This window comes from Pseudomonas syringae group sp. J309-1 (assembly GCF_032582135.1).
GTDB lineage: Bacteria > Pseudomonadota > Gammaproteobacteria > Pseudomonadales > Pseudomonadaceae > Aquipseudomonas > Aquipseudomonas quasicaspiana.
On sequence record NZ_JAWHNU010000022.1, the window covers coordinates 18,152 to 75,822 of the forward strand.

48 protein-coding genes (1 of these 48 cut by a window edge) are annotated in these 57,671 nt (G+C 56.8%); 26 read left to right on the forward strand and 22 right to left on the reverse strand.

Going from position 1 to position 57,671, the window contains the following annotated elements:
- Positions 1-223 precede the first annotated feature (223 nt).
- The gene (gene lon / locus RX972_RS13990; protein ID WP_099268528.1) at positions 224-2,644 is read right to left on the reverse strand and encodes an endopeptidase La; all 2,421 of its coding nucleotides are present in this window, start codon (positions 2,642-2,644) and stop codon (positions 224-226) included.
- Positions 2,645-2,910: 266 nt separating this feature from the next.
- On the opposite strand from lon, the gene RX972_RS13995 reads away from it, so the two are divergent.
- From RX972_RS13995 to RX972_RS14010, 4 genes are read left to right on the forward strand one after another with little or no spacing between them, the layout of a single operon-like run.
- Positions 2,911-3,582, forward strand: coding sequence for a hypothetical protein (locus RX972_RS13995; protein ID WP_049826870.1), 672 nt, complete (start codon positions 2,911-2,913; stop codon positions 3,580-3,582).
- Entirely contained in the window at positions 3,579-5,930 is a 2,352-nt protein-coding gene (locus RX972_RS14000; RefSeq protein ID WP_316876118.1) for an EAL domain-containing protein, read from the forward strand. The genes RX972_RS13995 and RX972_RS14000 overlap by 4 nt, the downstream gene beginning before the upstream one ends.
- Before the next feature lie 3 nt (positions 5,931-5,933).
- Positions 5,934-6,797, forward strand: coding sequence for a DUF3034 family protein (locus RX972_RS14005; protein ID WP_316876120.1), 864 nt, complete (start codon positions 5,934-5,936; stop codon positions 6,795-6,797).
- A 2-nt stretch (positions 6,798-6,799) separates the two neighbouring features.
- Entirely contained in the window at positions 6,800-7,219 is a 420-nt protein-coding gene (locus RX972_RS14010) for a group I truncated hemoglobin (RefSeq protein WP_049826871.1), read from the forward strand.
- 109 nt (positions 7,220-7,328) lie between these two features.
- Here the strand turns inward: RX972_RS14010 and RX972_RS14015 are convergent, their stop codons facing one another.
- Positions 7,329-8,321, reverse strand: coding sequence for a GntR family transcriptional regulator (locus RX972_RS14015; RefSeq protein ID WP_316876121.1), 993 nt, complete (start codon positions 8,319-8,321; stop codon positions 7,329-7,331).
- A gap of 349 nt (positions 8,322-8,670) precedes the next feature.
- Here RX972_RS14015 and RX972_RS14020 point away from each other — a divergent pair, with 349 nt between their 5' ends.
- The 8 genes from RX972_RS14020 (at position 8,671) to RX972_RS14055 (ending at position 16,467) form a co-directional block, all read left to right on the forward strand.
- Complete coding sequence (locus tag RX972_RS14020; protein WP_316876185.1) at positions 8,671-10,044, forward strand: amidase; 1,374 nt, start codon at positions 8,671-8,673, stop codon at positions 10,042-10,044.
- Between the two features lie 87 nt (positions 10,045-10,131).
- Positions 10,132-11,013, forward strand: a complete 882-nt coding sequence (locus RX972_RS14025) for a polysaccharide deacetylase family protein (RefSeq protein ID WP_122707992.1) — start codon at positions 10,132-10,134, stop codon at positions 11,011-11,013.
- 27 nt (positions 11,014-11,040) lie between these two features.
- Positions 11,041-12,381, forward strand: coding sequence for an MFS transporter (locus RX972_RS14030; protein ID WP_027899793.1), 1,341 nt, complete (start codon positions 11,041-11,043; stop codon positions 12,379-12,381).
- Between the two features lie 10 nt (positions 12,382-12,391).
- On the forward strand, positions 12,392-13,153 hold the full coding sequence (locus tag RX972_RS14035) for an SDR family NAD(P)-dependent oxidoreductase (protein ID WP_316876126.1): 762 nt from the start codon (positions 12,392-12,394) through the stop codon (positions 13,151-13,153).
- Between the two features lie 46 nt (positions 13,154-13,199).
- The gene (locus tag RX972_RS14040; protein ID WP_316876128.1) at positions 13,200-13,949 is read left to right on the forward strand and encodes an SDR family NAD(P)-dependent oxidoreductase; all 750 of its coding nucleotides are present in this window, start codon (positions 13,200-13,202) and stop codon (positions 13,947-13,949) included.
- A 21-nt stretch (positions 13,950-13,970) separates the two neighbouring features.
- Positions 13,971-14,270: a hypothetical protein gene (locus RX972_RS14045; RefSeq protein WP_122396079.1), complete on the forward strand. Its 300-nt coding sequence runs from the start codon at positions 13,971-13,973 to the stop codon at positions 14,268-14,270.
- Complete coding sequence (locus RX972_RS14050; protein WP_231677074.1) at positions 14,267-15,274, forward strand: CobW family GTP-binding protein; 1,008 nt, start codon at positions 14,267-14,269, stop codon at positions 15,272-15,274. Before RX972_RS14045 ends, RX972_RS14050 begins: the two co-directional genes overlap by 4 nt.
- Complete coding sequence (locus tag RX972_RS14055) at positions 15,271-16,467, forward strand: PotD/PotF family extracellular solute-binding protein (RefSeq protein WP_316876133.1); 1,197 nt, start codon at positions 15,271-15,273, stop codon at positions 16,465-16,467. Before RX972_RS14050 ends, RX972_RS14055 begins: the two co-directional genes overlap by 4 nt.
- A gap of 481 nt (positions 16,468-16,948) precedes the next feature.
- Here the strand turns inward: RX972_RS14055 and RX972_RS14060 are convergent, their stop codons facing one another.
- The 3 genes from RX972_RS14060 to RX972_RS14070 all read right to left on the reverse strand — a co-directional run bounded on the left by RX972_RS14060 (position 16,949) and on the right by RX972_RS14070 (position 23,304).
- Entirely contained in the window at positions 16,949-19,363 is a 2,415-nt protein-coding gene (locus RX972_RS14060; RefSeq protein WP_316876135.1) for a glucose/quinate/shikimate family membrane-bound PQQ-dependent dehydrogenase, read from the reverse strand.
- 131 nt (positions 19,364-19,494) lie between these two features.
- Positions 19,495-20,877: a carbohydrate porin gene (locus RX972_RS14065; RefSeq protein WP_316876137.1), complete on the reverse strand. Its 1,383-nt coding sequence runs from the start codon at positions 20,875-20,877 to the stop codon at positions 19,495-19,497.
- 396 nt (positions 20,878-21,273) lie between these two features.
- Positions 21,274-23,304 (reverse strand): TonB-dependent receptor, encoded by a 2,031-nt coding sequence (locus RX972_RS14070; protein ID WP_316876139.1) that lies wholly within the window; start codon positions 23,302-23,304, stop codon positions 21,274-21,276.
- A 254-nt stretch (positions 23,305-23,558) separates the two neighbouring features.
- On the opposite strand from RX972_RS14070, the gene RX972_RS14075 reads away from it, so the two are divergent.
- The gene (locus RX972_RS14075; RefSeq protein ID WP_027899801.1) at positions 23,559-23,786 is read left to right on the forward strand and encodes a VF530 family DNA-binding protein; all 228 of its coding nucleotides are present in this window, start codon (positions 23,559-23,561) and stop codon (positions 23,784-23,786) included.
- A 38-nt stretch (positions 23,787-23,824) separates the two neighbouring features.
- Complete coding sequence (locus tag RX972_RS14080) at positions 23,825-24,478, forward strand: Pr6Pr family membrane protein (RefSeq protein ID WP_316876141.1); 654 nt, start codon at positions 23,825-23,827, stop codon at positions 24,476-24,478.
- Positions 24,479-24,666: 188 nt separating this feature from the next.
- Here the strand turns inward: RX972_RS14080 and RX972_RS14085 are convergent, their stop codons facing one another.
- The 3 genes from RX972_RS14085 to RX972_RS14095 all read right to left on the reverse strand — a co-directional run bounded on the left by RX972_RS14085 (position 24,667) and on the right by RX972_RS14095 (position 29,691).
- Positions 24,667-25,437: a siderophore-interacting protein gene (locus RX972_RS14085; RefSeq protein WP_122707978.1), complete on the reverse strand. Its 771-nt coding sequence runs from the start codon at positions 25,435-25,437 to the stop codon at positions 24,667-24,669.
- A complete protein-coding gene (locus tag RX972_RS14090) occupies positions 25,434-26,021 on the reverse strand; it encodes a PadR family transcriptional regulator (protein WP_231677080.1) in 588 nt (195 codons plus the stop codon). Before RX972_RS14090 ends, RX972_RS14085 begins: the two co-directional genes overlap by 4 nt.
- Before the next feature lie 559 nt (positions 26,022-26,580).
- Positions 26,581-29,691 carry a transglycosylase domain-containing protein gene (locus tag RX972_RS14095; RefSeq protein WP_316876144.1) on the reverse strand — a complete coding sequence of 1,037 codons (3,111 nt, stop codon included), beginning with the start codon at positions 29,689-29,691 and terminating at the stop codon, positions 26,581-26,583.
- Positions 29,692-30,139: 448 nt separating this feature from the next.
- On the opposite strand from RX972_RS14095, the gene RX972_RS14100 reads away from it, so the two are divergent.
- Entirely contained in the window at positions 30,140-31,063 is a 924-nt protein-coding gene (locus RX972_RS14100; RefSeq protein ID WP_316876146.1) for a hypothetical protein, read from the forward strand.
- A 49-nt stretch (positions 31,064-31,112) separates the two neighbouring features.
- Here the strand turns inward: RX972_RS14100 and RX972_RS14105 are convergent, their stop codons facing one another.
- Positions 31,113-31,832 carry a hypothetical protein gene (locus tag RX972_RS14105; RefSeq protein WP_316876148.1) on the reverse strand — a complete coding sequence of 240 codons (720 nt, stop codon included), beginning with the start codon at positions 31,830-31,832 and terminating at the stop codon, positions 31,113-31,115.
- Between the two features lie 379 nt (positions 31,833-32,211).
- Here RX972_RS14105 and RX972_RS14110 point away from each other — a divergent pair, with 379 nt between their 5' ends.
- Positions 32,212-33,096, forward strand: a complete 885-nt coding sequence (locus RX972_RS14110; protein ID WP_316876150.1) for a hypothetical protein — start codon at positions 32,212-32,214, stop codon at positions 33,094-33,096.
- A gap of 51 nt (positions 33,097-33,147) precedes the next feature.
- Here the strand turns inward: RX972_RS14110 and RX972_RS14115 are convergent, their stop codons facing one another.
- From RX972_RS14115 to RX972_RS14125, 3 genes are all read right to left on the reverse strand, one after another.
- Positions 33,148-33,807, reverse strand: coding sequence for a hypothetical protein (locus RX972_RS14115; protein ID WP_316876152.1), 660 nt, complete (start codon positions 33,805-33,807; stop codon positions 33,148-33,150).
- A gap of 214 nt (positions 33,808-34,021) precedes the next feature.
- Positions 34,022-34,726, reverse strand: coding sequence for a hypothetical protein (locus tag RX972_RS14120; RefSeq protein ID WP_231677087.1), 705 nt, complete (start codon positions 34,724-34,726; stop codon positions 34,022-34,024).
- Between the two features lie 113 nt (positions 34,727-34,839).
- Positions 34,840-35,982: an OpgC domain-containing protein gene (locus tag RX972_RS14125; protein WP_316876155.1), complete on the reverse strand. Its 1,143-nt coding sequence runs from the start codon at positions 35,980-35,982 to the stop codon at positions 34,840-34,842.
- A 302-nt stretch (positions 35,983-36,284) separates the two neighbouring features.
- Here RX972_RS14125 and RX972_RS14130 point away from each other — a divergent pair, with 302 nt between their 5' ends.
- The 3 genes from RX972_RS14130 (at position 36,285) to RX972_RS14140 (ending at position 39,288) form a co-directional block, all read left to right on the forward strand.
- Positions 36,285-36,656, forward strand: coding sequence for a GtrA family protein (locus RX972_RS14130; protein ID WP_099267555.1), 372 nt, complete (start codon positions 36,285-36,287; stop codon positions 36,654-36,656).
- Positions 36,653-37,621 (forward strand): glycosyltransferase family 2 protein, encoded by a 969-nt coding sequence (locus tag RX972_RS14135; protein WP_316876157.1) that lies wholly within the window; start codon positions 36,653-36,655, stop codon positions 37,619-37,621. The genes RX972_RS14130 and RX972_RS14135 overlap by 4 nt, the downstream gene beginning before the upstream one ends.
- A gap of 95 nt (positions 37,622-37,716) precedes the next feature.
- Positions 37,717-39,288, forward strand: coding sequence for a glycosyltransferase family 39 protein (locus RX972_RS14140; protein ID WP_316876159.1), 1,572 nt, complete (start codon positions 37,717-37,719; stop codon positions 39,286-39,288).
- Here the strand turns inward: RX972_RS14140 and RX972_RS14145 are convergent.
- Positions 39,272-40,885 (reverse strand): FMN-binding glutamate synthase family protein, encoded by a 1,614-nt coding sequence (locus RX972_RS14145; RefSeq protein ID WP_316876161.1) that lies wholly within the window; start codon positions 40,883-40,885, stop codon positions 39,272-39,274. The genes RX972_RS14140 and RX972_RS14145 overlap by 17 nt on opposite strands.
- A gap of 200 nt (positions 40,886-41,085) precedes the next feature.
- On the reverse strand, positions 41,086-41,451 hold the full coding sequence (locus RX972_RS14150; protein ID WP_316876162.1) for a hypothetical protein: 366 nt from the start codon (positions 41,449-41,451) through the stop codon (positions 41,086-41,088).
- Between the two features lie 195 nt (positions 41,452-41,646).
- Between RX972_RS14150 and RX972_RS14155 the strand changes: the two genes are divergently transcribed.
- From RX972_RS14155 to RX972_RS14165, 3 genes are all read left to right on the forward strand, one after another.
- Positions 41,647-41,928, forward strand: coding sequence for a type B 50S ribosomal protein L31 (locus RX972_RS14155; RefSeq protein WP_099267559.1), 282 nt, complete (start codon positions 41,647-41,649; stop codon positions 41,926-41,928).
- Positions 41,929-42,090: 162 nt separating this feature from the next.
- A complete protein-coding gene (gene ddlA, locus RX972_RS14160) occupies positions 42,091-43,182 on the forward strand; it encodes a D-alanine--D-alanine ligase (protein WP_122707953.1) in 1,092 nt (363 codons plus the stop codon).
- Positions 43,179-43,586: an NUDIX domain-containing protein gene (locus RX972_RS14165; protein ID WP_316876166.1), complete on the forward strand. Its 408-nt coding sequence runs from the start codon at positions 43,179-43,181 to the stop codon at positions 43,584-43,586. Before ddlA ends, RX972_RS14165 begins: the two co-directional genes overlap by 4 nt.
- Positions 43,587-43,592: 6 nt before the next feature.
- Here RX972_RS14165 and RX972_RS14170 read toward each other — a convergent pair whose 3' ends face one another.
- From RX972_RS14170 to gap, 8 genes are all read right to left on the reverse strand, one after another.
- Positions 43,593-45,101 carry a sigma-54-dependent transcriptional regulator gene (locus RX972_RS14170; RefSeq protein ID WP_316876167.1) on the reverse strand — a complete coding sequence of 503 codons (1,509 nt, stop codon included), beginning with the start codon at positions 45,099-45,101 and terminating at the stop codon, positions 43,593-43,595.
- A 252-nt stretch (positions 45,102-45,353) separates the two neighbouring features.
- Positions 45,354-45,710, reverse strand: coding sequence for a DUF5064 family protein (locus RX972_RS14175; protein WP_027899817.1), 357 nt, complete (start codon positions 45,708-45,710; stop codon positions 45,354-45,356).
- Positions 45,711-45,835: 125 nt separating this feature from the next.
- On the reverse strand, positions 45,836-46,291 hold the full coding sequence (locus tag RX972_RS14180) for a YbaN family protein (protein ID WP_231677096.1): 456 nt from the start codon (positions 46,289-46,291) through the stop codon (positions 45,836-45,838).
- Complete coding sequence (locus tag RX972_RS14185; RefSeq protein ID WP_231666072.1) at positions 46,288-46,902, reverse strand: biliverdin-producing heme oxygenase; 615 nt, start codon at positions 46,900-46,902, stop codon at positions 46,288-46,290. Before RX972_RS14185 ends, RX972_RS14180 begins: the two co-directional genes overlap by 4 nt.
- Before the next feature lie 117 nt (positions 46,903-47,019).
- A complete protein-coding gene (locus RX972_RS14190) occupies positions 47,020-49,629 on the reverse strand; it encodes a TonB-dependent receptor (RefSeq protein ID WP_316876175.1) in 2,610 nt (869 codons plus the stop codon).
- A gap of 119 nt (positions 49,630-49,748) precedes the next feature.
- The gene (locus RX972_RS14195) at positions 49,749-50,714 is read right to left on the reverse strand and encodes a FecR family protein (protein WP_410478233.1); all 966 of its coding nucleotides are present in this window, start codon (positions 50,712-50,714) and stop codon (positions 49,749-49,751) included.
- A 67-nt stretch (positions 50,715-50,781) separates the two neighbouring features.
- Positions 50,782-51,300: a sigma-70 family RNA polymerase sigma factor gene (locus tag RX972_RS14200; RefSeq protein ID WP_316876177.1), complete on the reverse strand. Its 519-nt coding sequence runs from the start codon at positions 51,298-51,300 to the stop codon at positions 50,782-50,784.
- 247 nt (positions 51,301-51,547) lie between these two features.
- Entirely contained in the window at positions 51,548-52,549 is a 1,002-nt protein-coding gene (gene gap / locus RX972_RS14205) for a type I glyceraldehyde-3-phosphate dehydrogenase (RefSeq protein ID WP_099267566.1), read from the reverse strand.
- 219 nt (positions 52,550-52,768) lie between these two features.
- Between gap and edd the strand changes: the two genes are divergently transcribed.
- From edd to RX972_RS14225, 4 genes are all read left to right on the forward strand, one after another.
- The gene (gene edd, locus RX972_RS14210; RefSeq protein WP_099267567.1) at positions 52,769-54,595 is read left to right on the forward strand and encodes a phosphogluconate dehydratase; all 1,827 of its coding nucleotides are present in this window, start codon (positions 52,769-52,771) and stop codon (positions 54,593-54,595) included.
- On the forward strand, positions 54,592-55,569 hold the full coding sequence (locus RX972_RS14215) for a glucokinase (protein WP_099267568.1): 978 nt from the start codon (positions 54,592-54,594) through the stop codon (positions 55,567-55,569). The genes edd and RX972_RS14215 overlap by 4 nt, the downstream gene beginning before the upstream one ends.
- A gap of 205 nt (positions 55,570-55,774) precedes the next feature.
- On the forward strand, positions 55,775-56,512 hold the full coding sequence (locus RX972_RS14220) for a response regulator (protein ID WP_027898728.1): 738 nt from the start codon (positions 55,775-55,777) through the stop codon (positions 56,510-56,512).
- Between the two features lie 60 nt (positions 56,513-56,572).
- A protein-coding gene (locus tag RX972_RS14225; protein WP_316876190.1) for an ATP-binding protein crosses the window boundary here: on the forward strand, positions 56,573-57,671 show its 5' portion. It continues 308 nt past the right edge of the window; only the first 1,099 of its 1,407 coding nucleotides appear in the window; its start codon is at positions 56,573-56,575; its stop codon lies beyond the right edge, outside the window.

Below are 57,671 nucleotides of genomic sequence, written 5' to 3' on the forward strand. Positions count from 1 at the left end.
AACAAGTTCGCTCCTACCGGGTAGTGACGTGTCCGGTAGGAGGTAACTTGTTGCCGAGAGTTGACGCGGTGGTTCAGGTCTGACGCCTCGCGAACAAGTTCGCTCCTACCGGGTAGTGACGTGTCCGGTAGGAGGTAACTTGTTGCTGAGAGGTTTGACGCGGTGGGACAGGTCTGACGCCTCGCGAACAAGTTCGCTCCTACCGGGTAGCGCGGTGTCAGGGTCAGAACAACACCTTCGCCACATCCGCAAAGCGCTTGGCGAAGTGCACGGTAATCCCTTCCTTCAGATAGTCCGGCAGCTCCTCGAAGTTGCCGCGGTTAGGCTCGGGAAGGATCAATTCATTGATCTTCTGCCGACGCGCCGCGATGACTTTCTCTCTCACGCCGCCAATCGGCAGTACATGCCCGGTCAGCGTGAGCTCGCCAGTCATTGCCACGCCTTTCTTCGGTGCCTGGTTGCGAGCCAGAGACAGAAGAGCGCTGGCCATGGTCACGCCTGCACTAGGGCCATCTTTTGGGGTGGCGCCTTCGGGAACGTGCAGATGCACGAACGCTTCGTCAAAGAAGGTCGGATCGCCGCCAAATTGCTTGAGGTTCGAACTGACGTAGCTGTAAGCAATTTCTGCCGACTCTTTCATCACCTCACCCAGTTGCCCCGTGAGTTTAAAACCACGGTTGAGTGTGTGAATTCGCGTCGCCTCGATCGGCAGGGTCGCGCCGCCCATGCTTGTCCAGGCCAGACCGGTGATAACGCCGGTGCCCGCCAGTACTTGCTCGTTACGAAAGACTGGCATGCCCAGCGAGGCTTCCAGATCTTTCGGGCCAACCTTGATCGTCGACTTGGGCGCGTCGATCAACTTCACCACTGCCTTGCGCACGACTTTGCTCAGTTGTTTCTCCAACTGCCGGACACCCGCTTCCCGCGCATAACCTTCAATGATCGAACGCAGCGCCGTGTCGCTGATGCTCAGGCTGCCCTTGGACACGCCAGCCTTTTCCAGTTGCTTGGGCCACAGGTGACGCTTGGCAATGGCCATTTTTTCTTCGGTGATGTAACCCGACAGGCGAATCACTTCCATCCTGTCCAGCAGAGGGCCGGGGATCGAGTCCAGGGTGTTGGCGGTGCAGACGAACAGCACTTTCGACAGATCCAGACGCAAGTCCAGGTAGTGATCGAGGAATTCGACGTTTTGCTCGGGATCGAGGGTTTCCAGCAACGCCGACGCCGGGTCGCCCTGGAAGCTCTGGCCCATCTTGTCGATTTCATCGAGCATGATGACCGGGTTCATCACCTCCATATCCTTGAGCGCCTGCACCAGCTTGCCGGGTTGAGCGCCAATGTAGGTGCGGCGATGGCCCTTGATCTCGGCCTCGTCGCGCATGCCGCCGACACTGAAGCGATAGAAAGGTCGGCCTAGCGATTCGGCAATCGAACGGCCGACACTGGTCTTGCCGACGCCCGGCGGGCCCACCAGCAACACGATCGAACCACTGATCTCGCCTTTGTAGGCACCGACCGCAAGGAATTCGAGGATCCGGGTCTTGATGTCGTCCAGACCCGCGTGGTGTTGGTCCAGCACTTTGCGGGCGTGCTTGAGGTCCAGTTTGTCTTTACCGAAGACACCCCACGGCACCGAGCTGGCCCAGTCCAGATAGTTACGGGTGACCGCATATTCCGGAGAGCCGGTTTCCAGCACCTTGAGTTTGTTGATTTCTTCATCGATTCGTTTGCGTGCCTGGGCGGGCAAGGTTTTGCCTTCCAGACGGGCCTCGAACTGCTCGATGTCTGCACTGCGGTCGTCTTTGCTCAGGCCCAGCTCCTGCTGGATGACCTTGAGCTGTTCCTTGAGGAAGAACTCGCGCTGGTGTTCACCGATCTTGCGGTTCACCTCCGCGGAGATTTCCTTTTGCAGACGCGCGACTTCGACTTCCTTGCGCAGCATGGGCAAGACTTTTTCCATGCGTTTGAGCATCGGAACGCAGTCGAGGACCTGCTGCAACTCGACACCGGTCGCTGAAGTCAGCGCAGCGGCGAAGTCAGTCAGCGGCGACGGATCGTTAGGGCTGAAGCGGTTGAGGTAGTTTTTCAGCTCTTCGCTGTAAAGCGGGTTGAGCGGCAGCAGCTCCTTGATGGCGTTGATCAAGGCCATGCCATAGGCCTTGACCTCGTCGGTTGGCTCATTGGGCTGATGCGGATATTCCACCTCCACCAGATACGGCGGACGATGATGCTTTAACCAGGTCTTGATCCGAACCCGGCTCAGGCCCTGGGCGACAAATTGCAGTTTGCCGTTTTCACGGCTGGCGTGATGCACCTTGACCAGCGTGCCGTACTCCGGCAAAGCCCCGGTATTGAAGTGCCGTGGATCTTCCGGCGGCGTGTCCATGAAGAAAAGCGCCAGCGAGTGATGATCAGACTTGCTGACCAGCTCCAGGGTCTCAGCCCAAGGCTCTTCGTTGACGATCACCGGCAATACTTGAGCCGGGAAGAAGGGGCGGTTGTGAATCGGGATGATATAGACCTTGTCCGGCAGGTTCTGCCCTGGCAATGCGAGCGAGGTGCTGGTGGAGCTCAGTGTCACTTCGGGCTCGGCTTCTACGTCGTCTGACAAATCTTGTGAGTCTGCTTGCTGGTCGCTCATGGGGCACCTGCACAATTGAACATGGTGCTTAGATGGGGCAGTCGCGCTCAGGTTTCAATGGCTTCTGTCGATAGCCTATTGAGAGGAAGGAAAAACAAGCCATTCAGGGCACAGTAACAACCTTTCGTCGATTACTGAACGGTGATGGCTAAATGCCTCTTCTCGGCGCGTGATCTTCTGTCTGACCGCAGCTACGCTGCGAACAAGACCCTTCGTTGCCAAGGCTGGCGTTGTTTTATCCGGCTTTGCCGATGTGGATTGAGCTTATGAATAAATTTGCTTCGCTGTTCGTTTTGATCGGCTGTTGGGCGTTCGCAGTGGCTGCTCCGGCGGCCACGCTGACTGCTCGCGTCGTCGATCAAGAGGGAAAGCCTCTGCCAAACGCTGTCCTGACCCTGCAAGGGCCGCCGGGCAAGACTGCGGTCGTGCTCAAGGCGAACATGGACCAGCGTGATCAGGAGTTTGCGCCGCGGGTATTGGCCGTGCACAGCAACACTGAAGTCAAATTCCCCAACAGCGATAACATTCGCCATCAGGTTTATTCATTTTCTCCGGCCAAGCGCTTTGAACTGCGCCTTTACAGTGGCACGCCTTCCGATCCGCTGCTGTTCGACAAGCCGGGCGTAGTGGTGCTGGGCTGCAACATTCATGACTGGATGGTGGGCTACATCTATGTCACCGATGAGCCCTGGTTCGCGGTCAGTGATGCCAATGGTGTCGTGAAATTCGAGGATATGTCGGCCGGGCATTATTCGGCGACCCTGTGGCACCCCAAGACCATTGATATGCAGCCGACCAGTGGCGGCGACTTTGAGGTGCCTGCCGCGGGGCTGAGCAAGGACTTCAGGCTGAAAGTGGAGCCAGGAGAAGAAGAGAAATCCTCGGCGCCTGCTCCTGACGCGTTCGGCGATGCGTTTCATAAAGCGGCCCACCAATGAACCTGCGCACCAGCTTTCAGGCGCGAATTGCCTGCGTGCTTATCGCGTTGCTGCTGGTTGTGGTGGTCGCGGTGTTTCTCGCCGTCAAGGCTGCAACCGGGGATGCGGTCAGATCCCAGGCGCAGACCCAGCTGGAGGTGGGGACTCGTGTGTTCGCCGACGTCATGGATATGCGTGGCAAGCGTCTGCGTGACGGCGTGCAACTGGTTTCGGCCGACTTCGGCTTTCGTGATGCGGTCGCCAGTTCTGATGCATTGACTATTCGTTCCGTGTTGCTCAACCACGGCAGCCGGATCAATGCCAACGACATGTTTCTGCTGGGCATGGACGGCACCGTAATAGCCAGCACCATGCCGGGCATTGTTGAGGGCAGCAAATTCCCGTTTGACCAGACCTTGCGCGATGCTCGTCGTAAAGGTCAGTCGACGGTGATAGTCCCGGGTGGCGGCGTGCCGCATCTGCTGGTCGAAAGCACCGTCCTTGCACCACTGCCCATCGGCCGTGTCGTCATGGGTTTCAGCATGGACGCCGAGCTTGCCCAGTCTCTGCGCTCGCTCAGCGGCCTGGAAGTTTCGTTCCTTACTGTCGAGAACGGTAAGCCCGGACGCTTGATCAGCACGCAACCGGCAGAGCTGGATGACAGCCTGATAGCGCTGATGCTCAATCCTGCTGAAGATCATATGCACACCACCGAGCATGGTGGCCTGAGTTTCCTCAGTCAGACGATGGTGCTGGACAGTATCGACGGGAGTCAGGAGCAAGTGTTCGCGCTGCTGCAAAGCCCGATGGATAAAGCCATGCTGGCGTTCGCGCCTCTGGACGAAAAAATCTTCTGGATTTCGATCATCGCGCTGCTGGCTTCGTTGATCGGTACGCTGGGCCTGGCGCGCAGTGTTTCACAACCGGTTCAGGTGTTGGCCGAGGCTGCCAGACGTATTGGCGAGGGCGATTACAAAACACCCGTCACACTGGCCCGCAGCGATGAGTTGGGTCAGTTGGCCTCTGCCATCAATACGATGCAGCAAGGCATTGCCGTTCGCGAAGATCAACTGGCACACAACGCACTGCATGATCCGCTGACCGGCTTACCCAATCGCGCACTTGCCATGGAGCGCCTGAGCAGTTCCATCACGGCTCAGCGCTCCATGACCTTGTTGTATTTGAGTATCGATAACTATCTGGCGATCAGCGATTCGTGTGGCTCAGCAGGTGTCGACCAATTGATGCAACAGATCGGCAAGCGCTTGCAGGATATCTTGCAGCCTGGTGACACGCTTGCGCGGCTGACGGCCAATGAATTTCTGGTGTTGCTCGACCACACTGGTAGTGACGGTGCGGTGGGGCGGGCCGACCAGCTGCAACGCATGTTGGGTCAACCTCAACAGGTGGACAGCAATGACGTGACGCTGGAATGCAGTATTGGCATTGCCAGCTATCCCGAGCAGGGTGATTCCTCTGAAGAGCTACTCAAACGCGCCGCGATCGCACGTCAGGATGCCGTGAATCTGCCAGGCCGTTTGCAGGTCTATCAGGACGGTCGCGATCTTGCTCACCAGCGTCAGATCAGCCTGATTCGTGACCTTCGGCATGCCGCGAAAAAAGGTGAGCTGCTGCTGCATTACCAGCCCAAGCTGGATATTCGCCAAGGGACAGTGCATCAGGCTGAAGCCCTGTTGCGCTGGACACATCCGCAGTTCGGTAGTGTCTCGCCTGCCGAGTTCATCGTGCTGGCCGAGCGCACGGGTAGCATTCAGTTGCTGACCAACTGGGTCATCGAAGAGTGCATGCGCCAGTTGGCAGAATGGAGCAGGCGAGGCCTGCATTTGCAGGTGTCGGTCAACATCTCTGCCGATGACCTGCACGGTGACCAACTCGTGGACCGAGTCGTGAAACTGCTCAAGTTATACGGCGTGCCAGCGGAACAACTCATTTTCGAAATCACCGAAAGCGCCATCATGCGCGAGCCTGCGCAGGCACTGATCGTACTTAACCGCTTGCGCGATCTTGGCATCAGCCTGTCGGTGGATGACTTCGGCACCGGTTATTCGTCACTGGCACATCTCAAGCGTATGCCGGTGCAGGAATTGAAAATTGACCAATCGTTCATTCGCAACCTGGATGAGACCAGCGAGGACGCGGTGATCGTGCGTTCTACCATTGAGATGAGCCACAACCTGGGGCTAAAGGTGGTCGCGGAGGGCGTCGAGTACGAACACAGTCTCAAGTTGCTGGAGCGTTGGCACTGCGACACGGCTCAGGGCTATCTAATCAGCCGTCCGTTGCCCGCAGTCGCCTTCGAAGCCTGGATGGCCAAGTCCCTGTTTTCACCCGGCCTGGTGGTTAATTGAGTTATGACCCATAAACTTTCGATCCTTCTGGGGTGCGCATTGTGCGCCGTTACGCACGTTGTGGCAGCTGACAATGGTCGTTTGATCGCCACGGGCGGGGCCTCTAGCATTGAGGGTGCAGCAGGCGGCGGGATTATTCCGTGGGCCGTTCTGACCGGCTATGGCGAGCAGGGCGAGTGGGGCTCCAGCGTTTTCGCAACCCATGTCGACCTGCCGGACTACACCCTGGATGTGGCCGGTATGTCGGTCGCTTACGGCAATCGCGTCGAACTGTCCTACGCTCACCAGCGCTTTGACCTGGGCACTTTGCAGAAGGATCTGAGCTTGCCGGAAGACAACCTGACTCAGGACATCTTCGGCCTGAAAGTGCGCCTGTTCGGCGACCTGATCTACGACACCCTGCCGCAGGTCTCCCTCGGGATTGAATACAAACACCAGAATGATTTCCTGATCCCCAGCCTCATCGGCGCCAAACGCGATGCGGATGTTGAAGGCTACCTGACTGCCAGTCGCCTGTTCATGGGGGCTGCGTTCGGCTACAACCTGGTGATCAACGGTGGCGTACGTTACAGCCGCGCCAATGAAACCGGTCTGCTGGGTTTCGGCGGTGATCGTCGCGATTCGCGTAGCGTGCTCAAGGAAGGTTCGGTCGCCGTGTTGCTCAACCCGCGCTGGGCGGTTGGTGTGGAATATCGTGAGAAACCGGACAACCTTTCTTTTGCCGGTGAAAGTGATTGGGCTGATCTGTTCGTAGGTTATTTCCCTAACAAGCATCTCTCCGTGGTGCTGGCTTACGCGAAGCTGGGAGAAATCGCGACGCTGGAAAACCAGAACGGGGCTTATCTGTCCATTCAGGGGAGTTTCTGATCATGCGTCTGCTCAGCTTTTTTCTGATTGTTTTGCTGGTTGGTTGTGCCCAACAACCGCCTAAAGACGACAGCCTCTATCAAGGCCTTGGACAGCGCGCCGGGATTCAGCGAATTGTTGAGGGCTTGCTCATCACGTCGGTAAAAGATGAGCGCATCGGCGAGCACTTCAAGAAGATCGATATCGTGCGTTTGCGTGACAAGCTGGTTGAGCAGCTGTGTGTCGAAGCGGGTGGCCCGTGTAAGTACACCGGTGACACTATGGCTGAAGCCCATAAGGGCCAGAAGCTGACGCGCAGTGATTTCAATGCTCTGGTTGAAAACCTGATCAAGGCCATGGATGCCGAAGGTATTTCGGTGCCAAACCAGAATCGTTTGATTGCCCGGCTGGCCCCGATGCGCGCAGAAGTGATCGAGAAGTAGGGGCGGGCGGTGTTGGAGCGAGGCTTGCCCGCGAACCTGCCGACCTGATCCGTCTGGTCCCCCGCATTATCGCTCTTCGCGGGCAAGCCCGGTTCCAACAGGCTGACACTCAACTTAAACGCGTCAAATACCCGGGCACTTCCTGTTCAGGCAATACCGACAGCACTTTCAGTCGTTGCAGCATGCGCTGTCGTGCGCGCAGCAAGTGCTCCTTGAGGTTCAGTGCGGCGGCGTCGAATGCACCATGCAGCAGCAGTTCGATAATCAGGCGATGTTCAGCCAGCATCGCCTCGTCGGCACCGATGCCCAGTAATCGGTAGAAGATCCGGCTGATGATCATCGGACTTTGCCCTTGGCGAATCAACGTAGCAATCTTGCGATTATGCAGGCCTGACAGGCAATGCTGGTGCAGGTCTTCCTCGATGCGTTCGATATCTTCAAGGCTGCAGTGTTCCGCGCTTTGCGCCTGAACGACCCGTTCAAGCATGGCTTCCAGCGTTTCGCGACTCAGGCCCGGTGCTGTCTGGCGCAACGCTTCGGGCTCCAGGCAGGCGCGCAGTTCGTAGTCTTCGGTCACTTCGCGCGCCGTCAGCGGGCCGGCCAGCCATTGCGAGTAGGGTTCCTTTTCCACCAGCCCGCGGTCACGCAAGCGCATCAGCGCTTCACGCACCACCGCGCGGCTGACGCCGTAATGCTCTGCAGCGTCTTTTTCGTCCAGCCGGTAGTGCCCGAAGGCCATGCAGCTTGAAAGCGCCGCGCTGATTTCGTCGTAAATGCGCTCGCCCAGCGGACGGGTATCCACCAGCTCTTCACTGCTATCCAGGCCAAACTGTTTATGACTGAGGGTCAGGCGCAGTGGCTCAACCTCAATGCCTTGTGGATTGACCAGATACCCACGGCCGTCAAACCGGCAGATCAGTCCCTCGTCATGCAGCAGATTGAGTGCTTTGCGCACCGGCACGCGGCTGGTGCCGAAAAGGTCGGCCAGCGGCGCTTCGAGCAGTACCAGACCGGTGCTCGCCGCCCCGCTGACAATGGCTTCGCGTAACACTTCCCGGATCGTGGCATAGCGTGAGGCCGTGCGCGAATCGTCTCCTGACATCGGTTTCCTGAGCTTCTCTAATGATCGACGGCGGATTCTCGCACAGAAGTCCATTTGTCACCTCGAGCTACGTGCGATGCACATTCATAGGGCTCACTGTTACTAATGTGCACCTAAACGTACCTTTTATAAAATGTACATTTTTTGCAGTGAGGATACGTTTTGCCGGAGAGCTCCCCCAAAACACAATCATCCATCGCGTTGAAAGGGCTCTGGCATAACCATTTGCTGTGGTTTAGAAAGTTTTGACGCTGGCAACGCTGGTGAGCTGACGTATGTTTGGCATGGAATCTGCCTCCATTAAATGTACATTTTATTAATAAGTACATTTAATGGGTGCGGCATGCCGATGATCAACAGTTCTAGCCAAGGCAGGGCGATGGATGCCAGTGCAATGGCCGAAGGATATGCTTCGGGTCGCAATGATCCGGTGCAGGTCCTCGAACTGGCGCTTGAACAAGCCCTGTGCGCTGATCACGTGTTTATCTCCCTGAGCGTCGAACGTGCACGCCGTGAGGCCCATGCATCTGCGGCTCGTTGGCGGGCGGGGCAGCCTCTAAGCCCCTTCGATGGAGTACCCGTTGCCTGGAAAGACCTGTTTGATGTCGCTGGCACCGTCACCAGCGCCGGTGCCGCCGTGCGTAATAACCTTGGGGCCGCGTTGCTGGATGCACCCACCACCGGCCTTCTGGCGCGGGCGGGCCTGGTCAGTGTGGGGAAAACCAACCTCAGTGAGTTTGCGTATTCGGGGTTGGGCCTCAACCCGCATTTTGGTACGCCGATCAATCCGTACAGCGATGATCAACCTCGCATTGCGGGTGGATCGTCTTCCGGTTCGGCGGTCGCGGTCGCCGCGGGCATTGTGCCTATCGCCATGGGGACCGACACCGCAGGCTCGATCCGCATTCCGGCCGCTTTCAATGGCTTGGTAGGGTTTCGCAGCACCACTCGGCGCTACAGTCGGGACGGCATTTTTCCCTTGGCCCATACCTTGGACAGTGTCGGCCCGCTGACCCGCAGCGTTCGCGATGTCATCGTTATTGATGATGTGCTGCGTGCTCGTAGCAAGCCGACTTCGCTGGTGCCTCGCAGTCTGGTCGGGCAGCGCTTCTGGATCGATGAGGCGGCTTTACAGGACGAACGTGTCGAACCTGCCGTGCGCAACAACCTGTTGCAGGCTGTGGCGCGAGTGCGTGAAGCCGGTGCGCTGGTGGAGATGCGGCCGTGCGCAGCCTTCCAGTCCACCTTGCAGCTGATTCAACAGCACGGCTGGTTAGGCGCTGCGGAGGCGTTCGCTCTGCACCAGAACCTGCTCGACAGCGATGCGGCCAGCCAGCTCGATCCTCGGGTGCGCATGCGCCTTGAGACGGCCCGGCACATGCCCGCCAGCCAACTACTCAAGCTATATAGCGCCCGTGAGCAACTGCAGGAGCAAATCAGCCTGGAGCTTGACGGCGCTTTTCTGCTGACTCCAAGCGTGGCCCATGTGGCCCCGCCGCTGGCGCCTTTGCTGGCGGACGACGAGCTGTTTTTCCAGACCAATCTGGCCACCTTGCGCCTGACCATGCCCGGCAGCCTGCTGAACATGCCGGGTATTTCCTTGCCCAGCGGGCATGACGAACGCGGGTTGCCAACAGGGCTGTTGCTCAGCGCACCTGCGGGGGAAGACGCGCGTTTGTTGCGCGCCGCGCTGGCCGTCGAAGCGGCAATGGCCAAGGCCTGATTGACCTCGAACAGCAAAGCACTGGAACCCCGGCACCCAGTACTGAATGCGTTAGCGCCGGTCTGATCAACAAGCAGGAGTAGCAAAATGGCTAAAGAAATCTTGTGTGCATTTGGCGTCGATGTTGATGCGGTAGCGGGTTGGCTGGGTTCCTACGGCGGTGAGGATTCTCCGGATGACATCTCCCGTGGCTTGTTCGCGGGTGAAGTGGGTGCGCCGCGTCTGCTCAAGCTGTTCGAGCGTTACGGCTTGCGCACCACCTGGTTCATTCCCGGCCACTCCATGGAAACCTTCCCCGAGCAAATGAAGGCCGTTGTCGATGCCGGTCATGAAGTCGGTGTGCACGGTTACAGCCACGAAAACCCGATTGCGATGACGCCGGAGCAGGAAGAGATCGTCCTCGACAAGTCCATCGAGCTGATCACGCAAATGACCGGCAAGCGTCCGACCGGTTACGTCGCACCCTGGTGGGAATTCAGCAACGTCACCAATGAGTTGCTACTCAAAAAAGGCATCAAGTACGACCACAGCCTGATGCACAACGATTTCCATCCGTACTACGTCCGGGTCGGAGACAAGTGGACCAGGATCGATTACAGCCAGCATCCCGATACGTGGATGAAACCGCTGGTGCGCGGTGAAGAAACCGATCTGGTGGAGATCCCGGCCAACTGGTACCTCGATGACCTGCCGCCCATGATGTTCATCAAGAAAGCCCCCAACAGCCATGGCTTCGTCAACCCCCGCCATCTGGAAGAAATGTGGCGCGACCAGTTCGACTGGGTCTATCGCGAGCACGAGCACGCGGTGTTCACCATGACTATCCACCCGGATGTCTCTGGTCGCCCGCAGGTGCTGTTGATGCTGGAGCGTTTGATCGAACACATCCAGAGCCATGAGGGCGTCAAGTTCGTCACCTTCGACGAAATCGCCGACGACTTTGTCCGCCGTAACCCACGTAACCGCTGATTCATTGCCCTGTGCGAGGCGTCACTCATGTCCATTTACAGCAAGCTTGACCTGACTGGCTGGAAACCCCAGCAACTGACTCCAGACCAGGTGCGATTTGCCACCTGGATCGCGTTCTTCGCCTGGGTCTTTGCGGTGTACGACTTCATTCTGTTCGGCACGCTGTTGCCGGAAATCGGTCGGCATTTTGCGTGGAGCGAAGTCGAGCAGGCCGAGATTGCGACTTGGGTGGCGGTCGGGACCGCAGTGGTCGCCCTGGCCATCGGGCCGCTGGTAGATCGCCTGGGTCGACGCATGGGCATTATCTTCACCGTCAGCGGTTCGGCGATCTGTTCGGCGCTGACCGCGATCGGAGGTTCGTGGGGGAAATCGCCGTTAATCCTGATTCGTTCTCTGGGTGGCCTGGGCTATGCGGAAGAAACGGTCAACGCTACTTACCTGAGTGAAATCTATGCGGCCTCCGATGACCCGCGTCTGGCTAAACGTCGCGGCTTTATTTACAGCCTGGTGCAAGGTGGCTGGCCAGTTGGGGCGTTGATTGCTGCGGGATTGACTGCGGTGCTGTTGCCCATCATCGGCTGGCAGGGCTGCTTCGTTTTTGCGGCGATCCCGGCCATCGTCATCGCGATTCTGGCGCGCAAACTCAAGGAGAGTCCGCAGTTCCAGATCCATCAGCGCATCACTCAACTGCGCAAAGCCGGAGATGTGAGCCAGGCTCAAGCCGTGGCGCTGACCTATGGAGTGGATTACGAAGAGCACCGCACTGCAGGTCTGGCCGCAGCGTTTCGTGGCACATCGCGCCGTGCAACCTTGGTGATTGGTGCGGCCATTCTGCTCAACTGGGCAGCGATTCAGGTGTTCAGCGTGCTCGGTACGTCAGTGATCGTCAGTGTGCATCACGTCTCTTTCGAGAACTCGCTGATCATTCTGGTGTTATCCAATCTGGTGGGGTACTGCGGTTACCTGAGCCATGGCTGGATGGGCGACAAGATTGGTCGCCGTAACGTGATCGGCCTGGGCTGGATGCTGGGTGGACTGTCGTTTGCTGCGATGCTCTACGGCCCAAGTAACATGCCCGTGGTGATCGGTCTTTACAGCCTGGGTCTGTTCTTCCTGATCGGTCCTTACTCAGCCGCGTTGTTCTTCATCAGCGAAAGCTTCCCGACCAGTATCCGCGCTACTGGCGGCGCGATCATTCACGCCATGGGGCCCATCGGCGCAGTGGTTGCAGGTTTTGGTGCCACCTCGGTGCTGAGCGCAGGCGGCAACTGGCAAACTTCTGCCTTGTACTTCGGCGCGCTGCCTTGCTTCCTCTCCGGTGCGTTGATGTTTGCCGCCCGCCACGTGCGTCCCGAAACCGTGAAATGAGGAATTGCACATGACCCGTAAAGTCGCAGTGATCACCGGTGCCGCCAGCGGCATCGGGCAGGCGCTGGCCGTAGCGCTCGCGCAAAAAGGCGTTGCAGTGGTTGGCGGTTTTTATCCCGCCGATCCTCACGATCCTCAGGAAACCATTCGTTTGGTGGAAGCAGTGGGGGGCGAGTGTCTGATGGCGGCACTGGACGTCACCAGCACGCAATCAGTGGATGCACTGGCCGATCAGGCGCTTGAGGTCTTCGGCCGCATCGACTACGCCGTGGCTAACGCAGGCCTGCTGCGCCGCGCTCCGCTGCTGGAAATGACAGACGAGCTATGGAACGAGATGCTCGATGTGGATCTGACCGGCGTCATGCGCACCTTCCGCGCCGCGGCCAGGCACATGGGAGAAGGCGGCGCTTTGGTGGCGATTTCGTCTATAGCAGGCGGCGTTTACGGCTGGCAGGACCATGCTCACTACGCAGCCGCGAAGGCTGGCGTGCCAGGGCTGTGTCGATCACTGGCGGTGGAGTTGGCTGGCCGTGGTATTCGCTGCAATGCGGTGATTCCCGGATTGATCGAGACGCCGCAATCCCTGGACAGCAAAAACTCCCTGGGCCCGGAAGGTCTCGCTCAGGCAGCCAAAGCTATCCCGCTCGGCCGTGTGGGGCGGGCTGATGAAGTCGCCTCACTGGTTCGCTTCCTGTGCAGCGATGAAGCCAGTTACCTGACCGGACAAAGCATTGTGATTGATGGAGGGCTGACGGTGCGTTGGCCGGAATAGTTCGTTGACCCTCGCTCCCCGTAGGAGCTGAATAAGGAACTCCCGTATGCAACAACTGATCGACAAACGCGCTGTCATCACGGGCGCAGGCAGCGGAATTGGTGCTGCCATTGCCCGTGCCTATGCACTCGAAGGCGCAATACTGGTGCTGGGTGATCGTGATCCGCTAAGCCTGGCGCAAGTCGCCCAGGAGTGCCGACAACTGGGTGCGCAGGTGCGCGAGTGCGTGGCCGATGTGGGCAGCGTCGAAGGCGCGCAAGCCAGTGTCGATGCCTGCGTCGAGCATTTTGGGGGCATCGACATTCTGGTCAATAACGCTGGCATGCTCACTCAGGCGCGCTGTGTCGATTTGAGCATCGACATGTGGAACGACATGTTGCGTGTAGACCTGACCAGTGTCTTCGTGGCGAGTCAGCGGGCACTGCCGCACATGCTGGGCCAAGGGTGGGGGCGCATTATCAACGTCGCCTCGCAGCTGGGTATAAAGGGCGGCTCTGAACTCACTCATTACGCTGCGGCCAAGGCTGGAGTGTTAGGTTTTACCAAATCGCTGGCGCTGGAAGTGGCCAAGGACAACGTGCTGGTCAACGCCATTGCCCCTGGCCCGATTGAAACGCCATTGGTGTCGGGCATCAGCAGCGCCTGGAAAACGGCCAAGGCTGCCGAGTTACCGCTGGGGCGCTTCGGTCTACCGGCAGAGGTCGCGCCGGTAGCGGTGCTTCTGGCCAGTGAGCCGGGAGGCAATCTGTTTGTCGGCCAGACATTGGGGCCGAACTCTGGCGATGTGATGCCGTAGTCAGTCAATGAGGATCACCTGATGTGTGGATTGTGTGGCCTGCTGGGCGAAGACGTGCATTGGAGCGACCCGTTGGGTGGTGAGTTGCCCCGACGTCGTGAGCGCTTGCGGCGTATCGCGGCGATCAACAGAGTGGTAGCGCCGTTTCGCCTCAAGGTTGAGGATTTTCAGGGCTCGTCCTACCTGTTGCTCGGTGCCACCGGCAAGCAGGCACTGGCGTCGGGCCTCGATCAACTGTGGGAGAAGGCCGAATTACTGATTGGTCGCCAGCTGGACCCGCTTGACCCCGTCGTGCTGGATCATTTGCAGAGGTCATCATGAGCATCGCGTTGAACGTTATCACCGGCTTCCTCGGCAGCGGCAAGACGACCTTGCTCAAACGACTGCTGCAGGACGAAAACCTCGGTGATACCGCGTTGCTGATCAATGAGTTCGGCGACGTGGGGATCGATCATCTGCTGGTCGAGGAGGTCGCGCCGGACACCGTATTGCTGCCGAGTGGCTGTGTCTGTTGCTCCATTCGCGGCGAACTGAAGGAAGCGCTGCTGGGCCTGCTTGCCCGACGCGCAAGAGGTGAGATCCCGCCGTTTCGCCGGGTGATTCTGGAAACCACAGGCCTTGCTGACCCGGCCCCGATCCTCGCGACCCTGAGCAACGATCCGCAACTGCGCGGGCGTTTTCATGTGGGCCTGATCGTGACCCTGGTAGACGCCTGTCACGCCACTTTGCAGGAACGTTTGCACCCGGAGTGGCTGGCGCAAGTCGCGGCGGCGGATCGTTTGTTGCTGAGCAAGACGGATGTGGTGGATGAGCCATCGCTGACTGAGTTGCGAACACATCTACAGGCCCTGAATTTCTCCGCGCTCATGATGGATACCGCGCAGGTCCACAGCGGCGATCAGTTATTACTGGGCGAAGGCGTGCGCGATGCAGAGCCTGCTCAGGAGGTGGCGCGCTGGAAGCTCCATCAAGTGCAATCCAGAGCGTCACGGCATGGTGATGCGCAAGTGTGCTGCCTGAGGTTCGAGCAGCCGCTGGACTGGGTCGGTTTCGGGGTCTGGCTGTCGATGATGTTAAGATGCCATGGCGAACGAATCCTTCGAGTCAAGGGACTTCTCAACGTGAATGCCAGCCAGGCGCCTATCGTGATTCATGGTGTGCAGCATTGCCTGCATGCACCCGTGCACCTGTCGGCCTGGCCGGGGGACGATCACAGTTCGCGACTGGTGTTCATTCTGCGCGGTCTTGACCCTGAGCGGTTGCGTCGTTCGTTTGATGTGTTTGCCCGCAGCTTCGCTCCGGCTATCAGCGAGACGACGGCATGACCATTACGCTACGCGTCCTGGGTACATCGGTTACCTTGCTTGAATCTATCCGTGAGCGTGCCGAACAGGAACTGGGTATTCGCCTGGTGTACCAGATGCATGACGTGCAGACCGCGCAACGCATCGCGGTGATGCAGCCCGAGAGTTACGACCTCTACGATCAATGGTTTCACAACGTCGACTTTGTGTGGCCGGCGCGTGCCATCCAGCCCATCGATACCCGGCGCATCGCTCTCTGGCATGAGATCAATGACTTGCCCAAGCGCGGCCGGTTGCGGCCTGCTGACCGGCTCGGCAGTGGCAGCGTTCCCAGCGAGCGGCTGTTCGTGCAGCATGACGGCACGCTGGGCAGTACGGTGAGCGAGCGGATCAGTATGCTGCCGCTAACGCACAATGCCGACAGTTTTGCCTATCGCCCGGAACGCGTGCCCGCCGGGCTGGACAGTGCCCATGAAAGCTGGGGCTGGCTGCTTGATCCGGCGTGGGCTGGACGTATTGCCCTGCAAAGCGATGCGGCCATTGGTGCGCTGGACGCAGCACTGGCAGTACAGGGCGCAGGGCTGGCGCAGTTCAAAGACATCGGCAACATGAGTATCGAGGAAATCGACACGCTCGCCGATGTCCTGGTGCGTAAACAACAGGGAGGGCATTTCGGCGCGTTCTGGTCAGATGATGAAGAGGCCGCAGAGTTGATGCTTAGCCCGACTATCGATATTCAAAGCCTGTGGTCGCCGACTCTGGTGCGGCTGCATCGCGCTGGCGTTAAGTATCGCGTTGCGGTACCCCGTGAAGGTTATCGCGGCTGGTTCGGCGGTTTGTCGTTGTCGCGGCATGCCAAGGGACCTGTACTCGATGCTGCCTATGCGTATCTCAACTGGTGGCTGTCCGGCTGGCCGGGGGCAATCATGGCCCGCCAGGGTTATTACATCGGCAATCCGGCACGCAGCCGCGACCACCTGAGCGCGGCAGAATGGGATTACTGGTACGCCGGCCTGCCAGCCCGTGAGCAACTGCTCGGTAGCGACGGCCTGCCCCTGATCGATGCCGGAGAGATACGTGATGGCGGCTCATATGAGCAGCGCATGAGCCATATTGCAGTGTGGAACTCGGTGATGGATGAGCATAATTATCTGGTCAGGCGCTGGAGCGATATTTTACGGGCGGGGAACAAGGCTGGGGCTAAGTTGCGGTAGCTAAAGGGATCTCGATTCTTCACTCGAACGAAGTTCTTGGAGGCCGAGCCTGCTCGCGATAAGGACAATGCGGTCTACCCGTTAAATCACCGCGCCTGATTCGCGGGCAAGCCTCGCTCCAACAGATTCACCGTATTCCTCTGTAGCGACCCTATGTCCATGGCACCGTGCTTTCTATCAGCAAACGGGGTCTGTAGGAGCGCGCTTGCCCGCGATTGCGTTAGCACAGACGATATATTTATCGTCTGAAAGACCGAATCGCGGGCAAGCGCGCTCCTACAGATCAAAATCGTTATAAATCAGCTGCTTGCATATTTTTTTGACAAGGGGCGGGCTTGCCCGCGAAGAACGATAACGCGGTCGACCTGCCAAACCTCTGTGGGATTACGCCGGGCAACACTTTCAGGCCGGGTCGAAAATCTGACACAAAAAAAGGCGGCTATCGTTCGATAGCCGCCTTTTTCATTACCTCAGCGAACCATCAATCCGGCAGTTTGAACGCCATCACGTAGTCGCCTTGCTTGGTGCCCAGCGAGCCGTGACCGCCAGCGACGACGAGCACGTATTGCTTGCCGTCTTTGCCGGTGTAGGTCATCGGCGTGGTTTGCGCGCCTGCTGGCAAGCGGCCTTCCCACAGTTGCTTGCCGTTACGAACATCGTAAGCGCGCAGGTACTGGTCAAGCGTGCCGCTGAGGAAGGCAACGCCACCGGCTGTGGTGAACGTGCCGCCCAGGCTTGGAACGCCCATGCTCAATGGGATAGGAACTGGCGAGCTGTCACGCACGGTGCCGTTTTTGTGTTTCCAGATGGTCTGATGGTTGGTCAGATCCACTGCAGCCACATAACCCCACGCGGGTGCCTGGCAAGGCAGACCCATCGGCGACAGCAACGCTTCGAGGATCACGCCGTATGGCGCGCCTTTGTTTGGCTGCACACCTTCGGTTTCGCTCTTGCGGCCGGGACCGCCTTCAACTTCTGCCGCAGGCACAAGCTTGGAACGGAACGCCATGTAGCTCGGGTTAACGAAGGCGATCTGACGCACCGGGTCAACCGAGATGCCGCCCCAGTCGAACACGCCGAAGTTACCTGGGTAAACAATCGAACCTTGCAGCGACGGCGGGGTGAACGGGCCATCGTAACGCAGGGATTTGAAGTCGATCCGGCACAGCGCCTGATCGAACGGCGTCACGCCCCACATGTCGCGCTCTTTGAGCGGTGGCGGCATGAAGTTCAGGTCGGATTTAGGTTGAGTTGGCGAAGTATGATCGCCCGCTACCGCTCCGCCCGGGACCGGTACTTCATTAATCGGTACGATCGGTTTGCCAGTGCTGCGATCCAGCACGTAGATGCTGCCTTGCTTGGTCGAAACCAGCACGGCAGGCTTGATGCCGTCAGCGGTTTTCATGTCCATCAGCGTCGGCTGGCCACCGACATCCATGTCCCAGAGGTCATGGTGAGTGAGCTGCATGCTCCAACGGACTTTGCCAGAAGCGATGTCCAGGGCCACGATGCTGGCGCTGTATTTCTCCGACTCTTCAGTACGGTCACCGCCCCACTGATCCGGAGTCTGGTTACCCATTGGCAGGTAAAGCATGCCGAGTTTTTCATCGACGGCGAACATGGACCACATGTTAGGCGAGTTACGTGTGTAGGACTTGCCCTCAGCAAGCGGAGTCGTATCGTCCGGGTTGCCGCTGTCCCAGTTCCACACCAGACGGCCTGTGTGAACGTCATACGCACGGATCACGCCCGAAGGCTCGTCGGTGGAAACGTTGTCGGTCACGTGGCCGCCGATCACCACCAGATCCTTGGTCACTGCAGGTGGTGACGTGGAGTAGTAACCGCCTGCGGCGAACGTGCCGATGTTGGCGCTCAGGTCGACCGCGCCTTTGTTGCCGAAATCCTCGCAGACTTTGCCGGTGTCGGCGTTCAGCGCGATCAGACGGGTGTCAGCAGTCGGCAGGAAGATGCGACGCGGGCAAGCATTGCTCCCGGCGGAAGCGACGGCGGGTGTTGCCGGGCTTTGCGCCGGAGTTGCGGCATAGGCGGCGTCATCGTGGTACGACACACCACGGCAGGTCATGTGTGCCCAGCCTTTGAAGTTGGCAGCATTCTGAGTGCTGATCTTCGGATCGTAGCGCCAGATTTCCTTGCCGGTGTCCGGGTCAAGCGCAATCACCTGGCTATGCGGCGTACAGACGTACAGCATGCCGTTGACTTTGAGCGGCGTGTTCTCGGCCGTGGTCTCGCCCGGATCGTTCGGGCCGGGAATATCGCCCGTGCGATAAGTCCAGGCGGGCACCAGCTTACTGGCGTTAGCCGGAGTGATCTGCGCCAGTGGCGAGTAGCGGTCACCGAATGCGGTGCGGCCGTAGGACTGCCAGTCGCCGTCAGGCATGGCGGGTGCAGCGCTTGTCGTGCCCGCGGTGTCGCGATTCAACTCGCCTTTGAGTTCACCTGGGTTGGTGAACTGGCTGGCCAATGCAGCGAGGCCTGCCAGTACCACGGCAACTGCCAGTGCGCCGACGCCTTTACCGCCAGGCTGACCCCGCAGGACTGGGCGGCGGAACCATGGCAGCAACATCACGATGCCGAGGGCAAACCACAGTGCCAGACGCGGCACGAGTTGCCACCAGTCCAGACCCACTTCCCACAATGCCCAGACGGTGCTGGCGAACAGGATCAGCGCGTACAAGCCGAAAGCCGCACGGCGTCCGGTGACAAGCAAAACACCTGTCACCGCGAAGCCAATGCCTGCCAGTACGTAATACGGCGAACCGTCTACTTGCAGCAGCTGGACGCCTAAGGCCAACAGGGCAAGCCCCATCAGCAGTATCACCAGCCCGAGCAATGTCGGTAGCAGGCGATTTTTACTCAAAGCACCGTCAGTGCTCATAGTGTGAATCTCCAAGGACAGATTTAAGTGATGAAGCTTTGTTATTCGCGCAGGACTCGTTGAAGAAATTCCTGCAATACTTTGAAACTAGTTGTTGATACGAACTAATGACAGCAGAAATCAGCCGTCGGTCAGAACGACGACTGAATTTTCAGGCCTGCCACCAACGCATCGTCCACTTTGTCGACGCCACCGGGATGGCGAACGAACTGCAGATTCGGCCGTACTGTCAGCCAGTTGGTCAGGTGTACGCCGTAATACAGCTCGGCGTTGTATTCGGTGTCCTGCAACGGCGTGAAGGCTGGATCGTTGTAGTCGTTGACCGCTGCCGCCTGATTGCGTGCATTCGCATCCTTGCGGTAGGCCGGATTGACGTGGATGCGTGAGACTGCAAAACCGATATCGTCTTTGGGGCGGGCATCAAACGGGCCTTTATAGAACGCACCAACGGCGACGTAGTTGTCGACCAGGTTGGTTTTCTTGTCGTGCATCGTGCCGTTGGCGAAGATGCTCAAGCCGCGACTTTGATCGTCGTCCCGACTAGTCACCTGCTGCAGCAGGTTCAACCACATGCCGTGTTTGCTCGAAGCACTGCGATAAGTGCCGTCGGTGAGCGCTGCCGACTGGCCATTGCTGCTTTTGTAAACGTCCTGGCTGTCGGCGGTGCTGTAGTAGTAACCGGCGCGATACTCGCCTGGCAGACCGTTCACCTTGGGCGACCAAACCAGTTCAACCGGCAGGACCGCCCCTTGTGTGCCACTGCCGCTCAGCTTGAAGCCGTTGTCGTTTTCCAGGTTCGAAGGGTTCTGCTCGAATGCGCCGATCTGGGCGAAAAATTCCGGAGCGATCTGGTACTTGATGCGCATCGCCCACTGGCTTACCGGCCAGTTATAGACGGTGCCGCCGTCCCAGTTACCGACTTGAGAGCCGCACAGTGAGAGGTTCTGGAAGTCGCAGGGGAAGCTGCCGAAATCCTCGCCCTGATTGAATCGACCGAGCTTGACGCTCAAGGCCTGATCAAAGAATTTTTGCTGGTACCACAGCTGTGTCAGGCGGGTCACGCTGCCACGGCCCCAGACTTCCTGAGATGAAGACAGCGTGCCCGTGCGTGGGTCGCTGACTCGGTCGTTGCTGATGTTGTCCCCATTGCGGTTGGTCACGGTCAACTGAAACTCGGCATCCTGCCAGCCGAGGATCTTTTGCAGATCGAGATGCGCGCCGAGAGCGTATTGATCGCTGTAGCGGAACGCGTTGTCGTGGCTGTAACCACCGTGCAGGTTGGAACCCATTTCTGCGGTGTAATCGAGTTTGAAGTCGTAGCCTTGCAGTGACAGCTCGGTACGTTTGCCTGCCCAATCGCCCAGCATCCAGGGCGATTCACTGTCGAATGCGGGTGCAGCCTGAGCGCAACTGGCCAGACCGGCAACGGCAAGTCCACAGAGCCTTACGGCGATGCTCAAGTTTGAAGGGAAGGGCAGGGCAAAAGCCAAAAAACGTCTCGGGTTGGCTGACATGGGTATCGTTCTTTTGAGTTATTCAGAAAGGCATGCGGCGCTATGCCGCGGTTTTGCAACGCGAAAGCAGTTGCAAAATCGGTTCAGCTGGCAGGCCGTAATGATAGGGGGCTAACGAGTTAGTGAACAGCAACAAAATTGACATGGATCATTGCGGGGATTGCAACAGTGGGGATGGATGTCTGTTGGAGCGAGGCTTGCCTGGTTCTTATTGTGGGAGCAGAGCTTGCTCGCGATAAGGCTGAACGCGATTCGCTTCAGATTGCTGTGTTCTTATCGCGAGCAAGCTCTGCTCCCATAGGGGAGCGCTTTACATCTGTTTGCGACCGGGGGGGGGCGCTCTACTTGCTGCATTTTCGCCTACCGCCGGTCCTGCAAGGTCAACTGCGGGATTTATCAAAACGTCGTCCGCAACCCCACTTCGACACTGCGCCCAGGCGCGGGAGCGATGTCGCGCAGGATTGAGCTGGCATAGCGCACGGTCTGGTTGGTCAGGTTTTCGCCGTTGACGAACGCCAGCCACTGGCTGCTGCCCAGATCAAATTTGTACCCGGCGCTGGCACCCAATGTGGTGTAGCCATCGGTGCCGGTTTCATTATCCGGAACACGACGCTGTGAGCTGGCGTGTTCTACATCGATCCGCGCCTGCCACTTGTTAAGCTCCCACAACAGACCACTGTTCAAACGTAACGGAGCAATACGCGGCAAGGCTTCGCCGGTATCGAGATTCTTTGCACGGGTGTAATCACCGGAAAGCTCCAGCGTGAGGCTCCCGTACTGATTCTGTCCCAGCTTCCACTGGTCCTGTGCTTCGAAGCCACTGAACCGGGCACGAACACCCGAATAGTTGTATTCCGGAATTCCGTTCGCGTCCTGCACTCCGTCGTCATCCAGCGTACGACCGGTGCCCAGCAAGCCGATGTAGTTGGAGAAGTGGCTGTAGAACACGCCGACGCTGCCTTTATGGGTTCCGTTATCGAAGCGCAGGGCCAAGTCGCTGGACACTGCTTTTTCCTTGGACAGACCCGCATCGCCGCGTTCGTAAGTGCCAGTAGCAACGTGCGCGCCGTTGGCATATAGCTCATAGAAGGTGGGTGCACGTTCTGTATAACCCAAGGTTGCGGCCAGTGACCAGATGGGTGTCAGGGTGTAGATGGCACCGGACGACAGGCTGCCAGCAGTGAAGCTGCTCGAACTATCCGCACTGGAAAAGCGCTCGTTACCTTTGGCATCGGGGTCGACGGTAGTGTGTTCGACACGGCCGCCGAGGCTCAATTTCAAACGTTCAGTAGCCTGCAGTTCTTCGAGAATGAATAGCGCGCCCGCGTCAGTATCGGTCTGCGGCACGAACGCTTCTTCTCCCAGTGCAGAGAATTCGCCACGGGTAACTTGCGCGCCGACCACGCCTTCAAGCGGGCCAATCGGCTGATGACGCGCTTCCACCCGGGCCTCATAACCCTTATTCTTGAAGGTAGTGCCAACTTCTCCGCCTTCTATTTCGCGGTGCTCATAATCGGTGTAGCCCGCGTCCATTTTTATCGAAGTGAAAGGCCCCGACAGATTGCGAATCTCTGAAGCGAACGCGTAATGCTCCTGCTGCATGCGGATGCGTACGTCTTCTTCCGCTGGCGACCCGTAGTTGGAGTCATAGTTGCTATAGGACAGGCCCGCGTAGCCATCGTCCCAAGTGTAGGAGCCGCCCACTGCTCCACCGTCCTGGCGACCATCACTGTTGCTCAAACGATGTTTCTTGTCAGTGCCTTCCTCTGCAGCGCGTTGCTCGCTGGTGCGGGCATAACCCGGGATGCGCAGGTCGTTGAACTCGCGAGCATTGGCGTCAATGTGCAAAGCGAACTGGCCATTTCCTGCTTCCAGCTTCCCCGCGCTGCTACGGGTAGTGTCGGCGCCGCCGTAGCGCAGTTCACCGGCGCCATGAATACCCTCGATGGCCTCGGTCGGGATGCGGTTGTCGAACGTGTTGACCACGCCACCGATGGCGCTGCCGCCATATAACAAAGCGGCCGGACCGCGAACAATCTCGATGCGCTCGACGTTAACCGGGTCCAGCGGGACCGCATGGTCGTAAGACAGCGACGAGGCATCCAGTGCGCCGACACCATTGCGCAGGATGCGAATCCGGTCGCCGTCCAGTCCGCGAATAATCGGCCTGCTGGCGCCGGGCCCAAAATAGGAAGACGAAACCCCCGGCTGCTTGTTCAGTGTTTCGCCCAGGCTGCCTTTTTGTTGCAACGTCAGATCGTCGCCTTCAAGAACCGTTGCTGGTGATGCCAATTGGTCGCTGCCCAGCGGGTTTGCGGTAATCACTTGGGGTTGTAGATCCACGGTGTTCGCTGCGTGCGCCGTTGAGGCGAGCAGCATGGCGGCTGCCAATGGCGTGAGGTGCCAGAGCAAATATTTGGGAGACATGCGAAGTTCCTTGGCAGGCGGGTGCATTCTGAGGCACCCGGCGAAGCGTTGAGATGGATAACTGTTGTTACAATATAACATCTCTTTATGGCCTCAAAGAGGAACTTTTCGGATGTTTCCTACAGTTGAGATAGGCGATAGCTGACTGCCAGACCAAACTCTTCGCACGCTAAGCTCTTCCCGCTGTCTGAAGGCTCGGCTAAGGTGCGCAGCTTCCGGGAAGTGCCCCCATCCATTGAGCCTGAAGGTTTTGCATGAATACACCCCACTCCAACCCTTTGCACGGCGTAACGCTGGAACAGATCCTCAACGCACTGGTTGAGCATTACGAGTGGTCAGGCCTGGCTGAGCGCATTGATATTCGCTGCTTCAAGAGCGACCCAAGCATCAAGTCCAGCCTGACGTTTCTGCGCAAGACGCCTTGGGCCAGGGAGAAGGTCGAGGCGTTGTACGTAAAGTTGCACCGCAGCAAAGGCTGGTAATTTCGCCCGGTTCCAAGGCTGGGCTCCAAGGAAAAACGATGTACTTCCAATACATGAAAAGTGCGCAAGGACAGCGCTGTTACACGATGATTGCCGCCTGCCTCGGGTGGTCAGGACTGGCCATTCAGCTTTACCTTGTTTTCATTGCGCGCTGGGCCGATGACGCCAGTCTGATAGGTGGGCTGGTGCGGTTTTTCAGCTTTTTTACCGTGTGGAGCAACACGCTGGTAGCGGTGGTACTGACCTGCGCGCTGACAGCCAGAACCTCGGCCGCGCATCGCTTCTTCCAGCATCCGGTCGTGTGCAGCGGGATTGCAGCCAGCATTGTTTTGGTCGGACTCGCTTACAACATATTGCTGCGCCATCTCTGGCACCCGGAAGGTTGGCAGTTTGTGGCTGACGAGTTACTGCACGACGTCATGCCGTTGGCTTTCCTGCTGTATTGGTGGCTTTACGTACCCAAGGGGCTATTGCGGCTTGAGCATGTGCTGCTGTGGATTCTCTACCCGGTAATCTACTTTTCCTACGTGCTGCTGCGTGGCAGCTCGATTGGCGATTACATGTACCCATTCATCAACGTCGGCAATATTGGCTATGTGCAGGCGTTTACCAATGCGGGTGGAGTGCTGATCGGTTTTATCGTGATTGCGCTGGTGTTGCTTGGTGTGGACAGGTTACGCGCCAGACGCTGAATTTGTAGGAGCTGCCCCGGTGTCTATTGCACCGAACAGTCTCGCGGCAAACACAGGACCTGTAGGAGCTGCCGAAGGCTGCGATCGCGGTTTATCAGTAGAAATGCTTCGCAGCCTTCGGCAGCTCCTACAGAAAAAGCATTCCAAATCAGATAGCAGTAGTTTGTCTGATGAAAGCTACTTGTTCATCAACCCTCATCACTCCCATCCAGCCGCCAGTACCCCGCAGCCTTGACGAACTCTTCCTCCAGCCCGAACTCACCGAGCAGTACCCGGCGCAGTTTGCGCGACAGCAGCGATTCGGTTGCGATCCAGGCGTACAGCTTGCCTTCAGGCATTTCCAGGCGGCGGGTGACGTCCACCAGATCCTGTTCGCCACGCACGATCCAGATCACGTCGACCTGTGCTTTGCTGTCAAAAACCTGCTGCTCACCCGAGTCTGCAACTTCAACGACGACCAGCGCACTGCGATTGGCTGGCAACTCCTCAAGACGCCGGGCAATAGCGGGCAGGGCGGTTTCATCGCCGATGAGCAGATAACTGTCGAAGATATCCGGCACGATCATCGAACCCCGCGGCCCGGCGATATTCAGAAACTGCCCCGGTTGGGCCTGTGCCGCCCAGGTCGCCGCAGGGCCTTCGCCATGCAATACGAAATCGATATCCAGTTCACCACTGACCGCGTCGTAGCGGCGCGGGGTGTAGTCCCGCATGACGGGTTTTGGCCCGTCGCTTGGGGCGCCCGGAATGAAGTTATCCAGCGCGGCCTGTTCTTCGGGTGTGGTGGCGAAAATCAATTTCACATGGTCATCGGGTCCCAGGCTGATGAAGCCGTTCAGGTCTGGACCATGCAAGGTAATCCGGCGCATTTTGGGTGTAATGTCCGTCACTCGCAGCACTTCAAGCTTGCGGCGTTTGATCTCATGGCTGACACGATGAATGGATTGCTGTGAATTCATACCGGCTTCTCCGAGGTGACGTGGGGGCCATCGACGATGGCTTTGGCGGTGTTGTTGAGCAGGTCGCGAACCCGGAGGATTTCTTCGAGGCTCCAGCGACCGTGGTGCAGTTGCAAGGCGTGGCGCAGGTTATGCACGGCCTCATGGATTTCCGCAGGACGATCATGACCGCGCAATGAGCGCTTGCTGACGTCTATACGCATCCTTACGCCATCCAGAGCGACTTTCTGCTCGGCCAATGAGGCACGACCTGCGTCAGTGACGGCATAGTGTTTTTTGCCACCTTGAGCGTCGCCTTCAATCAGCTCACTTTCTTCAAGGAAGGTCAGGGTCGGATAGATCACCCCTGGGCTTGGGCTGTAGGCACCGTCAAACATGCCTTCGATCTGGCGGATCAGGTCGTAGCCATGGCAGGGCTGCTCGGCAATCAACGCAAGCAGCAGTAATTTCAGATCGCCCGGGGCGAACACCCGAGGTCCGCGGCCGCCACGTTCCCGCCCAGGCCTTTTTTCAAAACCGTCTCGCCCATCGCCGTGCTCGCGGTGAGGCGGACGATGGTCGTTGTCGTGAGGGTCATCACGCATTTCTTCATCTCCTGTTACACGTTAGATATACCTTAAGATATATCTTAATAATTATGCAAAGGGATAAAGACGAACGGTTCTCGTTTGCGATCTTGCGAAAATTTATCGAAATGGTTGTAGCTCACGAGCAACGTGTGGCGCGGTGTTGCCGGCCTGACGCCTTCGCGAACAAGTTCGCTCCTACCGAGTGGCGTGGGTTGGGTAGGAGGTAACTTGTTGCCGAAAGGGTTAACGCGGTGGTGCTGGTCTGACGCTTTCGCGAACAAGTTCGCTCCTACCGAGTGTCGCGATGTTGGGTAGGAGGTAACTTGTTGCCGAAAAGGGTTAACGCGGTGGCGCCGGTCTGACGCTTTCGTGAACAAGTTCGCTCCTACCGAGTGTCGCGGTGTTGGGTAGGAGGTAACTTGTTGCCGAAAGGGTTAAAACGGTGGTGCTGGTCTGGCGCCTTCGCGAACAAGTTCGCTCCTACCGAGTGTCGCGGTGTTGGGTAGGAGGTAACTTGTTGCCGAAAAGGTTTGACGCGGTGGTTCCGGTCGGACGCCTCTCGCCACCAAGTTCGCTACAGTTGCGTTCTGATGGTCGGCTGGCAGAGCGTATGGCCACCCGGCTCCAGATACGGATTCAGAATCGGTGCCATGCCCTTGAGCACTTGCACGGGTAAGGCCGAAGTAAACCGAAAACCCTCTGCAGCCCGCCCTGGCACGAATGCGGTCAAGGTGCCGAAGTGGTTATCCCCCAGATAGAACACGAAAGTGGCTGTCCGGTTGATCGCTCGGGAACTGAGGATGCGTCCGCCCGCGCCGATGCTTTCGATACGGTTGTCGCCTGTCCCGGTCTTGCCGCCCATGGCGAGGATCGAGCCGTCCTGCAATTTGAAACTGCCGTGCACCCGCTTGGCGGTCCCGCCGTCGACCACTTGTGACAACGCTTCGCGCATGGCTGCGGCGACTTCGGATGGCAACACACGCTGACCCAATTCCGGATTATTGGCGAGGCGGGTTTCGTAAGGCGTGTCGGCAGCAAAGTGCAGGCTGTCGATGCGCAGTATCGGCAAGCGAATACCGTCGTTCTGGATGATGCCGATCAACTCGGCCAGCGCGGCGGGGCGGTCGCCGGAACTGCCGATGGCGGTGGCCAGCGAAGGCACCAGATGATCAAACGGATAGCCGACACGCTGCCAGCGTTGATGGATATCGAGAAAGGCCTCGACCTCCATCATCGTCCGAATCCGGCTGTCCCGTGCACTCTTATGGCGACTCTTGAACAGCCAGCCGTACACTTCCTGACGTTCATGTTGGCTGGCAGCAACAGCGTCCTTGAACTGCGCATCCGGGTGCTGCAGCAAGTAACCCACCAACCAGAGATCCAGCGGGTGGGCTTTGGCGATGTAGCCCTGATCCGGCAGGTTGTACTTGCCCGGCCCGTAGTTTTCATACAAATCCGCCAGACGTTTCTCGCTCAGCTTCGGCCCGGCCTTTTCTTCGGCCATGTGCGCACGGATGAAGGCATTGAAGTTGGCCTGATTGGCACCCGGCAACAGATAACGATGCACAGCCGCCAGTCTTATCGGCGTTGCATTGATACCGTCCAGAAACGTATCAAGCCGCTCCTGAGTGGTTTTGTCCTTGTAACGTTTCCAGAAACGCAGCAGGAATACCGACCCTTCACGGTCAGCGAAGCGACTCAGGTACTCCTGACGACGCGGGTCATCGTCATCCTTGAGCAGCTCGGCGCTATTGTTCGGTCCTTGATAAGTGCTGTAACGCACGACGTCTCGCATCAGCCGAATGAACGGCAGGTTGATCGACTCGCGCAGTGACTCACGCAGCGTTGGCAGGCGACTGTCGTCTTCCTTGCGGAAGTTGTTGAAGTGATGCATGCCGCCACCGGTGAAAAAGCTCTCTGCCGGGCTCGCCGAGTACCGCCGGTCCAGCGCCGCCGAAAGCATTTTCGACAGGTCACGATCCTTGTTTTGCATCAGATAATCCAGCGCCCAGCGGGTCAGCCGATCCTGATCGGCGACCGGCTCCTTGCCCAGTGCGCTGACGCTTTGCGCAGCGTAACGATCATGCAGTTCGGCGATGATCTCCAGATAGGTCGTCATCACCCGCATTTTCGCGGTGGAGCCCAGTTCCAGCTTGCTGCCTTCGTTGATGTCGAAAGGCTGGTCGGTGCTGTCCGTCTGGACCCTTACCCGTGATCCATCGGGGCCGCGCTCGAATAGCGTAAAGCTGTAGCGCACCTGAGTTGTGCTGACGGGAGTCAACAGACGCTCGCCCATCAATCCGACCTGTGCAGCGAAGGCCGGGTCCGCCAGATCTTTCAGGTACTGGCTGACGCTGTTTTGCAGCTCGCTTTGCAGGGTGCTGGTGGCCGAAAGATCAAGGCGATCAAGATCGTAAAGCGGACGATTGAGCAGTGCGGAAAGTCGGCTGCGGGCGACGCTGATACCTTTATTGGTCTCGATGGGCTGAATCGTCGGTTGCTCCGCCCAGTTGCGGTAACTCACCGTTGCTTCCAGTGCGGCATTGGCCAATGCGCTACTGATCACCTGATTTTGCGCCAGCAGACGAATGTGGCTGTCAGTCAGTTCCGCCAGCTCGGCGCGACCTTTCGCCAGATAGTGCGATGGTCGCCGCTGGGCGATGACCAAAGACAACACTTCGCGTAACGCCAGCCCCTGAGCGGCCATGCTTTGCGGGTCACTGGCGGTAGACGCGAGTAACTGATTGGTCTTCACGAAGTCCGCGCCATACCAGACCCGCAAACCCTCAGCCATCCCGTGCACTTCGCCATGGCCCGGCACTGCCGACAGCGGCACACTGTTCAGGTAATCACGAACAACGCGTTGACGTGCTTCTAAGGTTTGCTGGCCAGGTTGATAGGCGCGCACGCTGGCGGAAATCATCTGCCGAAGTTTTTCCGAGCCTGAAAGCGTAAGACCGTCAGGAGAGTGTCGATACTTCTCCAGTTGAGTAGCCAGCGTGCTGCCTCCCGCCGACTGCCCCGGCAAACCGAGCAGCTTCGCCACTTGAGAAATTGCTGCTTTTGCAAAGCGCGGCCAGTCCACTGCCGGGTTGGCCATTGGCTGTTGTGGATCAAGCAAATCCCGGTTTTCGATGAACAGCAGGCTGTGCACCAAAAGCGGCGGGATCGCGGCAAAGCTTGGGTAAAACTGCTGCGGATAACGAAATTGATAGACGTCGACACCGCGGCAATCGGTGATCGACAGTCCAGCCTGAATCTTCTCTTCATAGGGTACGAAGAAGCCACGCTTTGCGTAGGCCAGCAAGTCGGGGGAAAACCTTACCTGTTCGGTAATCAAATAGTCGCGCTTGAGCAGACGCGGCAGAAACTCGTTCAGTGACGAGTAGCCCAGACGTTTATCGAAGGGGCCTTCACCGGGGTAAAGCATCGAATCACTGGGGCCTGCATGCAGCGAGTAGCTCAGATTCGCCGCAAAGCGGCTGAACTCAAGCGCCTGCAAGCGCGAGCTGCGTGACTCGATTACCATCGCCACGGCCAGCGCGCCAATCCCCAAGAGCAGCAAAACCCAGATGACGCGCCACACATAGCTTTTGCGGCGAGGGGGTTTTGGCATGGGAGCTCGGTCGCGACTGTCTGCGGTAATCACAGTCTCTTTGGTATCTGCATGCCTTAAAACGCCCATTTCGATTGGCCCGGTTAAACCTGTTAATCGCACCTGACTCAAGCTTAGTCGCTGACCGGGATTGCGGGAAAAATTGTCTAGGGCTGTAGGACGCTTCCTGAGCAGCGGCGGGCTGCTTACCATTCCATGGCGTGCTCAGGCCGCAGGTCCATCAGCGGCTCATCAGGTTTATCGGCAAGCCCCGGGATTTGATAAACCCTGGATTCCATGAATTTTCGATACGCCCGTGTTTGCTCATCCTAAAACGTTTAATGCGTCGATAATCAGTTGGATTTGTAAGTTGAGTCGATGATTTATGTAGGAAATTCCCTCAAATATAAGAGTCAAGTAGGAAAATTCTGATTTTGATTGTTGAATATTGACTCGTATTTTAAACGGTGATTACGTCCGTTTTTTTCAGTTGCAGAAGCGTCTGGCTAAAACTTTAGTAATTATCAGGATGATAGAGATGAAGAAGAATAGAAGATTGAGGGTGGCGCAGTTGTGCGTGCCGTTGTTGGTGATGTCTTCGTTTGGTTTTCAGGTTCAGGCCGAAGTTAATGGTGTTGAGCAATTTGAGACTCAGCTTGATGCGACGATGGCGGCGGTGTCGTTGCCAGAACCTGATACATCCAGTTGTCAGAACACGCTAGATCAGATTAACGAACCAAAGGGCTTTCTTGAAAGCAAATCCGACGTCCGTTGCTATGTTTTTACTTCAATTCGTGGGCAGAAAGTTTTGCTTGCAGCTATAGCTGAGGAGCCTGAATCGTCTTGGCAGGTCGAATATTATGATGGTGTGTGGAAGACAAAAAATAACACGAGTGCGCTCGATCTACCTGGTTTGAAGCCTGGAGATCAAGTAGTCATGAGGGTTTCCTACAAACAAGACAAACCTTACCAGCGGACGGAATACAAAGTGGCCTTTGGATCGTACCCGGTCCTCAAGGATGCTTCACTGAGCGCTCCACCTGTCAGGAACCGTGTTCCTGTCGCCGACTCTGGATGGGTAGCTGGTTTGCAAACTCATGGTACGTTAACGTTCGAAGCAACATTTACTGATACCACAGGGATTCCATTGAAAGGCGCGTCAGCCAGTTTGCCGATTTATCTAAACCTGAAGTCTAAAGACCCAGAAGTGACGCAGTCCGCGCTGTCCGACGAGCGTGGAATCGCCACCGCGACATTCACGCTTAACAAATGTTACGGCGGAGAACTGGCCGCTCAGCGCAATGATGCTGGTGGAACCCATCATTGGGTATCTACTTACAATGTCGGGCGTTGGTTCGTATTCGACAAGCTTATTGGCGCAGAGAGTAAGGACAGTGAGTCGAAAAAAATGGCTGGCTTTGCTCATATCTGCACCCAGACTTTGAACAGAGGTAGAATCTAAAAATTTCCGGCTATCAGGGGCAGATAGTACATCTGCCCCTTTTTTCTCATCAGACTTCTACGTCGATCCTGTTTCGATTATTTGTATGGGTGCGATCATTTTCCTTTGGTTGTCCGAAAATATTAAGCTTGCCCGTGGTGTCTGCGAGCAGCGCGGCGTAATTTACCAAAGAGCTGAAATGTTTGTAGGAGAAGGGTTCCTCTTCTTCAGGACGTTTTAAAAAGCTTACATAGCTAATGATCGTTTCGGCGTGAGCCATGATGAGCTCTCTAAGTGGTTCATAGTCCTGCATGGCCTCTGTCAAGAAAGCAGTTTCAAGGTCGCTCAATAAATCAGAATTTAAAACTTTGACCTTTCCACTTGCATCGACTGTGAAGTCAAAGGGTGTAGCTGATAGTGTCGGGAAGTCTTTAGCAATTTTCTGTCTGAAGTTTTGCAGTTCAATGCTGATGTTCTCTATCAGGCTGCTGGCATTAGAAGCTAATGTATCCATTTGGTCACTGCGACATCCCCAGCAGCACTCATCCTTCTTAAGGGGAGCCCATCCTCTGTCGAGTGGGTCCGTTTCTCGTGTAAATACGATATCTCTAAATATAGGCCCCACCATAAACGGTTTGCAATTCAATACCTTCAGTGTGGTGTTCTCGCTTTCGTCGGAGGATATTAATCTTGTATACCTAATCGCAGATGTCGCCAGGACTTGCTCCACCTTAGGCTGATCAATTACTGAAGGCTTCAAAGGGGGCGACGCAATGGCATTGATGTTCACGAGTTTCCCTCTCCGTGTTGTAGGTCTCCCTCGGTGTAACGGCCATGTCCGAAAAAACTTGGCCTGATAATGTTGTGGGAAAATTCCGAGAAGCACTCTTATTGCGACGCTGTTCCCAAAAATCGGCTGCTTTTACGGGTTTTTGGTCGGCGGAGACTAAAATGTTGAGCAAGTCGTGATTTTTTCAGTGTTGGACGTAAGAACTTGTAAGTGTTAATTGTGAGAGACATACTACAAATAAAATTAAAAGTAGGAAACGTCTGATTTTTAAACAGCCTTGTTGACTCGGGTTTAAAGCAGTGATTACGTCCGGATTGTCAGTGTTTAGACCACTTGGCATAAACGAATTAAAACTATTGAGTCTATTTAGGAGTTTCAGATGCGTAAGAATAAAAAGCTGCTTTTGGGTATGGTTGTGTCCGCCGTTATTTCGGCGGGCCCTTATTCTGCATGGGCACAAGCGGTACCAGAGGGCAGTGCGACACAAACTGCCACAGCACCGATAATGGAAGAACCCGTATTCAGTGTGTTGACGGATAAGGTTCACAATTTCAGCGCCCGTTTAAACAGCGCTGTCTCCGAGCACTACTACGGTTTTACCGCTGTGAGAGGGCAGGATGTAATACTGAACCTGCAGAGTCAGCAACATATCAAGGTCGAACGGCATGTAGGCGGGGCATGGACGTTGGTCACCGTTAAAGGTATCAGTGTCCTCAAAAACCTGAAGCCGGGTGAGGAGATCATCATCAGGGTGACGCATATTCAGGCTGCGGCTTTTAATGGTGGGCAATATTCCCTGATATTCGGCTCCTATCCGGTGTTGAAGGATTTTGATCTAAAGCCCGAGGAAAATGTGTTACGGATTCCGTATGGCTATAGCGATCCTGTCTGGCTGCCCGGTCAAGCTCATAAGCAGGCCAAAGCTATGGCGCAATTTACTGACACAACAGGTGCGCCGTTGGAGGGGGCGATCGTAGGTTATGGACTAAAATTCGGCGGGGGCTATCGAAAAGATATAAGTGGGGGCCTTGTGTCGGACGTCGAAGGCAAAGCGTCGGGGCTTGTGGAGATCGGGCCATGCCAAGGCGGGGATCAGGCTAGGGATTTTGTTGATTATAGTCAGGGCTACAATAATACATGGAGGACGAACTATCGTGTAGGCGAATATTATTACTTGAATTTCCTGGCAGGGGGCGACCTTTCTGAGGAATACAAATTCGGACATATTTGTCATCAGCGTCTGATTAGCAGTAGACGATCCTGAGTCCATAGAATAGCGGCCTGTCAGATATTTCTGGCAGGCCGTTTTTCTTAACTATGCATAAGTGTCAAGCAAGGGGCGCGCGCGTTTTTCCGCGTTCTCTAAAATCTGCCTAGTAAATAAACTATCGAGAGATGCCCCCATGCCTCCCCATTTTTTATTAAGTATATCTCCATAATCGACAGTGTTCTGAAAGTTCTCACTATTGAGGTTAAATCTCCCACCAAATCTTTGGGTGTCTTTTTCTACCAATTGGATCAATAGTTTGGAATGCTTGTAGACGTGGTGCTTGATGTCCTTGAATGTATTGATTTCCTCAGTTAGCCAGGATTTATCAGCCTCGCCCAATTTCCCTGAGTCCAATATTTTTATTTTCGAGCTCTCATCCAGCGTGAATCCGAATCCTGCTGAAGCGATATCAGGGCGCAGGTCTCTAAGGCGTTCGTAAAACTCACCGTACTGCCGGCAAATGTCGATTTGCCTGAGTGCAGCGTCAATGGTCAAGCAAGCAAGTTCTAAAACGTCATCTTTGCACTCCGTCGAGACGTACTCAAGTGAATTTTCGGTTTGCAGAGGCTCTGCCTTATATTTTTGGTGATCTACGACATCGCTATGTTCCGTATTTTTTGTGCGCTCGGCGGAGCGTTCCTGCTCGTTGATGATCGAAGCGGGTGGTTGAAGATGGTTGAGTCTCATTGCGGAGTTGATATTCACGAATGCATCCTTTCAGTAGTTCCATATTTCTTTAACGGCCAGTGAGTAAAAACGTGTACTGAGAAGGTTGTAGGAAACTTTTTGGAGGGGGTTATAGTGAGAGGCTGTTCTCAGATTGACCTTTAACTCCAGACTATCGATAGCGGCATATAGACTGCAAAATTATTCACAGAAAAAACTCCTGTCCCGCCTTGCGGCGGGCAGCGTCGTTTCGCTATGCGTACGTATTGATTCGCGGTTCTGACCTCATGGGTGTATAGCTGCTCACCATTTTTAAAGATCTGCCATGAAAGTCACGGTTTGAGGTGTTAAGGATGTCCCTGTAGTCAATGGTCGTTTGAAAGTTATGCCTGTTCAAGTTGTACTTGCCGAAATCCCTTCTGTGATCCACGAGCGCCATCAGCGCTTTGGAGTGGGCATGGACCGAACTTCTGAAATCTTTAAACTTGTTAATTTCGTCGGTCAACCACAGTTTGTCCGCCTCACTTAATGGCTGTCGTCCGTCCAGTATCTTGATGTTTGCGTTTTCGTCCAGGGTGAAACTGTAGTTTGTCGAGAAAATGTCTGGTCGGAGGTCGTTAAGGCGCTTGGAGAATTCTTTAAATGATGAATTTATCTTGTCAAGTTTGTGGGATGATTCTAAGGTTATATTGATTAGGTATATCCCTTCCTTACACAGTTCCATAACGGGATCATCAAACTTTAGCTTTAGCCATGGCGCTTCCTCATAGACGTAATGCTCAATTTCTTCCACCTTCTGGGACGCTTTTGCGGCTGTGTGCAGTGCGAATTTCTCCACGCTATCCGTCTTGCCAACCACCAGGGTGTCCACCTCTGTGATCGGCTTTTCAATACCCCTGACCTTACCAGGCACCACCGAATAAAGGTTGCTGACGCTCGCTGCAGAATTGATTTCCAAAATGACTTCCTCTTGAGTTTCCTTACCTCTTTCTTAGCGGCCAATTAAGGAAAAACTTGGCCTGATAAAGGTGTAGGAAACTTCTGAGAGGAGGCCTTATTGTGACGCTGGTCTCAAACTGCGACCGCATTTGCTGGTTTTGGTCGGCCGAGGCGTTTGTTGAGGTCAAGCCAGGCGGCCATCAGCATCATCAGGCCGAGACCGAGGAGGGCAGTGCAGATTTGCATTGGCCAGGTATCACCGGCCAGTGCGTTGATCATGTCGGCCATTGGCGCGAGCAAGACGCCCAGGCAGAAGATCTCCAGCGAGTAGCGCCCCATTCGGCAGGCTTGTTGCGCGGGCCAGCTTTTCACCCATGTGTTTTGTGCGGGTAACAGTTTGGCGACGCAATACGCCAAGGCCAGAAAATGCAGTAAACGCAGTGGACCCAGATCGGTCTTGTTGATCGGGTAGAGCCCATCGGCGACGAACTGCGGCATCAGGACCGGATGCAGTACCGGGAATTTCCACGAGAATGCCATGACCGCCGCAACTAACAGATACATCGCAGAGATCATTAACAGGGGCTGCCTGGTCAGAGGCCGCGGTTCGATATCGGTTGAGGGTTTCGATTCGGCAGTCAGTGCACACGCGCCGCCGAGCACGAACAATAATTGCCAGGCCACCGGGTTGAAGTACCAGACGCCACCGCCTTCATAAGCCGAAATATTCCAGCCCAGCAGCGGCACCATCAGATACAGCCCAATCGACAGACCTACCGTCAGGGTCATGTTGCGCAACATCATCGGCAGAATAAGCGGCAAGGCCAATAGCAAAAGGATGTAAAGCGGCAGCGGGTCGGTCAGGTTGGGTTTAAAGCGCAATAGCAGTTGATCGGCCAGGGCTTGCTGCGGGTCAGCGACAAAATGTTGCAGGCCCATTTCCTGAATCATGTCCCGGGTTTCTACGTAATGATTGGCAACGAAAACAATGCCCATCAACAGCGTCAGTAGAAAGATGTGCACGACATAGAGCACCCAGGTGCGCCGCAGAATTCGTACGGTAGAAACAACAAAGCCGTCACGTCGGGCAATACGGCCGTAGGCAAGGATGGCAGCGTAACCCGCCAGGAAGACGAAAATTTCCGCAGCGTCACTGAAGCCGAAGTTGCGTACGGTCAGTTGAGCAAGTGGGTTGTCGGGCACGTGATCCCAGAAAATGAAGATCAGCGCCAGGCCCCGAAAGAAGTCGATGCGCAGGTCGCGTCCGTTAGTCATAACGGTAGGCTCTTTAATGTTGTAAGGGATAAAGATCAGCCGCGAGGGCTCTAGGTTCCGCGCCGCCGGTCACTCAAGGTGGCCTGGCTTGTCCGGCGGCGCGGCAGGGTGGAGGATTTTCAGCGCAAATGCAAAGGCAGGCTAATTACAGAATGTCTCGATACCGTCAGGTGCCTGGAGAGGGCCTCCGACCATTGGTCATACGCCATTGATGGTGGTGACCTTTAATTAGTTTGTCATCCAGTGGTGCTGTCGGTTGTCAGGGAAGCCGGTAAGTGATGTGAAGCCAGGGTGATGCCCGCATGACACCTGATCTAAGAGGATTTTCACGCTATCTGTTGATAGGCATCTGCAACACTGTTATCCATTGGACGGTGTTTCTTGTCTTGTGCTTGGGCTGGTTCGCCCCTCAATCTTTGGGCAATCTGGTCGGCTTTGTTGTAGCTGCTTCTTTCTCGTTTTACGCCAATGCTCTTTATACCTTCAGCGCTCGATTGTCATGGTCGGGCTATCTGCTTTTCATGTTCTTCATGGGGGCGATGAGCTTTATTGTTGGCCATATATCGGATGGGCAAGGGACACCTCTGCTGGTGACGCTTGTTGTTTCTTCAGGGCTTAGCTTGAGCCTTGGCTATTGCTGCTCCAGGTATCTGATTTTCAGGAGGCACCCTTGAAAATCTCCCTGATAGCGCCGGTTTTCAACGAAGCGTTGGCTATTCCACTATTTTACCAAGCTGTCAGGCAGGAACCCTGGTTGCACGGAAACACCGTGCAGATTGTCTTTATCAATGACGGCAGCACCGATCAAACCGAACAGGTAGTTCGGGCACTGATTGCGGGTGATGACGAAGTGCTGCTGATAAACCTGTCCCGGAACTTTGGCAAAGAAGCCGCCCTTCTCGCTGGCCTCGAATACGCCAGTGGCGATGCCGCCATTCCAATAGACGTCGATTTGCAGGACCCGATCAGCGTTATTCCACGCATGGTCATTGAGTGGCAAAGAGGAGCCGATGTGGTGTTGGCCAGGCGCCAGGACCGCTCGGTTGACAGTCGTTTGAAACGTTACGCGGCCGCGTTTTTTTATCGAGTCATGAATGTCATTGGTAGTACACGGATTGAAGCAAACGTAGGTGACTTCCGCCTGATGGATCGCAAGGTCGTGGACGTTATAAAAGCACTGCCGGAGCATGAATTGTTCATGAAAGGATTACTTTCCTGGGCGGGATTCCATACGGTGATCATTGACTACACTCGCGCGGCTCGGGTTGCCGGGCAAACCAAATTCAACATGAGGAAGCTTTGGCATCTCGCGCTGGATGGCGTAACTTCATTTAGTACAGTACCGCTACGGATCTGGACCTATATTGGCTTGGCACTTTCATTTTTTGCGGTGTGCCAGGGAATTTTCCGTGCGGTGGACAGCTTCGTGTTGGGTCACGCTATCCCCGCGTATTCGCCATTGATGACAGCTCTGCTGTTAGTAGGCGGTATCCAACTTATCGGGATTGGTATCCTCGGAGAATATGTGGGCCGCATTTACATGGAGGCGAAACACAGACCCCGTTATGTGGTGAGAAATACGGTGGGTATACAGCCTGAAGTTCTGGGTGTTTCGTCAAAACAGGCAAGTGGGGCCTAGGGTGCGTTATCTCGGGGAAATTAATTCCCGGTGTTTGACGGACTTAAAGATGTAGAGGGTTCCAGGGGAGTTGTGTTCAACGGAAGGAGATATCTATGCAACCTGCTTCTCGGTTAGTTTGGCTAGGCAAGATTATTCGGGATTATAAAATCTTTCCAATTGTAGTGGTTGCCGTCTCGGTTCGTTTATACGGTATCACCTACTCAGCTGTCTGGTTTGACGAAGCGTACAGTGTATTGATAAGCGAAACGACTCCCTCCTTGATAAGGTTTCATACTGCACAGGATGTGCACCCACCCCTTTATTATTTTTTGCTTCATTTCTGGATGATGTTTTTCGGCGAGAGCGTATTCTCAATTCGCGTGATGAGTGCGCTGATGGGGACTTTGACGGTCCTCGTCAGTGTATGGCTGATGGGTATGATAGCTTCCAGACGAGCCGCCATTCTGGCAGGCTTTCTGTCAGCTTTATTACCGATTGCTGTTCGATACAGTCAAGAAGCGCGGATGTATGCTTTGTTGGCGCTGTGCTGTATCGCGGCGACACTGATGCTGGTTTACTGGGTAAAAAAACCTGAACATCACCGGTATCTTTGCGCTTATGCGTTCTTTATGGTGTCAGGTTTTTACACGCATTATTTTGCGTTCCCGTGCCTTGTTGTACATTGGCTCTATCTACTTTTTGTTCGCGACAGAGGTCAATTTTTAATCAGAAAAGGATCGTGGTGGATAGCTAATCTGGCGATGCTTGTGCTGTACCTTCCCTGGATCCCTCTATTAATTGAACAACTGGGGCGTACAGGCGGAGTTGGCTGGATCCCTCCGATGAGTTTACTCACCGTTATTTCGCAGATTTGGATTTTTTTTACGCTTGAACCCAGCTCTAATTGGCCAATAATGGCTTATCTATTTGTACCGTTGCTAGCGATCCTCGTGGGGTGGGGACTGTTGAAGCGGGACCCCGACAGCCATCGGTTTAATTTACTCATCGTCTTGTACACCTATGGGCCTATTCTGTCGATGGCCTTGGTGTCACTGAAAGTACCTCTGTTCTGGACGCGTTATTTTTTATTTTCGGCGATGGGGTTGCCGTTGCTGATAGCGCTCTCGCTCGACCACCTAATGAATCGCTCTTTTCGGATCGGCTTCCTCTGCTTGATCGCGGTGGTCGGCGCGCAGGCAGGCGGCCTTTACAACGTTTATAGCGGCACCTACTGGCTGAATAATCCCTATCAACGCTACGAGACAGGTATCGACAAAGTCGTTAGCTATATGAACGCGCAATGGGCCGCAGGTGACAGGGTTTTGGTGTATGGTAGTTACCTGTATCCTGGGGCTATCTATTACAGCAGGCGGAGAACCATGCCGCTTCTTTATACCCCCGGGCACGAACTGGAAGGGCGCCCTGGTAGAGGTAGCGCCGGCTCCTTCTGGTATGAGGACGCCGACACTTTATATATGGATAGCTACACATCGGTCCCCGTTGATACGCAACGAGTATGGTTTATCTATGAGACCGATCTATCCACGTTCGATGTTCCTGACCATTGGCGCCCCATCAGTCATTTTACTTCTGGGGATACTCAGGTATGGCTTTACTCACTCAACCCATTTCACCTCGCTAACTCGCAGCGAGGCAAATTCCACGCTGTCAAGCAATCGCATTAGGCTCAAAACTATCAGCCCGCGCCATCTGCCACATCGTGGAATAGAAGCTTCCATCCACTTCGCCATTCAATAACTGCCCCGGCTCGAGGAACACATGGGACTGGGAAAACAGTTTGATTTCAGTGGCCGACATCCGTCGTACCAGATGTTTGGCCTCCAGTTGCGAAGGATGATCCAAACCCGCAGCCGCGAGCATTTCAGCCAGCCCCTTGAGTGTATTGCGATGGAAGTTGAAGACCCGCTCGGCTTTGTCCGGTACTACCAGTGCGCGCTGGCGCAGGGCGTCTTGAGTCGCAACGCCGGTGGGGCATTTGTTGGTGTGGCACGATTGCGACTGAATGCAGCCAATGGCGAACATAAAGCCTCGTGCTGAGTTGGCCCAGTCGGCGCCGATGGCCAACACGCTGGCGATATCGAAGGCGCTGACGATCTTGCCGCTGGCACCCAGTTTGATCTTGTCTCGTAGATTCAAGCCGACGAGGGTGTTGTGCACGAACAATAAGCCTTCGCGCATCGGGACGCCCATGTGGTCAGTGAACTCTACCGGCGCAGCGCCGGTGCCGCCTTCGGTGCCATCTATCACGATAAAGTCAGGAAGAATGCCGGTGTCCAGCATGGCTTTGGCGATGCCCATGAACTCCCATGGATGCCCCAGGCAGAACTTGAAGCCCACGGGTTTGCCGCCCGAGAGTTCACGCAGTTGAGCGATGAACTGCATCAGTTCACCAGGCGTGGAGAACGCGCTGTGGCGTGACGGTGAAACGCAGTCCTCGCCCATGAGGATGCCGCGTGTTTCGGCGATTTCCTTGGTGACCTTGTGTTTGGGCAGGATGCCGCCGTGGCCCGGCTTGGCACCCTGGCTCAACTTGATTTCTATCATCCGGACTTGCGGATCCTGTGCTTGCGCTGCGAAGCGCTGCGGATCGAAACGGCCATCTGCCGTCCTGCAACCGAAATAACCGCTGCCCAGTTCCCAGGTCAGGTCGCCGCCGTATTCCCGATGATAAGGGCTGATGCTGCCTTCACCCGTGTCATGGGCGAAATTGCCAAGCTTTGCGCCTTTGTTCAGCGCACGAATGGCATTGGCGCTGAGCGAACCAAAGCTCATCGCCGAAATGTTGAATATCGAGGCCGAGTAAGGCTGCGTGCATTGCGGGCCGCCGACGGTGACCCGGAACGCATTCGGATCGCTCAGTGGGGCGGGGCGCATGGAGTGGCTGATGAACTCGAAGCCGGTCTGGTAGACATCAATCAGCGTGCCGAAAGGCTTGTCCGCTGATTCGTTCTTGGCGCGGGAATACACCAGCGAACGTTGTGCGCGGGAGAAAGGCAGGGCGTCGCTGTCGGATTCCAGCAGGTACTGACGGATCTCTGGGCGTATGGCTTCTACGGCGTAGCGAATGTTGCCGAGAATAGGGTAGTTACGACGCACCGAGTGAGGCGATTGCAGCAGATCGATTATCCCTACCAGCGACAGCAAGGCAGTCAGCAACGTAAAGGGCCACAGCCATTCGTGGTGCCAGAATGGCACGCTGAGCAGGGTAAAAAGCACACAACCAACGAAGAAGGCGTAACGACTGAGAATCGACAGACTCATACGGTTTCCTGGGGGCTAAGGACGGGGTTTTCGATCTGATTTTTGGGTGTTTCTGACTCAGCGCCGTTCCTGCGGCGACAGTCGCTGTGGTCATTCAGCAGGTCGGGAGTCAGAGGGCAGCAGGTCTTCTGTCTTCTGAAGACTATCGGCAGAATTGAGGATAGCTGAACGATAGGGATCGAGCCGGGCAGGCGGCGAATTCAGTCCGCCAGAACCCAGGGTTTGATATGGCGAATGCGCTCGGCCATTTCGTAGACATCCTCTCGTCCTTCATGGCTGGTCCAGCGCAGATGTTCGATCAGCGCCTGTTCCCTGGGGTTTAGCGCGACGAAACCCAGCTCATCGGCTTTGCGCATGAAGGTATCGCGAGGTTGCGAGGGGGTACTGGCGGCGATCACTTCCTGCAGCGCGCTTTGTAGCATTGAGACATAGCCGACCAGCATCGACGGGTTGCACAGCACGTCGGTCTTGTTGACGTAGCCGTCAAGCAGACGCAGCGAATCCCTTGCTTCGATCAGGCGGCTGTAGGCGTGGGGGGAGATTTGGTAATGATCGGGTTGAGACATGGCTTGCTTCCATCCGGCCGGTGCGCCAGGAGACCAGTCCCGGACCGTTGATCCAGCAACGGCGGGTCGAACCTTAGCGGCTAGTGCCTACCTAATCAAGTTCACGAATGATGCAAGTCACGACAATCGATTTTGGTCTGAATAGGGTGATATGTTATGTTGTAACTAAAATTCACTCAGTGATTCGGAGACATCATGAAACCTGATATCCACCCTGCTTACCGTCAAGTGCTGTTCCATGACACGGCAGCTGATGCGTTCTTCCTGATCGGTTCGACCGTCGATACTGATCGCACGCAAAAACACAGCGATGGCGAAACCTATCCCTACGTAGCACTCGATGTGTCGAGCGCTTCACACCCGATGTACACCGGGCAACAACGTAAAACCACCACTGAAGGCCGAATTGCGGGCTTCAACAAGCGCTTTGCCACGTTTGGCTCTGGCGCGAAAAAAGACACCGCCGAAGCTGAATGATGCGGTTCTGTCTCACGGGATGGACGATCAGAACCTGATCCTCCATTCCGTGAGATTTTTTTTGCCTTTTTTTGACTTCGACGACCATCTGCGCGCATCGCTACTGGACTAACGCGCGATTTTGCTTTTGACTCTGCGGCCTGAAAATCAGGAGTTGCCGCTTTGAAAAAATCAGTCGCTATCCTCTTCGGAGGACAATCCAGCGAACACGAAGTCTCGCTGCAGTCAGCCAGGAACGTGATCAACGCGATCGATCGCGGCACCCATGATCTGACGTTGATTGGCATCGACAAGTCGGGCCGCTGGCTGTGCTTCGATGAAAGCGATTACCTGCGTAATGCCAACGATCCGGCAAAGATCAGCCTCAGTGCTTCGGGCAAGCGCCTGGCGTTGTTGCCGGGCAGTGCTGGCGGGCAGTTTGTCGATGTCGAGTCGGGTGTAGAACTGCCACGCATAGACGTCGTATTTCCCTTGATCCATGGCGCGTTCGGCGAAGACGGTTGTTTGCAGGGTCTGTTGCGCATGCTGGCGATTCCCTGCGTGGGGCCGGATGTGCTCGCCTCGGCGGCCTGCATGGACAAAGACGTGACCAAGCGCCTGCTGCGTGACGCTGGTATTGCCGTGGCTCCGTTCGTGGTGGTCAGTCATGGAGAGTCGGTGGAGTACGCGACAGTCGTCGCACAGCTTGGCTTGCCGATCTTCGTCAAACCGGCGAGTCAGGGCTCGTCGGTAGGTGTCAGCAAAGTTACTGATGAAGCCGGTTACAGCGCCGCGCTGAAACTGGCCTTCGAATACGACCACAAGGTGTTGATCGAAAAAGGCATTGTGGGTCGAGAAGTCGAATGTGCAGTGCTCGGCAACCGTCAGCCGCAAGTCAGTGTCTGCGGTGAAGTGATCGCCAACGACGAGTTCTATGCCTACGACACCAAATACCTGAACGGTGACCAGGCGCGCATCGCGATCCCTGCCGAACTGGCGTCCGATGTCAGCGACGAGGTGCGTCAAGTTGCGCTGCGTGCTTATCAAGTACTGGGCTGTGCCGGTCTGGCCCGGGTGGACTTCTTCGTCACTGAGGCGCGGGACATCATCATTAATGAAGTGAACACGATTCCCGGCTTCACCTCGATCAGCATGTACCCCAAGCTGTGGCAGGCCACGGACTTGTCCTACGCCGGTCTGATTGATCGTCTGATCGCGCTGGCACTGGAGCGTGCTGATGAAGCGCGTCAACTCAAGACCGAGATATTTTCATGAGACTGATTCATATCGCTGCAGCGTTGTTGATAGGGCCAGACGGACGGACCTTGCTGGTACGTAAGCGCGGCACCCAGGCGTTCATGCAGCCGGGTGGCAAGATCGACGCCGGTGAGTCCGCTGCCGAAGCGCTGGCGCGGGAGCTTGAGGAAGAGCTCGGGTTGCGGATCGATCCAGCCAACGCGGGTTATCTCGGTTCTTTCGCGGCGCCTGCCGCTAACGAGCCAGGGTTCGAGGTGCGCTGCGAGCTGTTCGAAGTGCGCATCAATGTCGAGGTCGTTCCCGCTGCGGAAATCGAGGAAGTCGTCTGGATCAGCGCCGACAGCCACTCGGATCTCAGTCTGGCACCGCTGACCCGGGACACCATCCTGCCGATCTATCGGAGCATGCTCGCCGAGGCCTGATCAGCATCAGGCTTTTCCGGGAATCCCGTATTTACGCAAGCGATGGGCAATGGCGGTGTGCGAGGTCTGCAAGCGCGCCGCCAGTTGCCGGGTCGACGGATAGTCGGCGTAGAGCTTTTCCAGCAAGGTTTTTTCGAAGGTATCGACAGCCTGTTCCAGGCTGCCGACTTCGCCATCAACTTCCCCGGCAACGGCTGTGCCGGCGATGTCCAGATCACCGATGTCTACCAGATTGCTTTCACTGATGGCCGCCGCGCGGAAAATCACGTTCTGCAATTGACGCACGTTGCCCGGCCAGCGATTGCCCAGCAACGCCGGATAAGTGCCGGTAGCAAGTCGGCAGACCGGGCGCTGAATCTGTGCGCAAGCCTGTTCCATGAAGTAGCGCGCCAGTAACAGAATGTCCTGTCCGCGATCGCGCAAGGGCGGGACTTCCAGATTGAGCACATTCAGGCGGTAGAACAGGTCTTCGCGGAAGGTGCCTTCGCTGACCATTTTTTCCAGGTTGCGATGCGTTGCGCTGAGGATGCGCACGTTGACCTTTACTTCCTTATCCCCGCCGACACGCCTGAAGCTGCCGTCGTTGAGGAAACGCAATAGCTTGGCTTGCAGGTACGGCGACATTTCGCCGATTTCATCGAGAAAAACAGTGCCCTGATTCGCCAGCTCCATCAGCCCCGGTTTGCCACCTCGTTGCGCCCCGGTGAATGCGCCGGGGGCGTAACCGAACAGTTCACTCTCGGCGAGGTTTTCCGGCAGGGCGGCGCAGTTGAGTGCCAGAAAGGGCGCGCTGTGTCGGGCGCTGGTCGCGTGGCAGGCGCGAGCCACCAGCTCTTTGCCGGTGCCGGTTTCACCCTGAATCAACAGTGGCGCGTCCAGCGCAGCAACCCGCTGTGCGCGGGCCTTCAAGGTGCGGATAGCCGTGGACTCGCCCAGCAGCGCATCGAAGCCTTCGGCATGGTCGTGATGCAAGGCCGACAGACGCTCACCGATACGGCTTGGCTGGTAAAGGGTGAGCAATGCACCCGCATCGGTAATCGGCGTAGCGTCCAGCAAGAACGCTTCGCCGTTGAGCGTGACTTCACGTAAAGGCAGGCGAAAGCCGTTTTCCAGCAATGCGCTGTGCAGACCCGGATCGGCAAACAACTCGGCCACCGGTTCACCGGCAGGCTCGCGCCCGATCAGCGCGATCAACGCCGGGTTGGCCAGCAGCACATGCCCGGCACTGTCCAGCGCCAACACCGGATCGGTCATGGCTGCCAGCAATGCATCGAGCTGCAAGTGGCGACGCTGGCCGGGCAGAATATCAACGACCGTAATGGCTTCAACGCCACGCACCCGGAACAGCGCGTCCTTGAGTTCTTCAAGGACCTGGTGGCTGAGGGTCGGTGCGTCGATGTAAACGTTGGGCGGCACCATTTCCACCGCATCCAGATTCAGATTGCGCCCACCCAGAATGGCCAGGACTTCCTGAGTGATGCCGACGCGGTCGATGAAGCTGACGTGGATACGCATGGGGCGCTAAAGGTTCTGGGTGAAGAGGGGGGGCATTATGCCAGTAAAACCGGGGTGCAACGCTCAACTGGAATGAGTCTGGCGGGGTAACTGTGGTTTGAGATGCCACGGTCGCCTACCGTAGACCGCCTTTTCACAGCATTCCGTTGGAGCGAGGCTTGCCCGCGAATCAGCCGACGCGGCAGGGCAGACGAACCGCATTATCGTTCTTCGCGGGCAAGCCTCGCTCCAACAGTGTCTCTGCGCCCTATCTCAAACCAAGTGCTCTGGCTTCACCGGTTCGCCCGGTTCGATGCCCAGCTTGTCGTGAACGTCCTTGAACATACGGTCGTATTCTTCATGCATCGCCAGTGGCACCAAAGCGGTGTGCGGCATGCCGTGTTTGACCGCGATCTGGTTGGCGTTGTGAGCAAAGTTGCAGGCCAGATCTTTTGGCAGTAAGAATTCATCCTCGAACGTGTTGCCTGCGACTTCGCCCTGCATCGTGAAATGCATGGATTTGCCTTCCTCAGGATGCTCGCTGACTTCGTAACGGATATGAATGTCATAGCCGAAATCCGATGCTTGCAGCGGCGCGCGAGTGATATGCAGATGGCCTGGTTCGAACATGTCATTGCCCCTTGGCTGGTCGATGAGTGTCACGGTAGACCCGGTAAGGTCCGTTGACGTTCAGGGAATGTGAAGATTCAACCTTAGGCCATGTCGAGTGACAGTGGCGTGACGAGGATCAGTGCTCAGGACTTGCTGCTGACTGGCTCTGGCCGCGACCATATCCACAGGTTGCCTAGCAGCATGCCGCCAACGGCGGCATACACCGGCCAACCGTGCATCAGATAAAGCATCAAACCCGCACAGAGCAGCATGCTGATGGTCGCGCTTATCTTGGCATTGCGAGTCACCTTCCGACCATTGCGCCAGTTGCTCAGGATCGGACCAAACAGCTTGTGGTTTTCCAGCCACGCGCTCAGGCGCGGCGAGCTTTTGGTCGCTGCCCATGCCGCGAGAAGGATGAACTCGGTCGTCGGCAGGCCCGGAATGAAAATAGCGACAATCCCTATGCCCAGACTGACGTAGGCGAGGATGCCGAACAGAAGGCGAGAGAGTCTGGTACCGGGTGGTTTGGAGGTCATGGTCACTACAGGCAGGTTCAGAAAGCCCGGCCAGCTTAACAGCACCGGGCGTTTTTTCATGCTTGAACCGACTCGACCTTTGGCGCATGGGCATAGGCGTGCTGGAGCAGCACATTGAAGCGTTCGAACGCCGCGATCGCGCCTTGATCCGCCTGAGCCTCTTCCTGCTCGGTGAAGTCTAGCCCGTCCAGGGTTCTGATAAAGCTTTTCCAGCCTTCCGCCCGGCCGCCTGCTGGCTCGCCCAAATGCCGGGCTCCGAAGCTTTCGCTCAGGTTCAGCGCCGCGGCACGCTTGATCAAAAAGGCCGCGCCCAGTTTGGAACCCTCGGACACAAACAGCCAGCCCATGGCCTGAGCCCTGGTCGGGTTGTGCACCGCACCGGAGATAGTGGGTGGAGTGTCAGTGTTCAGGTCGGCAAGATCGGCTTTGGCCTGTTCTGCGCGGCACCGTGCAGGCAGGTCCGGGACGATTTTCTTCAACTCGGGGTCGTTGTACAGCGCCTGCAGCTCTGCCTGAAACAGATACTGGGCGACGAGGAAGCGCTTGTAGCTTTCCAGCGTTTCAAAGGGCGCATTGGCTTTTACTGCCTTGTCGAGTTGCTCGTGCGGCGCGTGGGTAATCTGGTTCAGGCGCTGGGAACGCAGGGCAGGGCGGTTGTGCTCGGAGGTCATTGGGTTCTTCCCTGGTAAACATTGAGAGGATGTTAAATAGACGAATGACTCACCCTTGAAGCGTAAAAAAACATGCCGCCGAAGATCATCGACGGCACGCTTTCAGGGGTTGATTGCTTAGATATCCCAGACCACGTTGACGCTGAGGTTGCGGCCGGGCTGAGTCAGGCGGTCAAGGTTGGCCGGAGCGGTGACGGCCGCTTCTCCAGCGCTGTCATAGCCGCGCACGTCGTCCCATAGCCAGTATTTTTTGTCGGTGAGGTTGTACAGGCCCGCATTCACGGTTACATCGTTGGTGACCTTGTAGTACCCGCTGAGATCAAGCACACCGAAGCCCGGCGTTTTAAACTGGCTTGATGAACCGTCTGGCTCATTGAATTCAAGGTCACTCACACGGTCCTTGCGTTTGACCAGCGTCCAGCTGAGCAGCCCGCCATAATTATCCTGTTCGTAGCCAAGACCGAACACACCTGTCAGTGGGTTGATGCTATTGAGCGGCTCGCCACTGTCGTTGTTGCGCCCATACAGGTAGGTAATGGCGCTTTGGGTATAGAGGCCTTTTGGAGCGCCAAACGTATCCAGATTCAGGCGACCTTTGAGTTCAACGCCCTTGATGGTCGCATGAGCGATGTTGTTCGCCTGGAAGGTCGATCCGGTAGCAGTGCCAGGCTGAATCTGGTCTTCATCAATGAAGTCGCGGTATTTGTTGTAAAACACTGCAACGTCGAAGGTGCCTGCTTCAAAGCGGCCACGGAGACCGGTTTCATAGCTCTTGCTCTTTTCCGGCTCGAGATCAGGATTAGGCTCGACGGTGTAACCGCTTTGCAGGTTTTCGAAACGTCCGTAAAGCGCTTTGGCGCTTGGCGTGCGGAAGCCTTCCGCATATTGGCCGTACCACGTGTACTGATCATTGAAGGCATAGGTCACGCCCAGCTTGGGCGACACGCGATGCCATTTCTGGCTTTCGTCACTGACGCTGTCCCGATCCTCACCCACCGTGTTGAGAAACTCTTGAGTGATGTGCGGATCCAGACGGGTGTAGTCGTAGCGGACGCCTGGCAGGAACGTCCAGTCGTTCCAGCGGATTTCGTCCTGTGCAAACAGGCTGTAGGTACTGATAGTGGGGTCCGGGAAGTCACTGGAAGGGGCCAGGGTGTTTTGAGGCAGTACCTGGCCGGCTGCCCTGCAAGTACCGAACCCCGCCGTCGACGCGCAGACTTCACCGCCGCTGCGCTGGCCGGTGACTTTCTGCTGCTTGAGGGTGGTGCCATAAGTCAGCAGGTGCTCGGTGTCGCCAATGCTGAAGGCCTTGTCCAGCTGAGCATCGAGAATCCACTGACGTTCTTTGTAAGTGGTCGCGCGCGAGCGCCACACATCCCGCGTGATCGGGAAGTAGCGCTCGAGTGTCGTCTGATCGGTCTTTGCAATCTGATAGTTCAGACTCCATTTGACGTTATCCGCCAGCAGGCTGTTGAGCTCGAAGCTGTTTTCCAGACCAAACCGCTCGCGGCTGATAGTGTCGTTCCCGGTGCGTCCACGGTAAAAGTTCAGGCCGGTACCGACCCCGCCAGTGAACAGCCCGCCGACAGCGCTCTGTTGGTCAGTGTCCCGGTCATCTTTGTATTTTTCGTAGGTCAGTCCCAGGCGTGAACCCTCGCCATAGTTCCAGCCCAGCTTGGCCAGAATGTTGGTGGTGCGGGCATCCTCGGGGTTGGCTTGCGTCCGCTCCAGGCCGGTACCGCCCGTGCTGCCATAAGATTCGGTCTCGTGGCCGTTGCGCTGGCTCAGGTGCAGCAAACCGTCAAAGTCACCCTGGCGTGCGGCGAATGTCCCAGAGGTGAGCCAGCTTTCATCGGCCGAGCTGTAGCCGGTCTTGAGGCGCGCGCCGACGTCCTTGCCGTCCTTGATGATGTCGTCGGCATCAAGGGTGTAGTAGCTGACCGCGCCGCCGATGGCGCTGCTGCCATAAAGGGCCGATGCCGGGCCACGCAGAATCTCGACGCGTTTGACGATTTCCGGGTCGACGTAATTACGGTGGGTGTTGGCATACGGACCGGAGAAATAGTTGTCAGGCACTTCGACGCCGTCCACCTGAGTCAGGATCCGGTTGCCGTCGATGCCGCGAATGTTATAGCCGGTGGTGCCCGAACGTTGACCGGCACCGCCCACGGAAACTCCCGGTTCATAGCGCACAAGGTCACGAATGGTATTCACGTTCTGCCGATCCAGTTCCGCACGTTCATGGACCGAAACCGAACTGGGTACCGACGCAATATCCTGAGCCTGGCGAGTAGCGCTGACCGTGATCTGGCTCAGTGCAACAACTCCGTCGCTGCGTTTTTCCAGCACCACATTGTTGTTTCCCATCGTGCGGTAGCTCAGGTGCGAACCGGCCAACAGTTTTTCCAGTGCGTTGGCAGGTGATAGCGAACCGCGTGCGCCGGGGGAAGTGACGTTGTTGGCCAGCTCAGAAGAAACCCCTACCTGCCAGCCAGTGATGCGGCTGAACTCGTTAAGCGCCGTAGTCAGTGGTTGTTGCGAGATGTTGAATGCGTAAACCCCGGCAGTCCGGGTCGATGCCGTTGTTGTGTCGGCTTCGCTGGCGTTGGCTGCGTGCAAAGCGCCGGACCAGCCAGCAGCGGACAGAACCGCCAGGGTCAACAGCGAGAGGGCGGACTTGTGCAGCCCTGCGGTGCGGGACGCATGGGGCGTGACGGGATTACGCATTGTCGATGGGGCTCCGTTGTGCAGTCTTTTTAGTTTTAGCAGCTGCCGTTAATACGAATCAATTGCATTGGCTAAGACGAGACGCGCGACGGATGACTATCGAGTAAAAATAAATCGGCTCAGTTGAGAATGACCAGTGCAGGCAGTTCATGCAGCTGGGAAGAGGTGATATGCGCGAGCGACCGGACCACGTCCATTGGATTGTCCAGACGGTAATTTCCGGTCACCGCAACGCTGTCCAGTTTGCTGTTGGTGTTGACGATCCAGCCGGGGTAATAGCGTCGCAACTCGGCGAGGACTTCACCCATCGGGCAGTTATCGAACACCAGACGACCTTGAATCCAGGCCAGATCCTTGCCCGGATCAAGCTTCTGGCGATGACTGAAACCTTCAGGCCCCACCCGGATGCTGTCACCTCCTGCAAGCTTCACTGCGTCGTTGCCTTGCGGAGCGCGCACATCCAGTGCCCCGCGTTGTACCTGAATCTGCGCAATGCCATCCAGGTAGCGCACCGCAAAGGCGCTGTCATTGGTGCGCATGCTCACCGCGCCCGCCTGTACCTCCAGTGGCTGACCCTGGCTGACCGGTACTTCGAAGAAGGCTTCGCCTTGCAGCAATTTGGCGACCCGGCTCTTGCCGGTCACATCACTGGAAAATGCCGAGTTGGTGTTGAGCAGCACCTTGGAGCCGTCATCGAGTTGCAGTCGCTGACGTTCACCGACCACCGTCAAGTGATCAGCCTGCAGGCGAAGACCCAGGTTACTGAAACTGAACACGCCGATCAGCAGCATCGCGGCAGTTGCCACAGGTATCCAGCGGGAGCGCAGGCGGCGCCAGCGTGATGGCTGACTGGCGTTCAATTCGACTGCCGCCAGGGCAACCGGTTTTGAGTGCCAGATCGCCTGAACCTTGGCAAACGCCTCCCGGTGGGCAGAGTCGGCCGCCAGCCAGGCCTGAAAACGGGCTTGCTGTTGCGCGTCACTGCCATCCAGCTCAATCAGCCAGGTCAAGGCTTGATCCATCACGCTGTCGCTCAACACCTCTTCAGCGATGGTGCGCGCGCGATGGAGGTCAGGGTCCTTCACGGGAAGTCCTCGGTTATTCTTGTGTGTCGTCGGCCGATGCCGGATTTGCCGCAGACTGCTGGAACGCTCAAGGGTGGTCAAGCCTTGTTGCAACCGCCACACAGATCGCCATGATCAATTTCAGCTCCTTCTGCACGGTGCTTGCGGACACGCCGAGTTGCTCAGCGATTTCCACATAACTGAGACCCCGGAGGCGGCTCAGGCTGAAAATCTGCTGTTGGCGAGGTGTCAGGGTAGCGATGCTTTTACTGAGCACTTCGACCATTCGCCTGGCGTGGATTGCGTCTTCCAGCGACGTCGTCGAGGCGCTGACGTTTTCCATGTCGGCAGTGGTTGCGTCCTCGGCCAACAAGCGTTCCCGCACGCGCCGGGCGCGCAAATGGTCCAGTGCCAGGTTACGGGCGGTCTGAAAAATGAACGGCTCAAGGTGCTCGATGGCGCGATTTCTCAACGCGCCAGTCACGCGCAGATAGGTTTCCTGAAGCAGGTCTTCTGCGGTGCTGTGATTGCTGACAATCCGCTGCAGGGTGCGCAGCAGAATAGGTCTGTGAGAGACGAATACTTCGTTTAAACGCGATTGACTCACCGGGGGAGTACTCGACCGAGAAAAGCAGCAGATGATAATGCTTCTCATCCGCTTGTTCGGTCAAGGGGTGTTCGCTGTTGTTGTCTGTAGGAAAGGTGCGGTGTGAACTTCCTGTGGGAGCAGAGCTTGCTCGCGATAAAGCTGAACGCGGTCCAAAGTGAAGCGCGTCCAGCCTTATCGCGAGCAAGCTCTGCTCCCACAGGATTGCATTTCAGTTCAGGAATGATGATTCTTCAAACTGAAAGTTTTACTCCGCGTTATGCAGCGCCAGGCAGTTGTCCAGCATACGGTTGGAGAACGCCCATTCGTTGTCATACCACGCCAGGACTTTCAGCAACTTGCCGCTGACCTTGGTGTGACTGGCATCGAAAATCGACGACAGCGGGTTGTGGTTGAAATCGTGAGAAACCAGCGGCAGCGTGTTGTAACCCAGCACCTTCGAATGCTGGCTGGCTTCTTTCATCAACGCATTGACGTCGGCAGCGGTGGTGTCCCGCGTCAGTTGCACGGTCAGGTCTACAAGCGACACATTGATCACCGGAACGCGAACGGCCATGCCCGTCAGTTTGCCCGCCAGTTCCGGCAGTACCAGACCCACGGCTTCGGCAGCACCGGTCTTGCTCGGGATCATCGACTGAGTGGCCGAGCGCGCGCGGTACGGATCAGTGTGATAGACATCGATCAGATTCTGATCGTTGGTGTAAGCGTGGATAGTGGTCATCAGGCCGCTTTCGATGCCCAGTTCACGGTGCAGCACTTGCGCCACCGGAGCCAAGCAGTTGGTCGTGCAGGATGCGCTGGAAATGATTTGATGAGATTTACGCAGCGTGTCGTGGTTAACGCCATAGACGATGGTCGCGTCGGCACCTTGAGCCGGGGCCGAGATAATCACCTTGCGAGCACCGGCAGTCAGGTGTGCAGCGGCTTTGTCGCGGCTGGTGAACAGACCGGTGCATTCGAACACCACGTCAATGTCTTGTGCCTTCCACGGCAGTTCGGCAGGGTTGCGAATGGCGCTGACCGCAATACGGTCACCATTGACCGTCAGGCTCTCGCTGTCACACTCGACCGTGCCGGAAAAAGGCCCGTGAACCGTGTCGAAACGCAGCAGGTGAGCGTTCATCTCACTGTCGCCCAAATCATTGATGGCGACGACCTGCAGGTCCTGGCGGTAGCCTTGGGTATACAGTGCGCGTAGGACGTTGCGGCCGATGCGGCCAAAACCATTGATTGCGATACGAAGAGTCATACAGCCGTCCTTTCTGAATTTGTTGTTGGAATTACAAGATTATTCGCATAGAAATAGAAAACAAGCCTTTTTAGTGGCAATATTTTGTTTTATCTACAACGAGAAGCCTGTAAGGCCAAAACAGTTGATCGAGATCAAGCTTTTACAGATAAGGCCTGTGCCTCGAAATCTGCAAGGTCTGAAACGGGTGACCACATACGTTAGCCTGGAGTTCAGCACATGCATCCCCGCATCCTTGAAGTAACCGAGCGGCTGATAGCCCGTAGTCACGAAACCCGGCAGCGCTATCTGCAACTGATTCGAGGCGCCGCCAGCGACGGCCCGATGCGCGGCAAGCTGCAGTGCGCCAACTTTGCTCATGGCGTTGCAGCCTGTGGTCCTGAAGACAAAAACACGCTACGCATGATGAACGCCGCTAACGTTGCCATCGTGTCCTCCTACAATGACATGCTCTCGGCGCATCAGCCGTACGAGCACTTCCCGAATCAGATCAAACAGGCTTTACGTGACATTGGTTCGGTCGGTCAGTTTGCCGGTGGCGTGCCGGCCATGTGTGACGGTGTGACCCAGGGCGAGCCTGGCATGGAGATTGGTATCGCGAGCCGCGAAGTCATTGCCATGTCCACCGCCGTAGCGTTGTCCCACAACATGTTCGACGCCGCCTTGATGCTGGGTGTCTGCGACAAGATCGTGCCGGGCCTGATGATGGGCGCGTTGCGTTTTGGCCACTTGCCGATGATTTTCATTCCGGGCGGGCCGATGGTTTCCGGTATTTCCAACAAGGAAAAAGCCGACGTCCGTCAACGCTATGCCGAAGGCAAGGCTACCCGTGAAGAGTTGCTGGACTCCGAGATGAAGTCCTATCACGGCCCGGGCACCTGCACCTTCTACGGCACCGCCAACACCAACCAATTGCTGATGGAAGTCATGGGCCTGCATTTGCCTGGCTCGTCATTCATCAATCCGTACACCCCGTTGCGTGATGCGCTGACCGTCGAGGCCGCACAGCAAGTCACGCGCATGACCATGCAAAGCGGCAACTTCATGCCCATCGGCGAAATCGTCGACGAGCGTTCGCTGGTCAACTCGATTGTCGCGTTGCACGCCACGGGCGGTTCCACCAATCACACCCTGCACATGCCTGCCATTGCTCAAGCCGCAGGTATTCAACTGACCTGGCAGGACATGGCCGACTTGTCCGAAGTCGTACCGACCCTGACCCACGTCTATCCGAACGGCAAAGCCGATATCAACCACTTCCAGGCCGCGGGCGGCATGTCGTTCCTGATTCGTGAGTTGCTGGAAGCCGGTCTGCTCCATGAAGACGTCAACACGGTGCTGGGTCGCGGCCTGAGCCGATATACCCAGGAGCCATTCCTGGAAGACGGCAAGCTGGTATGGCGCGAAGGCCCGATCGAAAGCCTTGATGAAAATATCCTGCGCCCTGTCGCCAAAGCGTTCTCCCCTGAGGGCGGTCTGCGGGTGATGGAAGGCAATCTGGGACGCGGTGTGATGAAGGTTTCGGCCGTCGCCCTGGAGCATCAAATTGTTCAGGCCCCGGCAAAAGTCTTTCACGATCAGCAGGACCTGGCGGATGCGTTCAAGGCTGGCGAGCTGGAATGTGATTTCGTGGCTGTCATGCGCTTTCAGGGGCCGCGCTCCAACGGCATGCCTGAGCTACACAAAATGACACCATTTCTGGGTGTCCTGCAGGACCGGGGTTTCAAGGTTGCGCTGGTCACCGACGGACGCATGTCCGGCGCCTCGGGCAAGATCCCGGCTGCCATTCACGTCTGCCCTGAAGCCTACAGTGGTGGCCCTTTGGCACTTGTGCAGGATGGCGATATTATCCGTGTGGATGGCGTAAAAGGGACCTTGCAAGTTTTGGTCGAACCGGCAGAATTGGCCGCCAGAGAACCCGCTGTGGGCCATCTGGACAATGCGGTCGGCTGCGGTCGCGAACTGTTCGGTTTCATGCGCATGGCCTTCAGCTCCGCCGAGCAGGGCGCCAGCGCCTTTACCTCGAGTCTGGAGACGCTTAAGTGAAGTTGGCCCTGGTCGGTGATATTGGCGGTACCAATGCACGTTTTGCCATTTGGGAAGACGACAAGCTGCATTCGATCCGGGTATTCCCGACCATCGACTACGCCAGTCCGGAGAAGGCCGTTGAGGTCTATCTTCAGGATCTGGAGCTGCAACGGGGTGACGTCGGCTCGGTCTGTCTGGCGGTTGCCGGGCCTGTGGACGGCGACGAATTCGAGTTCACCAACAGCCACTGGAAACTCAGCAAGTCGGCGTTTTCCGCGAAGCTGAAAATTGATGATTTGCTGTTGATCAACGACTTCAGCGCCATGGCGCTGGGCATGACGCGTCTGGCTGACGATGAATACCTGACGGTCTGTCACGGCATCAGCGAGCCGGACCGTCCGCGTGTCGTAGTGGGACCCGGAACGGGTCTTGGTGTCGGCACCTTGCTCAGTGTTGGCGTCAATCACTGGATGGCCTTGCCGGGCGAGGGTGGTCATACCGACTTGCCTATCGGCAATGCGCGCGAAGCCATGTTGTGGATGCGGCTGATGGCTGAACATGAACATGTCAGTGCGGAAACCGTACTCAGTGGCGCAGGTCTTCTGGGGTTGTATCAGGTCAGTTGCGCGCTGGATGACATCGAGCCGGTGCTCAAGTCTCCGGCGGCTATTACCTCGGCAGCCGTCGCTGGCGATCCGGTTGCGGCGGCGGTACTGGAGCAATTCTGTGTCTTCCTCGGGCGCGTGGCAGGCAACAATGTGCTCACCGTCGGCGGTCGCGGCGGGGTATATATCGTCGGCGGCGTGGTGCCGCGCTTTATAGAATTCTTCATGAACAGCGGTTTCAAGCGCGCTTTCGCCGAGAAGGGCGTGATGAGCGATTACTTCAAGGGCATCCCGGTCTGGCTGGTGACCGCCGAGTATCCAGGCCTGATGGGTGCCGGTGTTGCGTTGCAGCAGGCATTTGGCGAAGGGCGCGCGGTAGAACTGTAGTTTTTGAAATTCGATCGGGCGCCTGATTTCTAAAATTTGGCATCCAATCCCATGTGGGAGCGGTGCTTGCCCGCGATAAGGTCCGCGCGATTCAAGATCATGGCGCCCTCATCGCGGGCAAGCACCGCTCCCACAGTTCAGGATGTGAGTAAGATTTCAGCTTCACCCCTAACAATAACGATCCATAGCAACAAGGACGATCCCAGTGAGCTCAGTCAGTAAATCGATCCTGCTGGTCGATGACGACCAGGAGATTCGTGAGTTGCTGCAAACCTACCTGAGCCGCTCCGGTTTTCAGGTACGTGCCGTCGGCGATGGTGCGGGCTTTCGTCAGGCGTTCAATGACGAGCCCGGCGACCTGCTGATTCTCGACGTGATGCTGCCTGACGAAGACGGCTTCAGCCTCTGCCGTTGGGTGCGTCAACATGTTCGCCATCCTCATGTGCCCATCATCATGCTTACCGCCAGTTCCGATGAAGCAGACCGCGTCATCGGTCTGGAACTGGGCGCGGATGATTACCTCGGCAAACCCTTCAGCCCACGAGAGCTGGTTGCGCGTATCAAAGCCCTGTTGCGCCGTGCGCAGTTCGGACAAGAGCGCGTCGGCGGTGACGTGCTGACCTTCGATGAGTGGCGGCTGGACATGGTCAGCCACCGGCTGTTCCACAGCGACGGAGAGGAAGTGATCCTGTCCGGTGCCGACTTTGCGCTGCTCAAGCTGTTCCTCGATAACCCGCAACAGATCCTCGACCGCGACACCATCGGCAACGCCACCCGTGGCCGCGAACTGATGCCGCTGGAGCGTATCGTCGACATGGCGGTCAGTCGTCTGCGTCAGCGCCTGCGCGATACCGGCAAGTCGCCGCGCTTGATCCGGACCGTGCGCGGCAGTGGTTATCTGTTGGCTGCCAATGTGATGTGCCAAGCCAGCAGTGGTTACTGAGTGTTGATCTACGATGCGCCAAAACGCTCGTTGCCGCTGCCGCGTTCCCTCCTCGGGCGCATGCTGCTACTGACCCTGCTCGCGGTGTTGCTGGCTCAGGCGTTATCCAGTGTGATCTGGCTGTCGCAACTGCGTGCCACGCAAATGGAGGGTCTGGTCACCAGTGCGCGCAGTCTTGCGCACTCCATGGCCGCCAGCGTCAGTTACTTCCGTTCCTTGCCGTTGGCGTATCGCCCGTTGGTGCTCGACCAGCTGCGCAGTATGGGCGGCACGCGCTTTGTCGTGTCCCTCAATGATCGCCCGCTGGACATGAAAGTGCTGGATGCCACGCCACGCAAACAGGCGGTGCTGACGGCAGTCGACGAGGTGCTGCGTCAGCATCTGGGTAATGATCCGGCCATCGCAGTATGGTTTGTGCGGCCTGAAGACTTGCGCATCTTCAACAGCGGGCTGACCCTCGATGAGCTGCCGCGCTCCTGGGCACATTACGCACTCACTCTGGAGCCTGTGAACCCGCCCGTGCTGGTGACGCAAATCGAGCTGGCGGCGGGAGAGTGGTTGTATATCGCGTCGCTGCTGCCAGAGCCTTACACCACCCTCGAAGAACAGGACCTGCCGCTGCAGCAGGTCTGGTTCATCCTGCTCACCAGCGGTTTTCTATTGTTGTTCATTGGGCTGTTGGTGCATTGGCAGAGTCGGCCGCTCAAGCGTCTGGCGCTGGCTGCGCGGGACATGTCCCTGGGAGCGGACGTCGAGCCGGATGTCGAAGGGGGTGCCAGTGAAGTGGTAGAAGTCAGCAGGGCGTTCAGCGCCATGCGTACTCGCATCAGCCGTTATCTGACCGAGCGTGGTCAGTTGTTCAGCGCTATCTCCCATGACCTGCGCACACCGATCACCCGTTTGCGTCTGCGCGTCGAGCTGCTTGAGGACGAAGCCCTGCAAGCCAAATTCACCCGCGATCTTGATGAGCTGGAGTTGTTGGTCAAAGGCGCGCTGCAATGCGTCAAGGACACTGACATTCACGAAAACATCGAGGCTGTGGACCTTAACCATGTGCTCGATTGCCTGGTTGAGCCTTACCTGGCGCCTCATGGCAATGGCAACGCCACGCAGGAGGGCAAGGCACTTGGGCCTTACCCCGGCAAACCGCTGGCCCTCA

Excerpts from the sequence above, each read along its gene's own strand:
- lon (WP_099268528.1), bottom strand. The coding sequence starts at position 2,644 with ATGAGCGACCAGCAAGCAGACTCACAAGATTTGTCAGACGACGTAGAA.
- RX972_RS13995 (WP_049826870.1), top strand. The coding sequence starts at position 2,911 with ATGAATAAATTTGCTTCGCTGTTCGTTTTGATCGGCTGTTGGGCGTTC.
- RX972_RS14000 (WP_316876118.1), top strand. The coding sequence starts at position 3,579 with ATGAACCTGCGCACCAGCTTTCAGGCGCGAATTGCCTGCGTGCTTATC.
- RX972_RS14005 (WP_316876120.1), top strand. The coding sequence starts at position 5,934 with ATGACCCATAAACTTTCGATCCTTCTGGGGTGCGCATTGTGCGCCGTT.
- RX972_RS14010 (WP_049826871.1), top strand. The coding sequence starts at position 6,800 with ATGCGTCTGCTCAGCTTTTTTCTGATTGTTTTGCTGGTTGGTTGTGCC.
- RX972_RS14015 (WP_316876121.1), bottom strand. The coding sequence starts at position 8,321 with ATGTCAGGAGACGATTCGCGCACGGCCTCACGCTATGCCACGATCCGG.
- RX972_RS14020 (WP_316876185.1), top strand. The coding sequence starts at position 8,671 with ATGATCAACAGTTCTAGCCAAGGCAGGGCGATGGATGCCAGTGCAATG.
- RX972_RS14025 (WP_122707992.1), top strand. The coding sequence starts at position 10,132 with ATGGCTAAAGAAATCTTGTGTGCATTTGGCGTCGATGTTGATGCGGTA.
- RX972_RS14030 (WP_027899793.1), top strand. The coding sequence starts at position 11,041 with ATGTCCATTTACAGCAAGCTTGACCTGACTGGCTGGAAACCCCAGCAA.
- RX972_RS14035 (WP_316876126.1), top strand. The coding sequence starts at position 12,392 with ATGACCCGTAAAGTCGCAGTGATCACCGGTGCCGCCAGCGGCATCGGG.
- RX972_RS14040 (WP_316876128.1), top strand. The coding sequence starts at position 13,200 with ATGCAACAACTGATCGACAAACGCGCTGTCATCACGGGCGCAGGCAGC.
- RX972_RS14045 (WP_122396079.1), top strand. The coding sequence starts at position 13,971 with ATGTGTGGATTGTGTGGCCTGCTGGGCGAAGACGTGCATTGGAGCGAC.
- RX972_RS14050 (WP_231677074.1), top strand. The coding sequence starts at position 14,267 with ATGAGCATCGCGTTGAACGTTATCACCGGCTTCCTCGGCAGCGGCAAG.
- RX972_RS14055 (WP_316876133.1), top strand. The coding sequence starts at position 15,271 with ATGACCATTACGCTACGCGTCCTGGGTACATCGGTTACCTTGCTTGAA.
- RX972_RS14060 (WP_316876135.1), bottom strand. The coding sequence starts at position 19,363 with ATGAGCACTGACGGTGCTTTGAGTAAAAATCGCCTGCTACCGACATTG.
- RX972_RS14065 (WP_316876137.1), bottom strand. The coding sequence starts at position 20,877 with ATGTCAGCCAACCCGAGACGTTTTTTGGCTTTTGCCCTGCCCTTCCCT.
- RX972_RS14070 (WP_316876139.1), bottom strand. The coding sequence starts at position 23,304 with ATGTCTCCCAAATATTTGCTCTGGCACCTCACGCCATTGGCAGCCGCC.
- RX972_RS14075 (WP_027899801.1), top strand. The coding sequence starts at position 23,559 with ATGAATACACCCCACTCCAACCCTTTGCACGGCGTAACGCTGGAACAG.
- RX972_RS14080 (WP_316876141.1), top strand. The coding sequence starts at position 23,825 with ATGTACTTCCAATACATGAAAAGTGCGCAAGGACAGCGCTGTTACACG.
- RX972_RS14085 (WP_122707978.1), bottom strand. The coding sequence starts at position 25,437 with ATGAATTCACAGCAATCCATTCATCGTGTCAGCCATGAGATCAAACGC.
- RX972_RS14090 (WP_231677080.1), bottom strand. The coding sequence starts at position 26,021 with ATGCGTGATGACCCTCACGACAACGACCATCGTCCGCCTCACCGCGAG.
- RX972_RS14095 (WP_316876144.1), bottom strand. The coding sequence starts at position 29,691 with ATGGGCGTTTTAAGGCATGCAGATACCAAAGAGACTGTGATTACCGCA.
- RX972_RS14100 (WP_316876146.1), top strand. The coding sequence starts at position 30,140 with ATGAAGAAGAATAGAAGATTGAGGGTGGCGCAGTTGTGCGTGCCGTTG.
- RX972_RS14110 (WP_316876150.1), top strand. The coding sequence starts at position 32,212 with ATGCGTAAGAATAAAAAGCTGCTTTTGGGTATGGTTGTGTCCGCCGTT.
- RX972_RS14125 (WP_316876155.1), bottom strand. The coding sequence starts at position 35,982 with ATGACTAACGGACGCGACCTGCGCATCGACTTCTTTCGGGGCCTGGCG.
- RX972_RS14130 (WP_099267555.1), top strand. The coding sequence starts at position 36,285 with ATGACACCTGATCTAAGAGGATTTTCACGCTATCTGTTGATAGGCATC.
- RX972_RS14140 (WP_316876159.1), top strand. The coding sequence starts at position 37,717 with ATGCAACCTGCTTCTCGGTTAGTTTGGCTAGGCAAGATTATTCGGGAT.
- RX972_RS14145 (WP_316876161.1), bottom strand. The coding sequence starts at position 40,885 with ATGAGTCTGTCGATTCTCAGTCGTTACGCCTTCTTCGTTGGTTGTGTG.
- RX972_RS14150 (WP_316876162.1), bottom strand. The coding sequence starts at position 41,451 with ATGTCTCAACCCGATCATTACCAAATCTCCCCCCACGCCTACAGCCGC.
- RX972_RS14155 (WP_099267559.1), top strand. The coding sequence starts at position 41,647 with ATGAAACCTGATATCCACCCTGCTTACCGTCAAGTGCTGTTCCATGAC.
- RX972_RS14165 (WP_316876166.1), top strand. The coding sequence starts at position 43,179 with ATGAGACTGATTCATATCGCTGCAGCGTTGTTGATAGGGCCAGACGGA.
- RX972_RS14170 (WP_316876167.1), bottom strand. The coding sequence starts at position 45,101 with ATGCGTATCCACGTCAGCTTCATCGACCGCGTCGGCATCACTCAGGAA.
- RX972_RS14175 (WP_027899817.1), bottom strand. The coding sequence starts at position 45,710 with ATGTTCGAACCAGGCCATCTGCATATCACTCGCGCGCCGCTGCAAGCA.
- RX972_RS14180 (WP_231677096.1), bottom strand. The coding sequence starts at position 46,291 with ATGAAAAAACGCCCGGTGCTGTTAAGCTGGCCGGGCTTTCTGAACCTG.
- RX972_RS14185 (WP_231666072.1), bottom strand. The coding sequence starts at position 46,902 with ATGACCTCCGAGCACAACCGCCCTGCCCTGCGTTCCCAGCGCCTGAAC.
- RX972_RS14190 (WP_316876175.1), bottom strand. The coding sequence starts at position 49,629 with ATGCGTAATCCCGTCACGCCCCATGCGTCCCGCACCGCAGGGCTGCAC.
- gap (WP_099267566.1), bottom strand. The coding sequence starts at position 52,549 with ATGACTCTTCGTATCGCAATCAATGGTTTTGGCCGCATCGGCCGCAAC.
- edd (WP_099267567.1), top strand. The coding sequence starts at position 52,769 with ATGCATCCCCGCATCCTTGAAGTAACCGAGCGGCTGATAGCCCGTAGT.